Annotated in this window: 49 protein-coding genes, 1 other RNA gene and 2 pseudogenes; 25 read left to right on the top strand and 27 right to left on the bottom strand. The window is 59.7% G+C overall.

Going from position 1 to position 55,461, the window contains the following annotated elements; all coding sequences use genetic code 11:
• Window positions 1-29: 29 nt before the first annotated feature.
• Entirely contained in the window at window positions 30-881 is an 852-nt protein-coding gene (locus tag ACEPAJ_RS00865) for a putative selenate ABC transporter substrate-binding protein (protein WP_425912963.1), read from the bottom strand.
• Between the two features lie 225 nt (window positions 882-1,106).
• On the opposite strand from ACEPAJ_RS00865, the gene selD reads away from it, so the two are divergent.
• Window positions 1,107-2,141: a selenide, water dikinase SelD gene (gene selD, locus ACEPAJ_RS00870; protein WP_425912965.1), complete on the top strand. Its 1,035-nt coding sequence runs from the start codon at window positions 1,107-1,109 to the stop codon at window positions 2,139-2,141.
• Entirely contained in the window at window positions 2,141-3,241 is a 1,101-nt protein-coding gene (mnmH, locus tag ACEPAJ_RS00875; protein ID WP_425912966.1) for a tRNA 2-selenouridine(34) synthase MnmH, read from the top strand. Before selD ends, mnmH begins: the two co-directional genes overlap by 1 nt.
• Window positions 3,242-3,359: 118 nt before the next feature.
• On the opposite strand, the gene ACEPAJ_RS00880 is transcribed toward mnmH, so the two are convergent.
• On the bottom strand, window positions 3,360-3,980 hold the full coding sequence (locus ACEPAJ_RS00880; RefSeq protein WP_425912968.1) for a glutathione S-transferase family protein: 621 nt from the start codon (window positions 3,978-3,980) through the stop codon (window positions 3,360-3,362).
• 338 nt (window positions 3,981-4,318) lie between these two features.
• Between ACEPAJ_RS00880 and ACEPAJ_RS00885 the strand changes: the two genes are divergently transcribed.
• The 9 genes from ACEPAJ_RS00885 (at window position 4,319) to ACEPAJ_RS00925 (ending at window position 12,949) form a co-directional block, all read left to right on the top strand.
• Window positions 4,319-4,912 (top strand): TetR/AcrR family transcriptional regulator, encoded by a 594-nt coding sequence (locus tag ACEPAJ_RS00885; RefSeq protein ID WP_425912969.1) that lies wholly within the window; start codon window positions 4,319-4,321, stop codon window positions 4,910-4,912.
• A 112-nt stretch (window positions 4,913-5,024) separates the two neighbouring features.
• Window positions 5,025-6,059 (top strand): NADP-dependent oxidoreductase, encoded by a 1,035-nt coding sequence (locus ACEPAJ_RS00890; RefSeq protein ID WP_425912970.1) that lies wholly within the window; start codon window positions 5,025-5,027, stop codon window positions 6,057-6,059.
• A 99-nt stretch (window positions 6,060-6,158) separates the two neighbouring features.
• Window positions 6,159-6,419 carry a hypothetical protein gene (locus tag ACEPAJ_RS00895; protein WP_425912971.1) on the top strand — a complete coding sequence of 87 codons (261 nt, stop codon included), beginning with the start codon at window positions 6,159-6,161 and terminating at the stop codon, window positions 6,417-6,419.
• A 99-nt stretch (window positions 6,420-6,518) separates the two neighbouring features.
• Complete coding sequence (locus tag ACEPAJ_RS00900; protein WP_274086292.1) at window positions 6,519-6,980, top strand: (2Fe-2S)-binding protein; 462 nt, start codon at window positions 6,519-6,521, stop codon at window positions 6,978-6,980.
• A gap of 1 nt (window position 6,981) precedes the next feature.
• Window positions 6,982-9,174, top strand: a complete 2,193-nt coding sequence (locus ACEPAJ_RS00905; RefSeq protein ID WP_425912973.1) for a molybdopterin cofactor-binding domain-containing protein — start codon at window positions 6,982-6,984, stop codon at window positions 9,172-9,174.
• A 10-nt stretch (window positions 9,175-9,184) separates the two neighbouring features.
• Window positions 9,185-10,405, top strand: a complete 1,221-nt coding sequence (locus ACEPAJ_RS00910; protein WP_425912975.1) for a c-type cytochrome — start codon at window positions 9,185-9,187, stop codon at window positions 10,403-10,405.
• A 13-nt stretch (window positions 10,406-10,418) separates the two neighbouring features.
• The gene (locus tag ACEPAJ_RS00915) at window positions 10,419-11,618 is read left to right on the top strand and encodes an XdhC family protein (protein WP_425912977.1); all 1,200 of its coding nucleotides are present in this window, start codon (window positions 10,419-10,421) and stop codon (window positions 11,616-11,618) included.
• 27 nt (window positions 11,619-11,645) lie between these two features.
• The gene (locus ACEPAJ_RS00920) at window positions 11,646-11,984 is read left to right on the top strand and encodes a putative quinol monooxygenase (RefSeq protein ID WP_425912978.1); all 339 of its coding nucleotides are present in this window, start codon (window positions 11,646-11,648) and stop codon (window positions 11,982-11,984) included.
• Window positions 11,981-12,949, top strand: a complete 969-nt coding sequence (locus ACEPAJ_RS00925) for a GTP 3',8-cyclase MoaA (protein ID WP_425912979.1) — start codon at window positions 11,981-11,983, stop codon at window positions 12,947-12,949. The genes ACEPAJ_RS00920 and ACEPAJ_RS00925 overlap by 4 nt, the downstream gene beginning before the upstream one ends.
• Here ACEPAJ_RS00925 and ACEPAJ_RS00930 read toward each other — a convergent pair.
• The 4 genes from ACEPAJ_RS00930 to ACEPAJ_RS00945 form a co-directional block, all read right to left on the bottom strand.
• On the bottom strand, window positions 12,927-13,526 hold the full coding sequence (locus tag ACEPAJ_RS00930; RefSeq protein WP_425912981.1) for a nucleotidyltransferase family protein: 600 nt from the start codon (window positions 13,524-13,526) through the stop codon (window positions 12,927-12,929). The two genes, ACEPAJ_RS00925 and ACEPAJ_RS00930, sit on opposite strands and share 23 nt — an antisense overlap.
• Window positions 13,527-13,764: 238 nt before the next feature.
• Complete coding sequence (locus ACEPAJ_RS00935; protein WP_425912983.1) at window positions 13,765-14,889, bottom strand: alkene reductase; 1,125 nt, start codon at window positions 14,887-14,889, stop codon at window positions 13,765-13,767.
• Window positions 14,890-14,979: 90 nt separating this feature from the next.
• Window positions 14,980-15,657 carry a type 1 glutamine amidotransferase domain-containing protein gene (locus ACEPAJ_RS00940; RefSeq protein ID WP_425912985.1) on the bottom strand — a complete coding sequence of 226 codons (678 nt, stop codon included), beginning with the start codon at window positions 15,655-15,657 and terminating at the stop codon, window positions 14,980-14,982.
• A gap of 82 nt (window positions 15,658-15,739) precedes the next feature.
• A complete protein-coding gene (locus ACEPAJ_RS00945) occupies window positions 15,740-16,897 on the bottom strand; it encodes an iron-containing alcohol dehydrogenase (protein ID WP_425912986.1) in 1,158 nt (385 codons plus the stop codon).
• Between the two features lie 409 nt (window positions 16,898-17,306).
• Here ACEPAJ_RS00945 and istA (ACEPAJ_RS00950) point away from each other — a divergent pair, with 409 nt between their 5' ends.
• Together istA (ACEPAJ_RS00950) and istB (ACEPAJ_RS00955) are read left to right on the top strand one after the other, a co-directional pair.
• Window positions 17,307-18,806, top strand: coding sequence for an IS21 family transposase (istA, locus tag ACEPAJ_RS00950; RefSeq protein ID WP_425913531.1), 1,500 nt, complete (start codon window positions 17,307-17,309; stop codon window positions 18,804-18,806).
• Complete coding sequence (istB, locus tag ACEPAJ_RS00955; RefSeq protein WP_003459721.1) at window positions 18,799-19,602, top strand: IS21-like element ISPst3 family helper ATPase IstB; 804 nt, start codon at window positions 18,799-18,801, stop codon at window positions 19,600-19,602. Before istA (ACEPAJ_RS00950) ends, istB (ACEPAJ_RS00955) begins: the two co-directional genes overlap by 8 nt.
• A 195-nt stretch (window positions 19,603-19,797) precedes the next feature.
• On the opposite strand, the pseudogene ACEPAJ_RS00960 reads toward istB (ACEPAJ_RS00955), so the two are convergent.
• A pseudogene (locus ACEPAJ_RS00960) lies at window positions 19,798-20,019 on the bottom strand (Arm DNA-binding domain-containing protein); the annotation flags it as partial.
• Between the two features lie 514 nt (window positions 20,020-20,533).
• On the opposite strand from ACEPAJ_RS00960, the gene ACEPAJ_RS00965 reads away from it, so the two are divergent.
• From ACEPAJ_RS00965 to ACEPAJ_RS00980, 4 genes are all read left to right on the top strand, one after another.
• Window positions 20,534-21,859 (top strand): type II toxin-antitoxin system HipA family toxin, encoded by a 1,326-nt coding sequence (locus ACEPAJ_RS00965; RefSeq protein ID WP_425912989.1) that lies wholly within the window; start codon window positions 20,534-20,536, stop codon window positions 21,857-21,859.
• The gene (locus ACEPAJ_RS00970) at window positions 21,859-22,125 is read left to right on the top strand and encodes a helix-turn-helix domain-containing protein (protein WP_274086280.1); all 267 of its coding nucleotides are present in this window, start codon (window positions 21,859-21,861) and stop codon (window positions 22,123-22,125) included. Before ACEPAJ_RS00965 ends, ACEPAJ_RS00970 begins: the two co-directional genes overlap by 1 nt.
• A 152-nt stretch (window positions 22,126-22,277) precedes the next feature.
• Complete coding sequence (locus ACEPAJ_RS00975) at window positions 22,278-22,493, top strand: AlpA family transcriptional regulator (RefSeq protein WP_274086279.1); 216 nt, start codon at window positions 22,278-22,280, stop codon at window positions 22,491-22,493.
• Window positions 22,494-22,538: 45 nt separating this feature from the next.
• Window positions 22,539-22,718, top strand: a complete 180-nt coding sequence (locus ACEPAJ_RS00980) for a hypothetical protein (RefSeq protein WP_425912991.1) — start codon at window positions 22,539-22,541, stop codon at window positions 22,716-22,718.
• A gap of 62 nt (window positions 22,719-22,780) precedes the next feature.
• Here the strand turns inward: ACEPAJ_RS00980 and ACEPAJ_RS00985 are convergent, their stop codons facing one another.
• A complete protein-coding gene (locus ACEPAJ_RS00985; RefSeq protein ID WP_425912992.1) occupies window positions 22,781-23,119 on the bottom strand; it encodes an inositol monophosphatase family protein in 339 nt (112 codons plus the stop codon).
• Between the two features lie 221 nt (window positions 23,120-23,340).
• On the opposite strand from ACEPAJ_RS00985, the gene istA (ACEPAJ_RS00990) reads away from it, so the two are divergent.
• The gene (gene istA / locus ACEPAJ_RS00990; RefSeq protein WP_425913533.1) at window positions 23,341-24,840 is read left to right on the top strand and encodes an IS21 family transposase; all 1,500 of its coding nucleotides are present in this window, start codon (window positions 23,341-23,343) and stop codon (window positions 24,838-24,840) included.
• Window positions 24,833-25,636, top strand: coding sequence for an IS21-like element ISPst3 family helper ATPase IstB (gene istB, locus ACEPAJ_RS00995; protein WP_425912994.1), 804 nt, complete (start codon window positions 24,833-24,835; stop codon window positions 25,634-25,636). Before istA (ACEPAJ_RS00990) ends, istB (ACEPAJ_RS00995) begins: the two co-directional genes overlap by 8 nt.
• A 195-nt stretch (window positions 25,637-25,831) precedes the next feature.
• On the opposite strand, the gene ACEPAJ_RS01000 is transcribed toward istB (ACEPAJ_RS00995), so the two are convergent.
• The 4 genes and pseudogenes from ACEPAJ_RS01000 to ssrA all read right to left on the bottom strand — a co-directional run bounded on the left by ACEPAJ_RS01000 (window position 25,832) and on the right by ssrA (window position 32,639).
• Window positions 25,832-27,370 carry an IS3 family transposase gene (locus ACEPAJ_RS01000; protein ID WP_100773587.1) on the bottom strand — a complete coding sequence of 513 codons (1,539 nt, stop codon included), beginning with the start codon at window positions 27,368-27,370 and terminating at the stop codon, window positions 25,832-25,834.
• A gap of 53 nt (window positions 27,371-27,423) precedes the next feature.
• Window positions 27,424-29,013 (bottom strand): annotated as a pseudogene (gene hsdR / locus ACEPAJ_RS01005) (EcoAI/FtnUII family type I restriction enzme subunit R); the annotation flags it as partial.
• A gap of 961 nt (window positions 29,014-29,974) precedes the next feature.
• Window positions 29,975-32,149 (bottom strand): recombinase XerD, encoded by a 2,175-nt coding sequence (locus ACEPAJ_RS01010; RefSeq protein ID WP_425912995.1) that lies wholly within the window; start codon window positions 32,147-32,149, stop codon window positions 29,975-29,977.
• A gap of 99 nt (window positions 32,150-32,248) precedes the next feature.
• Window positions 32,249-32,639, bottom strand: a transfer-messenger RNA (tmRNA) gene (gene ssrA / locus ACEPAJ_RS01015).
• 146 nt (window positions 32,640-32,785) lie between these two features.
• On the opposite strand from ssrA, the gene ACEPAJ_RS01020 reads away from it, so the two are divergent.
• Window positions 32,786-35,332, top strand: coding sequence for a sensor histidine kinase (locus tag ACEPAJ_RS01020; RefSeq protein WP_425912997.1), 2,547 nt, complete (start codon window positions 32,786-32,788; stop codon window positions 35,330-35,332).
• A gap of 52 nt (window positions 35,333-35,384) precedes the next feature.
• Here the strand turns inward: ACEPAJ_RS01020 and ACEPAJ_RS01025 are convergent, their stop codons facing one another.
• The 4 genes from ACEPAJ_RS01025 to ACEPAJ_RS01040 all read right to left on the bottom strand — a co-directional run bounded on the left by ACEPAJ_RS01025 (window position 35,385) and on the right by ACEPAJ_RS01040 (window position 41,625).
• The gene (locus tag ACEPAJ_RS01025) at window positions 35,385-35,630 is read right to left on the bottom strand and encodes a hypothetical protein (protein ID WP_425912998.1); all 246 of its coding nucleotides are present in this window, start codon (window positions 35,628-35,630) and stop codon (window positions 35,385-35,387) included.
• A gap of 80 nt (window positions 35,631-35,710) precedes the next feature.
• Window positions 35,711-38,518, bottom strand: a complete 2,808-nt coding sequence (locus tag ACEPAJ_RS01030; RefSeq protein ID WP_425913000.1) for an FAD-binding and (Fe-S)-binding domain-containing protein — start codon at window positions 38,516-38,518, stop codon at window positions 35,711-35,713.
• 196 nt (window positions 38,519-38,714) lie between these two features.
• A complete protein-coding gene (lldD, locus tag ACEPAJ_RS01035; protein ID WP_425913001.1) occupies window positions 38,715-39,860 on the bottom strand; it encodes an FMN-dependent L-lactate dehydrogenase LldD in 1,146 nt (381 codons plus the stop codon).
• 70 nt (window positions 39,861-39,930) lie between these two features.
• The gene (locus ACEPAJ_RS01040; protein WP_425913003.1) at window positions 39,931-41,625 is read right to left on the bottom strand and encodes an L-lactate permease; all 1,695 of its coding nucleotides are present in this window, start codon (window positions 41,623-41,625) and stop codon (window positions 39,931-39,933) included.
• Between the two features lie 308 nt (window positions 41,626-41,933).
• Here ACEPAJ_RS01040 and ACEPAJ_RS01045 point away from each other — a divergent pair, with 308 nt between their 5' ends.
• Entirely contained in the window at window positions 41,934-42,713 is a 780-nt protein-coding gene (locus tag ACEPAJ_RS01045; RefSeq protein WP_425913004.1) for an FCD domain-containing protein, read from the top strand.
• Here the strand turns inward: ACEPAJ_RS01045 and ACEPAJ_RS01050 are convergent.
• From ACEPAJ_RS01050 to ACEPAJ_RS01080, 7 genes are all read right to left on the bottom strand, one after another.
• Entirely contained in the window at window positions 42,710-44,173 is a 1,464-nt protein-coding gene (locus tag ACEPAJ_RS01050; protein ID WP_425913006.1) for an ATP-binding protein, read from the bottom strand. The genes ACEPAJ_RS01045 and ACEPAJ_RS01050 overlap by 4 nt on opposite strands.
• On the bottom strand, window positions 44,173-44,832 hold the full coding sequence (locus ACEPAJ_RS01055) for a response regulator (RefSeq protein WP_425913007.1): 660 nt from the start codon (window positions 44,830-44,832) through the stop codon (window positions 44,173-44,175). The genes ACEPAJ_RS01050 and ACEPAJ_RS01055 overlap by 1 nt, the downstream gene beginning before the upstream one ends.
• Before the next feature lie 139 nt (window positions 44,833-44,971).
• Complete coding sequence (locus tag ACEPAJ_RS01060; protein WP_425913009.1) at window positions 44,972-45,622, bottom strand: hypothetical protein; 651 nt, start codon at window positions 45,620-45,622, stop codon at window positions 44,972-44,974.
• Window positions 45,623-45,631: 9 nt separating this feature from the next.
• Window positions 45,632-46,423 carry an SDR family oxidoreductase gene (locus tag ACEPAJ_RS01065; RefSeq protein WP_090243633.1) on the bottom strand — a complete coding sequence of 264 codons (792 nt, stop codon included), beginning with the start codon at window positions 46,421-46,423 and terminating at the stop codon, window positions 45,632-45,634.
• Between the two features lie 8 nt (window positions 46,424-46,431).
• Entirely contained in the window at window positions 46,432-47,085 is a 654-nt protein-coding gene (locus ACEPAJ_RS01070) for a TenA family transcriptional regulator (protein ID WP_425913011.1), read from the bottom strand.
• Window positions 47,085-48,569, bottom strand: a complete 1,485-nt coding sequence (locus ACEPAJ_RS01075; protein WP_425913013.1) for an AMP-binding protein — start codon at window positions 48,567-48,569, stop codon at window positions 47,085-47,087. The genes ACEPAJ_RS01070 and ACEPAJ_RS01075 overlap by 1 nt, the downstream gene beginning before the upstream one ends.
• A complete protein-coding gene (locus tag ACEPAJ_RS01080; RefSeq protein WP_425913015.1) occupies window positions 48,553-49,242 on the bottom strand; it encodes a thermostable hemolysin in 690 nt (229 codons plus the stop codon). Before ACEPAJ_RS01080 ends, ACEPAJ_RS01075 begins: the two co-directional genes overlap by 17 nt.
• Before the next feature lie 209 nt (window positions 49,243-49,451).
• Here ACEPAJ_RS01080 and ACEPAJ_RS01085 point away from each other — a divergent pair, with 209 nt between their 5' ends.
• The 3 genes from ACEPAJ_RS01085 (at window position 49,452) to ACEPAJ_RS01095 (ending at window position 50,956) form a co-directional block, all read left to right on the top strand.
• Window positions 49,452-49,865, top strand: coding sequence for a hypothetical protein (locus tag ACEPAJ_RS01085; RefSeq protein WP_274086264.1), 414 nt, complete (start codon window positions 49,452-49,454; stop codon window positions 49,863-49,865).
• Between the two features lie 150 nt (window positions 49,866-50,015).
• Window positions 50,016-50,597 carry a DJ-1/PfpI family protein gene (locus ACEPAJ_RS01090; RefSeq protein ID WP_425913017.1) on the top strand — a complete coding sequence of 194 codons (582 nt, stop codon included), beginning with the start codon at window positions 50,016-50,018 and terminating at the stop codon, window positions 50,595-50,597.
• 56 nt (window positions 50,598-50,653) lie between these two features.
• On the top strand, window positions 50,654-50,956 hold the full coding sequence (locus ACEPAJ_RS01095) for a ribbon-helix-helix domain-containing protein (protein ID WP_425913018.1): 303 nt from the start codon (window positions 50,654-50,656) through the stop codon (window positions 50,954-50,956).
• Between the two features lie 5 nt (window positions 50,957-50,961).
• Here the strand turns inward: ACEPAJ_RS01095 and ACEPAJ_RS01100 are convergent, their stop codons facing one another.
• Window positions 50,962-51,978: a DUF4917 family protein gene (locus ACEPAJ_RS01100; RefSeq protein WP_425913019.1), complete on the bottom strand. Its 1,017-nt coding sequence runs from the start codon at window positions 51,976-51,978 to the stop codon at window positions 50,962-50,964.
• 225 nt (window positions 51,979-52,203) lie between these two features.
• On the opposite strand from ACEPAJ_RS01100, the gene ACEPAJ_RS01105 reads away from it, so the two are divergent.
• A complete protein-coding gene (locus ACEPAJ_RS01105; protein ID WP_322949199.1) occupies window positions 52,204-52,545 on the top strand; it encodes an FKBP-type peptidyl-prolyl cis-trans isomerase in 342 nt (113 codons plus the stop codon).
• A gap of 122 nt (window positions 52,546-52,667) precedes the next feature.
• Here the strand turns inward: ACEPAJ_RS01105 and ACEPAJ_RS01110 are convergent, their stop codons facing one another.
• The 3 genes from ACEPAJ_RS01110 to ACEPAJ_RS01120 form a co-directional block, all read right to left on the bottom strand.
• Window positions 52,668-53,720, bottom strand: coding sequence for a GGDEF domain-containing protein (locus ACEPAJ_RS01110; protein WP_425913022.1), 1,053 nt, complete (start codon window positions 53,718-53,720; stop codon window positions 52,668-52,670).
• Between the two features lie 267 nt (window positions 53,721-53,987).
• Complete coding sequence (locus tag ACEPAJ_RS01115) at window positions 53,988-54,641, bottom strand: TIGR04211 family SH3 domain-containing protein (protein WP_425913024.1); 654 nt, start codon at window positions 54,639-54,641, stop codon at window positions 53,988-53,990.
• Between the two features lie 356 nt (window positions 54,642-54,997).
• A complete protein-coding gene (locus tag ACEPAJ_RS01120) occupies window positions 54,998-55,393 on the bottom strand; it encodes a diacylglycerol kinase (protein WP_425913026.1) in 396 nt (131 codons plus the stop codon).
• Window positions 55,394-55,461: the final 68 nt, after the last annotated feature.

Consider the following 55,461-nt stretch of genomic DNA (forward strand, 5'->3'; position numbering starts at 1 on the left):
GCTGAGACTGGCGCCGCAAAGGCGCAGGGTCATTTCAGCAGGTCAGCGGCGCGGGCAGCGTCCTCGATGCCTTGGTAGTTCTCAGGCTTGGTTTCGATAAAACGGCTGGCGGCCTGCAGGTCGAGGATTGCCTTGTGCGCCGGGTTAGCCGGGTCGAGGGCAAGGAACGCCGCTTTGATCTTCTCAACCAGTGCGGGGTCGAGGTTGCCGCGTACGGTCCAGTTGTAGTCGAAGTAGCTCGGGGTGGTGGCGAAGACCCTGACCTTGCTGGTGTCGACTTTGCCGCTGGCGACCAGTTTGTCCCACACGCTGGCATTCAGCACGCCGCCATCGACCTTGCCGGCCTGAACCCAGGCAGCGGTGGCGTCATGTGCGCCGGAGTAGCCGATACGGCTGAAATAGCTTTCCGGCTTGATGCCGTCTTGCAGCATGAAATAACGCGGCATCAGGCTGCCGGAGGTCGAGGACACCGAACCAAAGGCGAAGGTTTTGCCCTTGAGGTCGGCTAACGAATTCACATTGGCGTCAGCGGTGATGAACTTGCTGGTGAACTGGGCATCCTGTTCGCGCTGCACCAGCGGGATCGCGTTGCCGGTTTTCAGGTGGACTTGGACGAAGGTGAAGCCGCCCAGCCAGGCCATGTCGAGGCGGTCGGTGGCCAGCGCTTCAACCACCGCGGGGTAGTCGGCCACCGGAGTGAACTCGACTTTCATGCCCAGCTGCTGTTCCAGGTAGGCGCCCAGCGGCTTGAATTTGCGCAGCAGCTCGGTCGGTGCTTCGTCTGGGATGGCGCTGACGCGCAGGGTTTCTGCAGCGTGGGTCAGGCTAGCGGACAGACACAGGGCAGCACAGGCGGCGAATGCCAGGGTACGTTTGAACATGAAGATTCTCCGGTTCAATAGCGGAAAAGGTTCTAAGTAACAGGTCAGCGGTTCGGCTGGCTGCGTGTCGTCAGGTAATCGACGTGGCGCGATTATAGGGAGCGCTGCGCTAAAGGCCAGCATTGCCGGCAGGCCGTTGGAAAACTACCTGGGTTTGCAATCCTGTGTTTCCGCCGGCCTGCTAGAATCCGCGGCTTGTTTTCTGATTTGCCGAGAGCCTGACCGATGAGCGAGCCGATCCGCCTGACCCAGTACAGCCATGGAGCCGGTTGCGGCTGCAAGATTTCCCCCAAGGTGCTGGACGTGATCCTGGCCGGGAGCGGCGCGCAAAACCTGGATCCCAAGTTGTGGGTGGGCAACGCCTCGCGCGACGATGCGGCGGTGTATGCCCTGGATGATGAGCGCGGCGTGGTTTCAACCACCGACTTCTTTATGCCGATTGTCGATGACGCCTACGACTTCGGCCGCATTGCCGCCACCAACGCCATCAGCGACATCTACGCCATGGGCGGTGACCCGCTGATGGCCATCGCCATCCTCGGCTGGCCGGTCAACCTGTTGCCGCCGGAAGTGGCCCGTGAAGTGATTCGCGGCGGCCGCGCAGTCTGTGATGAGGCCGGTATTCCCCTGGCCGGTGGCCATTCCATAGACGCCCCGGAGCCCATCTTCGGCCTGGCGGTAACTGGCGTGGTGAGCAAGCGCCACATGAAGCGTAACGACACCGCCACGCTCGGTTGCCGGCTGTACCTGAGCAAGCCGCTGGGTATCGGCATCCTCACCACCGCCGAGAAGAAAGCCAAGCTGCGCGCCGAAGACGTTGGCCTGGCGCGTGACTGGATGTGCACCCTGAACAAGCCCGGTAGCCGTTTCGGCAAGCTCGCCGGCGTCACCGCGATGACCGATGTCACCGGTTTCGGCCTGCTCGGTCACCTGGTGGAGATGGCCGATGGTGCCAACCTTACCGCGCAGCTTGATTACGCTGCCGTGCCGCGTCTGCCGGGCGTTGACTATTACCTGGGCGAGGGCTGCGTGCCCGGCGGCACCCTGCGTAACTATGAGAGTTACGGCGAGAAGATCGCGCCGATCTCCGAGGCGCAGCGCAACCTGTTGTGCGACCCACAAACCAGCGGCGGCCTGTTGGTGGCAGTTAATGCCGAGGGCGAGGCTGAGTTCCTGGCCGTGGCGGCCGAGCTGGGCTTGCACCTGGCGCCAATAGGTCAGTTGGTTGCGCGACAGACTTACGCGGTAGAGGTGCTCTGATGCGTGACAACAGCAGCGACTACCGCGACATCTTTCTTAATGATCGGCCGCTGATGGATGCCCGGGCGCCGGTGGAATTCCTCAAGGGGGCTTTCCCTGGCGTACTCAACCTGCCGCTGATGAACGACATCGAGCGGCAAAAGGTTGGCACCTGCTACAAGCAGCACGGCCAAGACGCGGCCATCGAGCTGGGTCATCAGCTGGTTGGCGGTCAGGTCAAGGCTGAGCGGGTCGAGGCCTGGGCGGCTTTCGCCAAGGCCAACCCGAACGGTTATCTGTACTGCTTCCGGGGTGGCCTGCGCTCGCAGATCACCCAGCAGTGGCTCAAGGAAGCCGGTATCGACTACCCGCGCGTTATCGGCGGCTACAAAGCCATGCGCACGTTCTTGCTGGAGACCACCCTGCATGCGGTAGCAGAGTGCAATTTTGTGGTGGTGGGCGGCATGACCGGCACCGGCAAGACCGAAGTCATCAGCGCGCTGACCAACAGCATCGACCTGGAAGGCCACGCCAACCATCGCGGCTCCAGTTTCGGCAAACGGGCCACTGTCCAGCCGGGGCAGATCGATTTTGAGAACCGTCTGGCCATCGACATCCTCAAGCAGCGCGCCGCCGGTACTCAGCAATTTGTACTGGAAGATGAGAGCCGTCTGGTGGGCACCTGCTCGCTGCCGCTGGAGCTATACCAAGGCATGCAGGAATACCCGCTGGTGTGGCTGGAGGACAGCTTCGAAGGCCGTGTCGAGCGCATCCTCGGTGATTATGTGATCGACCTGTGCGCTGAGTTTATCCGTGTGCATGGCATCGAGGATGGCTTCCGCTTGTTCGCCGAGCGCCTGCTGCAAAGTCTGAGCAATATCCAGAAACGCCTGGGCGGCGAGCGCTATCAGCGGCTGCTGGCGATCATGCAGGCGGCCTTAGATGAGCAACACCGCAGCGGCGCGGTTGATCTGCACCGTGGCTGGATCGACGGGATGCTGGTTGAGTATTACGACCCCATGTATGCCTTCCAGCGCGAGAGCAAAGGTGCTCGCATTGAGTTTGCGGGCGATCAAGCGGCGGTCATCGACTACCTGAAGACGCGCCAGGCAAATGCCTAAACCGAGGAAGGCCTGAGCCTAGGCGCTAGGCTCAGGTACTGGAACGCTGGGTGAGCGGCAAGCGCCGGCTGAAGTCGACTGGCAATGAATGGCGGCTTAAGGCCGTCGTTGCCGGGGCTCAGTTCTGCTCTTTGGCTAGGGCGCGTTGGTAGCTGCTGATGCTTTCCAAGTTTTGGATATAGCGTTCGATGTGCGGGAAGGCCTGTGCGCCTTTTAGGTTATTCAGTGCGCCCTGCACGACGAAGCCCAGCATAAAGTCCGCGCCGGTCAGGCGCTCTTCTACTAGGAAATTCCTGCCCGCAAGGTGGTTGTTGATATGGGTAAACACCTTGTTGAATTCTGTCTCCGTGTAGCTGTTTAGAAACTTCAGGTCGGTGCCTGACTGGGTTTCATACTGATTAAATATTTTCAGTAGAAAAGGCAGCATGGCGGAGCTTTCTGCGAAGTGAATCCACGTCAGGTAATCAATGTATGCCGCTGAACCTTCATCCGGTGCGAGGTGAGGCGCCAAGCGCTTAATCAGCACTTCCACCATCGCGCCAGACTCGGCAATAACCTGCCCGTCTAATTCAATCACCGGCGATTTGCCGAGCGGATGAATGGCCTTTAGCGAGGCGGGGGCCAAGTGGGTTTGCTCATCGCGCGTGTACTTGATGAGCTCATACGGCTCGCCGATTTCCTCCAGTAGCCAGAGGATGCGGATTGAGCGCGAAGCATTAAGGTGGTGAAGTTTGATCATCGGTTTAGCTCCGTTGGGGCGCACCGAGCAGTTATGCGCGGTGGTGATTGCGGGATAGCTGGCCTGGTGTGAGAAGCATGCTACTCGCCAGCTAGTCAACCGGTCTACTATCTATGGTCGCGCGCTAAGGCCGGCCCAGTGCCGCTAATTTGGTTTCTGGTTGGGGCTTTCAGTGCGGCGTTTTGCGCAGGAGTTGGCCTAGCGCTCTAGCGCTGGAGAGCGGCCTTCAGGCTTTTGTCGTTGCGGGCTGAGCTGGGTAGAGCCGGAGGAGTATTGGTATAGTGGTGCATTAATATTGTAACTAGACGACTGGTCTAATTTATTGGTAACCTGCCCCGATGAAGCAAAACTACGATGATACGCGCCAGCATTTACTCGATACCGGCCACCGGATGATGGTGGTGAAGGGTTTTACGGGTGTGGGCCTTAACGAGATTTTGCAGGCCGCCAGCGTGCCGAAAGGCTCGTTCTACCATTACTTCAAATCCAAAGAGCAGTTCGGCCAGTCCTTGCTAGAGGATTACTTTCGCAATTATTTGGCGAACATGGACGAGCGCTTTGCCGTCACGGGTAACACAGCCCGCGAACGGCTCATGGGCTACTGGCAGAAGTGGCTGGACAGCTACTGTGCGCCCTGTGAAGAGCAGAAGTGCCTGGTGGTGAAGTTGAGCGCCGAGGTGGCGGATCTTTCTGAGTCCATGCGCCTGACGCTGCGCGATGGTGCAGATGAAATCATTGCGCGAATTTCAGAATGTATTGAGCAGGGCCAACAAGACGGTTCCCTGCCGCCAGGCGATGCTTACCGCACGGCGACGGCCCTTTATCAGCTGTGGCTCGGCGCCAGCCTGCTGAGCAAGCTGCACCGTAATAGCCGGTCGCTGGAAAACGCCATGGCCACGACCCAGGCCATGCTGGCCTCTGACAAGGCCTGATGACCAGATTGCCCACCCTGCAGGTGGGCATTTTTTATCGGTTTGATAGCCGACTGGTCTAATTTTTCGCATCGAGACAACCCCTTCTTCAATACCCGCCAGGAGTTTGCACATGCCCCAGTCAAAGCTAATCAATCGGCGCGTTGTTCTGGCCTCGCGCCCGCACGGTGCGCCTGTCGAGGCGAACTTCCGCATTGAGCAAAGCCCCATTCCTGAGCCTGCAGAGGGGCAGGTGCTGCTGCGTACCGTTTACCTGTCGCTCGACCCTTACATGCGCGGGCGCATGAGTGATGCGCCGTCCTATGCGCCGCCGGTGGACGTTGGCGGGGTGATGGTGGGTGGCACCGTAGGCCGCGTGCTGGTCTCAAAAAATCCTGCGTTTAAAGAGGGTGACTGGGTGCTGTCCTTTGCGGGCTGGCAGGACTATGCGTTGTCCGATGGCAGTGACCTGACCGCGCTGGGCGAGTCACCGGCACATCCCTCTTATGCCCTGGGTATCTTTGGTATGCCAGGCTTTACCGCGTATATGGGCTTGCTCGATATTGGCCGGCCGCAGGCGGGCGAAACCTTGGTGGTAGCGGCGGCTACCGGGCCAGTCGGCGCGACTGTCGGGCAGATCGGCAAGATCAAGGGCTGCCATGTGGTCGGTGTCGCCGGCGGCGCAGAAAAGTGCCGGTATGCCGTCGAGGTGCTGGGTTTTGATGCCTGCCTCGATCACCGTGCGCCGGACTTCGCCGAGCAACTGACCAAGGCCTGCCCGGCGGGTATCGATATTTACTTCGAGAATGTCGGCGGCAAGGTCTTTGAAGCGGTGCTGCCGCTGCTCAATACCAAGGCGCGGGTGCCGGTCTGCGGTATCGTCGCGCACTACAACGACACCGCCCCACCCAGCGGGCCAGACCGCTTGCCTGCCCTGATGGGGGCGATTCTGCGCAAACGCATCACGGTTCAAGGTTTTATTATTTTTGATGATTACGCCCACCGCTATGCCGAATTCTTCAACGAGATGTCGAATTGGTTTGCGCAGGGGCGGATTAAATACCGTGAAGAACAGGTGAGTGGTTTGGAAGAAGCGCCTAAGGCGTTTATCGGGCTGCTCGAGGGTCGTAATTTTGGCAAGTTGGTGGTTCGCGTCGGTGACGACTGATTGTCAGGCGTTGGAGTAACCACGGTTCGTGCTCTGCCAGCTCAAGCTCCTTGCTGGCAGGGCTTTTTGTTTAGAAAACCCAGGCCATTAGGCGCAGTGATGGCGGCAGAGATTCTTATGGGCACACGCAGTAAGCGATCGCATCAAGTAAACGCCGCTCTGTGGCGTATTTTGGTCGGCTGTCTGGGGTTATACCCTACGCTCTTACTGGTGCTGAGTTTTCTGGCGCCGCTGACCCGCGATCTGAGTTTTCCGCTAATGGTCTTGGTGGAGGTGGTGGTTTTGGTGCCTTTCACTCAGCTCATCTCCTTTCCGCTGGCCGGATGGCTGGTTGCCCGTTTAAGGCAGATTAATCAATGAGTGCGTGAGGCGGTTTCAGTCAGCGTCACGCGCCGAAAAAACATGACCCAAGCGATAACCCAGGTTGTCGGCATCACACTATTAAGCAGAGGGAAAAACATGCAAACGTTAATCATCAACGGACAGTCGCAGCAGGTTGACGTTGCCGCAGATATGCCTCTGCTATGGGTCCTGCGCGATGTGCTAGGCCTGACCGGGACCAAGTATGGCTGCGGCATTGCCCAGTGCGGCGTGTGCACCGTGCACCTCGACGGCCAGCCTATCCGGTCGTGCGTGACGCCGATTTCCGCTGTGGCGGGGCGCTCGATCACCACCATTGAGGCCATCGGCGAGACGGCCGTGGGCCAAGCCGTGCAGCAGGCCTGGCTGGCGCACGAGGTGGTGCAGTGCGGTTACTGCCAATCAGGGCAGATCATGGCCGCCACGGCGCTGCTGCAGAGCCAGCCGAAGCCCGATGATCAGGCCATTGATGCCGCCATGGCGGGCAATCTGTGCCGCTGCGCCACCTACACCCGGATTCGCTCGGCCATTCATAGTGTTGGCCAGGTTGAGGAGGCGTAAGATGAAAAAGCCTAACGAAACGACTGTTGATATGTCCCGTCGCCGCCTCTTGCAGGGCAGCGGCATCGCCCTCGGCGGCTTGGTGTTGAGCACCTGGCTACCGCCGCTGGTGGCCAAGAGTGCCGCCGCCGATGCGGCGGCTGCAGGCCGATTGGGTGATCGTTCTGCTGAAGGCTTCGGAGCCTTTGTGCGAGTGGGCCCCGATGGCGTGGTCACGGTGATCTCGCCGAAGATTGAAATGGGTCAGGGCGCGCAAACCGGTATTGCCATGATGGTCGCCGAGGAGCTGGAAGTGCCCCTGGATCAGGTGGTGATCCAGGAGGCGCCACCTAACTCGGCGCTGTATACCGACACCCTGCTGCAGTTTCAGGCCACCGGTGGCTCGACCTCTACCCGTTACACCTGGGAGCCGCTGCGTCGGGCGGGCGCTACGGCGCGCATCCTGTTGATCCAGGCGGCTGCTTTGCAGTGGCGCGTCGCGCCGAGCCTGTGCCATGCGCAGGACGGCCAGGTGTTTGGCCCCAATGGCCTGCAGGCGGCCTATGGCGACCTGGTCGAGGCGGCTGCGACGCTGCCATTGCCCGACGCGGTGCCGCTGAAAACCCCCGAGCAGTTCAAGTTGCTGGGCACCCCCGCGCAGCGCCTGGACACCCCGGCGAAGGTCAACGGCAAGGCGCGCTTTACCATCGACCTGCAAATCCCCGGCATGCTGGTGGCCTCCAGCATCACCTGCCCGGTACATGGCGGGCGGCTGCTCTCGGTGGATGACAGTCAGGCGCGTCGGGTGCCTGGGGTGCGCGACATTGTGCGTCTGGACAATGCCGTGGCCGTCACCGCGAGTAACTTCTGGGCCTGTCAGCAGGCCATCAAAGCGCTGAAGATTGAGTGGGACTTGGGGCCGCATGCCGCTATCGGCTCCAAGCAGTTGGACCAAGAGCTGCTCGCTGCCAGTAGCCGTGATGGCGTGGTCGCCAAGCGTACCGGCGACATTGAACAAGCCAAGCAGCAATCGGCCAGCCAGTTCGAGGCGGTTTACGAGCAGGCGCTGTTGTCGCATTCGCCGCTTGAGCCCATGAGCTGTGTGGCCCACGTGCGTAAAGATGCTTGCGAACTGTGGGTCGGCACCCAGGTGCCGGTCTTCGCTCAGCAAACAGCCGCGCAAATCACCGGGTTGCCCGTGGAGAAAATCCAGGTGCACAACCAGCTGATCGGCGGCGCATTTGGTCGGCGTCTGGAGTTCGACTTCATCACCCAGGCGGTTGCCATCGCGCGGCAGGTCGATTACCCGATCAAACTGATCTGGAGCCGTGAAGAGGACATGACCCACGACCTCTACCGGCCGCTGTACGCCGACCGTATGCAGGCTGCGCTCGACGCGCAGGGGCGTCCGCTGGGCTGGGAACACCGCATTGCTGGCGCTTCGATTCTCGCCCGCTATGCCGGCAGCTTGCCGGCCAACGGCGTGGATGCCGATGCGGTGGAAGTCTCAGTGGACCCCATCTACAGCCTGCCGCATTTGCAGGTGCGCTATATCCGCCAGGAGCCGAACGTTGTACCCGTGTCCTGGTGGCGTGGCGTGGGCCCGCTGCGCGGCACCTATGCGTTGGAATGTTTTATTGATGAGCTGGCGCACAACGCCAAGGCCGACCCGGTGGCCTACCGCCTGGAACTGATGGCAGACCAGCCACGTGCCCAGGCGGTGCTGCGCCTGCTGGCCGAGAAGTGTGACTGGAGCCAGCCGTTGCCAGCAGGGCAGGGCCGTGGTGTGGCGGTCAGTGCGGTGTTCGGCAGCTATGTGGCGACCCTGGTTGAACTGGAGATGCAGGGCGACTTGGGCCTGCGCATCAAGCGTCTGGTCAGTGTGGTGGATTGCGGTTTTGCGACTAACCCGACTTCGGTTAAGGCGCAGATGGAGGGCGGTACCTTGTTCGGCCTGTCCGCCTCGTTGTTCAACGAAATCCTGATCGACAACGGCCAGGTGCAGCAAACCAACTTCCACAACTATCGACAGCTGCGCATCAGCGAAGCCCCGGCGGTGGAGGTGCACCTGCTGCCTAGCCTGGAAGCACCGGGTGGCGTGGGGGAGGCCGGTACTGCATTGATCGGCCCGGCTCTGGTGAATGCCTTGTACGCGGCATCGGGTCAACGCATCCGTCGCCTGCCGCTGAGCCGTTTTGGCTACTACCCGGTTTAAGGAGTACCTGATGAAATTAATAAGCAATCTACTGACGCTCGCCAGCGCTGCTTTGCTGGCGCAAGCGGCCTATGCGCAAGATGACCCGCTGGCTAAGGGCGAATACCTCACGCGCGCCGCCAACTGTGTGGCATGCCATACCGTGCCCGGCGGTCAACCCTTCGCCGGTGGCGTTGAGTTCAAGCTGCCGTTCGGCTCGTTGTTCTCGTCCAACATCACCCCGGACGTGCAAACCGGTATCGGCGCGTGGACCGATGACGAGTTCGTCAGCGCGCTGCAAACCGGCGTGGGCCGTGATGGCAAACACTACTACCCGGCGTTTCCCTATACCTCCTACAGCAAGATGTCGCGCGATGACATCCTCGCCATCAAGGGCTACCTGGTCAGCCTAGAACCTGTCGAACAGGCACCGCGGGAAAACCACATCAGCTTCCCGTTCAACCAACGCTGGGGCATGGCGGTGTGGAATTGGCTGTTCCTCGATGACGAGCAGTTTCAGGCGGACAGCCAGCACTCAGACGAGTGGAATCGCGGTAAATACCTGGTAGAAGGGCCGGGCCACTGCGGCGAGTGCCATTCACCACGCAACCTGTTTCAGGCAGCCAGCAGCGATCGTTCGTTGGCCGGTAACGTGCTTCAGGGCTGGAATGCCTACAACATCAGCGCCGACCCTGTGCACGGCATTGGTGCCTGGCCCACGGACGTGCTTGCTGGTTATTTGAAGGATGGCGCCGCGCCAGGCTTGGGCTTGTCCTCGGGGCCGATGGCGCAGGTGGTGGAGAACAGCTTGCGACATTTGACCGATGCAGACCGTCAGGCGATTGCCGTGTTCCTCAAAGACTCAGCGCCGCGCAGTGAAGGAGTGCCTCGCCCGCAGCAGCTCACGCTTGCTGAGCAGGGCAGCGGCAATGCACTTGGCAACAAACTGTTCGCCGACGCCTGCGCCAGTTGTCACCGTTGGGACGGCACCGGGACCCAGAGCCAAACGGCCATGCTGCTGGGCCTGAAGACGGTCAACGATCCGGCCGCCAGCAACTTACTGGGCATTCTGTTGAGTGGCCATGGTGCCGCCGACACCCCCGTGGATCGGCGTATGCCGTCGTTTGGCACCATTTACACCGATCAAGAGTTGGCCGCGCTGAGCAGTTTTATCCTGCAGCGCTTTGGCGACAGTGGCGCGCAGGTTGCGGTGTCGGCCGTGGTCAAGCGCCGGACCGAGTCCTTGCATTGAGCGGAGGTGCCGCATGTCGGGCCTGAACACATTGCTGGATGCGCTCCTGACCGAGCGTGAGGTTGGCCGTGAAGCGGTGCTGGCGACGGTGGTCAAGGTCGAAGGCTCGGCGTATCGGCGTCCCGGTGCGCGCATGCTGGTGTCGCGCTTCGGCCGACCCGAGGGCACCATCAGTGGTGGCTGCCTGGAGGCGGAAGTGGCGAAGAAGGCCTGGTGGCTGACCGAGGCTGGGCCGGCGTTGCGCAGCTACAGCACCGCCGAGGCGGATGAGGCCAGCGAGGAAGCGCTGAGCTTCGGTCTGGGCTGCAACGGCAAGGTTCATGTGCTGTTCGAACGCCTGCCGGCCAGCGGCCCCTGCGCCTTGGTCGATGCCTTGTGCGGCGTGCGTGACAGCCAGCAGCCGGCGGCCATCGCTACGGTCATCGCCAGCCCGGGCGCGGCTGCGCCACGTTTGGGCGCGCGCTTGTTCTTGCTGCCTGGTCAGGATGCCGAGGGCGAGTTGCTGGGCTCGGCGCTGGCTGAGCAGATCTGTGCAGACCTGCAACAGACGTTGCTGCGCGGCAAGTCATCCCGCTGTCTCTATCCCCATGGTGCGGACGAGGTGGAGGTGCTTCTGGAATACCTGCCGCCTGTGCGACGGCTGGTGATATTCGGTGCGGGCCATGATGCCCAGCCGGTGGTGCGCATGGCCAAGCTGTTGGGCTGGCACGTGACGGTGATCGACGGCCGGGCGCACTTTGCCCGCGCCGAGCGTTTTGCCGAGGCTGACCAGGTGCTGGTCGGCGACGTCGAGCAGCCTTTCGCTTATCACGAGCTGGTGCGCGGGGCCGCGGTCGCGGTGATGACCCACAGCCTGGTGCAAGACGCGCATTGGCTGCAGGGCGTTTTGCACAGCGCACCCTGCTATGTCGGCCAGTTAGGCCCGCGCGAGCGCACCGAGCGCCTGTTGGCCGGTATTCACGCGCAGCAGGGCGACCTGCCGGGGCTGGCGAATTTGCATTATCCGATTGGCCTGGACCTGGGTGGCGACACCCCGGAAAGCGTGGCCATGGCGGTGCTGGCGGAAATTCAGGCGGTGCTCAACGGCCGCAATGGCGGCAGCCTGCGTTTGCGCGCCGCGAGCATCCATGACAGCGACCCGCTGCGCATCGCTGGCCTGGAGCAAACCGCTGTTGCCGCAGAGGCTTTTCGGCAGCTTGCCGTGCAGCGCTGACAACGATCAACCAAGGAATCCATCTGCATGAATCACCCCATACGTGTTGTTGCGGTGCTCACCGCCAAGGCCGGCAAAGAGCAGCAGGTCGAGCAGGTTCTGCGTGCCTGCGTGCAACCCTCGCGCGCCGAAGATGGTTGCCTGTCTTACGTCCTCAATCGGTGCATTGAACAGGCTGGGCGGTTTGTCTTCGTCGAGCGCTGGGCCAGCCACGAGGCGATAGCGCTTCATCGGCAGATGCCGCATTACACGGCCATGGCCAAAGCCCTTGGCGAGTTGCTGAGCGATCGTCAGGTTTATGTGCTGGAAGCGCTGGCAGAAGATGGTGAATCAGCCGTTGGCTCCGATGCGGATATGGCTGGGTGATCGTTGATCGACAGGGTCGGCGTTTCCGTAAACTTCGCCTGAGCCTCACCGCCGCCTGCAATTACGCCTGCACCTACTGTGTGGCCGATGGCCGTCGCTTGGTGGCCGCGCGTGATGAGCTGACGGCTGCATCGATGCTGCGCGCCGTCGAGCTGCTCAGAGATGTCGCCGGTATCGATGCGCTGCGCATTACCGGCGGTGAGCCGCTGCTGAGTGACCGGCTGGAGCCTTTTCTGCAGGGCATCGGCGCATTGGCGTTGCCGGACATCAGCCTGACCACCAATGGCCAGTTGCTGGCCGACAAACTGCCGTTGCTGCGCAGTGCGGGCATCCAGCGTCTCAATGTGTCCCTGGACACGCTTGACCCGCAGGCCTTTCGCAAGATCGCCAAAGGGGGCGACCTGCAGACGGTGCTCAACGGCATCGAGCAGGCGCGCCGAGCTGGCATGAGCATCAAGATCAACATGGTGCCGATGCGTGGCAGCAACCTCGACCAGGTTATGCCGATGCTGGCGTTCTGCCTGGAGCAGGGCTACGAATTGCGTTTTATCGAACTGATGCGCATGGGCCATCTGGCGCAGCATGCAGAGGCTTTTCGCGCCCAGTTCGTCGGTCAGCGCGAGCTGCTGGCGCTGATCGGCGAGCGTTATGCCTTCACCCAGGCCGAGGCCGCGCTAGACGCTACCGCGCTGCGTTATAGCGTGGGCGAGCGTGGGGCGTTCGGCATTATCGCCAACGAAAGCGCGCCCTTTTGCCGCAGCTGCAGCCGTCTGCGGTTGTCGTCTACGGGCTGGTTATACGGATGCCTGTCATCCAATCGCGGGCACTTTATGGGCGAGCTATTGGATCTGCCGAGTGAACAGGCGCAGCCGCAGCTGGCAGGCTTGCTCAGTCGCGCGCTGGCGGATAAACAAGACACCACCTTTACTGGCAGCGCCCTGATTATGAAATCGGTGGGGGGTTAAGATCTGCGGGCGTGTCGACGTCGCGCAGAATGCCGCTGTCAGTAAGCGTCACGGCAATCACCTGTTGCGCATGGGTGGCGATCAAGCCCTTGGCCCCATTCTCGCCTTGTAGTTGCATCAGCTGCGGCCAAAAGCGCCGACCGAATAACACCGGGTGGCCGCGCTGGCCCTCGCAGTAAGCCACGACGATATGTTCAGCGTCGGCCTGCACTCGCAGTTGCTGCAGGGTCGCGACAGAAATCCACGGCATATCCCCGAGCAGCACCGCCACCGCAGTGGCCTGCGTGTTTGCCAGGCTCTGGATACCGGCGGCCAGGCTTGAGCCCATGCCCTGTTTGGCGTGGGCCGCCCGCACCAGCTCAACGCCGGGGGGAATAGCCAAGGCCTGCGCATCATCCTCAGCCTTTAACACGACCCGAACATCGCTGAAGGCTTCTTGCGCGCGCAACACCGTCGCGCGCAGCAAGCTGTTGCCGTCTGCCAGCTGAGCGCGGCGTTTGTCGCTGCCGAAGCGTTGCCCGGCGCCAGCGGCGAGTACCAGGCCGATACACGACGGCGTGCTGTGCAATTCGCTCATATGAGAAATCCTTAATGCTCTGCCGGGTTGTTTCTCCGCGCAGCGCTTGAGTATGGACGTGTAGGCAGGGCTTGGGCAGCGCTCAGGCATGTGGCTGCGAATGAGGGATTATCCAGGCGCGACATGGCCGCGTCTGTCATTTCGTGTTAGCCGAATGCGCCAGCCCGTTAGCTGCCGCATGTTCGGCCCGCGAGAATACGGCCGCCAGCGTTAAGCCGCGACGGCCGCTGGTGCAGATTTACTCGGCGTAGGTGGGGTAGTCGCTATAACCCTTTTCCGTGCCGCCATACATGCTGGCAGGGTCGACCGGGTTGAGCGGCCAGCCATTGGCAATGCGCTGCGGCAAATCCGGGTTGGCAATAAACGGCCGGCCAAAGGCGATCAAATCGCCGAGCCCCGCTTCCAGGGTCTGCGTCCCGCGCTCTGTGGTGTAACGGCCGGCGTAAATGATGCGGCCGCTGAACGCCTGGCGCACCTCGCGGCGGAAATCCTCGGGGAGCGCTGGGGCATTGTCCCAGTCGGCTTCGGCGATCGACAGGTAGGCGATGCCTGCCTCTTCGAGCACTTTGATGGCCTCGATGTAGGTGCTGTGCGGGTCTTCTTCAACCAGGCCCAGGTAAACCCGGTCTTCTACCGTGCTTTCAAACAACGGCGCGAAGCGCACGCCTAAGCGGTCGGCACCAACAACCTCGGCTACGGCTTGGACAATCTCGCGCAGGAAACGCAAACGGTTGTGCAGCGAACCGCCATATTCGTCGTCGCGCTGGTTGCTGTGCGCGGAGATGAACTGATTGACCAAATAGCCGTTGGCGCAGTGGATCTCCACACCATCAAAGCCTGCGCTTAAGGCATTGCGCGCGGCCTGTGCGTACAGCTGCACCAGTTCTTTGACTTCGGCATTGCTAAGGGCGCGTGGCACTGAGGGCTCGGCCAGGGCGCCGGCACCTGGGCCGGTTTCAATAAATACTTTGACGTTGGTTGCAGCAATCGCCGACGGCGCTACCGGCGCTGCGCCATCGGGCTGCAGCGAGGTGTGCGACACCCGACCGACATGCCAGAGCTGAGCGAAAATGATGCTGCCGGCGGCATGCACGGCGTCGGTGACGTTGCGCCAGCCGTCGATTTGCGCCTGGCTGTGAATGCCGGGCGTCCAGGCATAGCCCTGGCCGCGGGGTTCAATCTGCGTGCCTTCGGTGACCATAAAGCCCGCGCCGGCACGTTGCTGGTAATAGGTGGCCATCAGCGGGTTGGCGATGTTCCCCGGCTGGGTGCTGCGCGAGCGCGTCAGGGGCGGCAGGACGATGCGGTTATTGAGCACATAGGGGCCGAGTTGCACCGACTGAAAGAAGCGACTTGTATCCATTTTTACATTCCTGGTGATGCCCGCGGCCACCAGGCGGCCGCGGATGAAAAGTGCGCCGCTGCCAACGTTGGCAGAGGCGTGACGTCGGCCTTAGGCCAGCAGTTTGAGCAGCGCGTGGGCGGTGGCTTCGGATGAGGCCGGGTTCTGGCCGGTGATCAGCAGTCCGTCGGTGACGACATGCACCTGCCAGTCGGCGGTCTTGCTGTAATGGCCGCCTTGGGCCTTGAGCATGTCCTCGACCAGGAACGGCACCACCTGAGTCAGGCCCACAGCCTCCTCCTCGCTGTTGCTGAAGCCGGTGACCGCTTTGCCAGCGACCAATGGCTGGCCATCGCTGCCCTTGACGTGGCGCAGCACCGCAGGCGCATGGCAAACCGCGGCGACCGGCTTGCCGGCGGCGATAGCGCGCTCAATTAAGGCGATGGACGCGGCATCTTCGGCCAGGTCCCACAGCGGGCCATGGCCGCCGGGGTAGAACGCGGCATCAAACTCGGCGCTGTTCATGTCGCTGAGTTTTAGCGTGTTAGCCAACGCATGCGTGGCGACTGAATCGGCCTCGAAACGGCGGGTGGCGTCGGTCTGGAAGTCAGGCTCATTGCTCTTGGGGTCAAGCGGTGGCTGGCCGCCGTTGGGCGATGCCAGGGTCAGTTGCGCGCCAGCGTCGATAAAGGCGTAGTAAGGCGCGGCCAGCTCTTCGAGCCAGAAACCGGTCTTCTCACCCGTGTCGCCAAGTTGCTCGTGGGAAGTCAAAACGAGGAGGATTTTCATGTGGTTTACCTTGCGGTTAAAAGGGGTTGTGGCTGTTTGTGCATGTGCCGCTAGCGTGGGTGTGTAGCGCTAGCGGCGCGGCTTAGAGGCTCGCTTCAAGCACCCGGCGGCTGACGTCTAAGCTGACGTCGCTGTGTTCGCCGAGGGCGGTTAGGCGGTGGGTGGCGAGCTGGTTGATCAGCGCATCGATGGCGTCAGCACCAAGCTGGTAGGCCGATAAGCGCGTCGGCAGGCCCAGGCTCTCGAAGAACGTCCGGGTCTGTTGTAGGGCGGCATCAATCCGCTGCTCTTCGTCCCCTTGGCTGATCTGCCAAACCCGCTCGGCGTATTGCAGCAGCTTGGCGCGCTTGGTCTCACGGCGAACTTCCAGGTTTGCGGGGAGCACGATGGCCAGCGTGCGTGCGTGATCGATGCCGTGTAGTGCGGTCAGCTCATGGCCGATCATGTGGGTTGACCAGTCCTGCGGCACGCCCGCGCCGATCAGCCCATTGAGCGCCAAGGTGGCTGTCCACATCAGGTTGGCGCGGGTGCTGTAGTCCGCGGATTCCTCCAGCATCAGCGGACCGATTTCGATCAGTGTTTGCAGCAGCCCTTCGGCGAAGCGGTCTTGCACGCGGGCATCGATGGGGTAGGTCAGGTACTGCTCCATAACATGCACGAACGCATCGACCACGCCGTTTGCCAGCTGGCGAACGGGGAGGGTCTGGGTTTTGGTCGGGTCGAGAATCGAAAACTGCGGGAACACATGAACGCTGCGAAACGGCAGCTTGGCTTGTGTCGCCCGGCGCGTGACCACGCCACTGTTGTTCATTTCCGAGCCGGTGGCGGGCAGCGTCAGCACGCTGCCGAAGGGCAGTGCGTGGCGGATCTTGGCACCGCGGGTTTCGAGGATGTCCCAGGCATCGCCGGCATAGCCAACTGCGGCAGCCACAAACTTGGTGCCATCAATCACCGAGCCGCCGCCCACCGCGAGCAGGAAGTCCACGCGTTGCTCGCGAACCAGCGCCACGGCTTGCATCAATGTTTCATAGCTGGGGTTCGGCTCGATACCGCCGAACGCCAGGACGTGCCGGGCGCCAAGCGCTTCGCGTACGTGTGCCAGGGTGCCGGTTTTTTCGGCACTCTGGCCGCCGTAAAGCAGCAATACGCGCGCCTCAACCGGCACTAAATCATCCAGACGGCCGATGGTGTCGCGGCCAAAGACAATGCGGGTAGGGTTGTAAAAATCGAAGTTGAACATGTTTTTATCCTTAATAGACCAGTCGTCTATTTTCGATGCGAAGTCTCACGCGGGATTGCCGTGAGCGCTTGGCGCAATGTGTGTGGCGTTCGATGTGCAGTGCGCTGTGGCGTGCTAGGAGTTTTGCGCTATGGGCCTTTATGCCATGGTTTGCTAGGCCAGATGCTGGTCTGAGTTCACCTGTGGCCTGCAATATATTTCAAAATAGACCAGTCGTCTACATTGCTGCCAGGTTTCTTCATCACCCGCTCGCTCTCAGGATTCGTCAGGCGGTTGAGCCAGGTGGGGGGTGTATGTTGCCGCTGACCGAAAACTGACCCAGTAGAGGCTGTTCTGCCGACTGAAAACTGACCCAGGTGTTCAACTGCTTCTGCTCAATTTTTGAGCAGGAGAACACAGGGTGATCAGTATGGAAATGATGGGCAAAATCCGCCGGATGTATTTCCGCGACAAGCTGTCGCTGCATGAGATAGCCAAGCGCACCGGGTTGGCGCGCAACACGATTCGCAAGTGGGTCAGAGCACCTGAGGCCAAGCCGCCGGTCTACCAACGCCGCGCGATCTTCAACAAACTCAGCCCTTTTCACGCCACGCTGGAGCAGGCGCTAAAAGCCGATTCGCTGCGGCCCAAGCAACAGCGGCGCAGTGCCAAGGCGCTGTTGGCGCAAATCAAAGCCGAAGGTTATGACGGTGGCTACAGCCAGCTCACCGCGTTTATCCGTGCCTGGCGAGGGGGACAGGGCAAGGCGTCGCAGGCCTTTGTGCCGCTGACCTTTGCTCTTGGCGAGGCGTTTCAGTTTGACTGGAGCGAGGAAGGCTTGCTGGTCGGCGGCATTTACCGGCGTATGCAGGTGGCACATCTGAAGCTGTGTGCCAGCCGTGCGTTCTGGCTTGTGGCGTATCCGAGCCAGGGCCATGAGATGTTATTTGACGCCCATACACGCTCGTTCGGCTCCTTGGGCGGCGTGCCGCGCCGGGGCATCTACGACAACATGAAGACGGCCGTCGACAAGGTCAATAAGGGCAAAGGCCGGACGGTGAATGCGCGCTTTGCGGTGATGTGCGCGCATTACCTGTTCGATCCGGACTTCTGCAACGTCGCCGCTGGTTGGGAAAAGGGCATCGTTGAAAAGAACGTGCAAGACAGCCGTAGGCGCATCTGGCTAGACGCCCAGGACTGTCATTTTCACTCCTTCGAGGAACTCAATGCCTGGCTGGGCCAGCGCTGCCGCGCGCTTTGGAACGAGCTGACGCACCCTCAATACAGCGGGCTGAGTGTGGCCGAAGTGCTGGAGTTGGAGCGCGCTGAACTGATGCCTGTGCCAGCGCCATTCGACGGTTACGTCGAGCGGCCTGCGCGGGTCTCCAGCACCTGCCCGGTCAGCGTCGGGCGCAACCGCTACTCGGTGCCGTGTGAGTACGCGGGTAAGTGGGTCAGCAGCCGTTTGTATCCGACGCGAATCGAGGTGGTGGCTGACGACGCGCTGATCGCCAGCCATGTCCGCTTGCTGGATCGCGACCAGGTCAGCTATGACTGGCAGCACTACCTCCCGCTGATCGAACGCAAGCCCGGTGCGCTGCGCAACGGCGCGCCCTTTGCTGATCTGCCGGCGCCGCTGCGTCAGCTTAAGCACGGTCTGGGGCGTCATGCCGGCGGTGACCGGATCATGGCGCAAGTCCTGGCTGCCGTACCGGTCGCCGGACTCGATGCCGTGCTGGTAGCCGTTGAGCTGGTACTGGAGAGCGGCAGCCTGAGCGCCGAACACATCCTCAATGTCGTGGCACGGCTGACAGCATCCGAACCACCACCCAGCGTCGAAACCCACTTGTCGCTCAAGGAAGCCCCCGTCGCTAACACGGCGCGCTACGACCGCCTACGTGGCCAGGCCGAGGAGGTCGGTCATGCGTGATTTGATGGCGGAACTCAAGGAGCTGCGCCTGCACGGCATGGCCACGGCCTGGGCGGAGTTAACTGCACAGGGTGAGTCGAACACAGCCTCGTCCAAGTGGCTGCTCGAACACCTGCTGGAACAAGAGCACACAGATCGCGCCATGCGCTCGGTGAGCCACCAGATGAACATGGCCAAGCTGCCGATGCACCGCGATCTGGCCGGCTTCGACTTCAGCGCCTCCAGCGCCGACGCTCGCTTGATCAGCGAGCTGGCCAATCTGAGCTTTACCGACACCGCGCAGAACGTGGTGCTGATCGGTGGGCCAGGCACCGGTAAAACCCACCTAGCCACCGCGCTGGCCGTGTCCGGCATCACCCGGCACGGTAAGCGCGTGCGCTTCTACTCCACGGTCGATCTGGTCAATCTGCTGGAGCGCGAAAAACACGACGGCAAAGCCGGGCGGATCGCCCAGGCACTGCTGCGCATGGATCTGGTCATCCTCGACGAACTGGGTTATCTGCCGTTCAGCCAGGCTGGCGGTGCGTTGCTGTTTCACCTGCTGTCCAAGCTGTACGAACACACCAGCGTGGTGATCACCACCAACCTGAGCTTCGCCGAATGGTCGAGCGTGTTCGGCGACGCCAAGATGACCACCGCCCTGCTGGATCGGCTGACCCACCACTGCCACATCGTCGAAACCGGTAACGAGTCCTATCGACTGCAACACAGTAGCTTGGCGGCCCAGGCCAAGATCAAATCACGGGAGCGAAAGCGTAAGGGCGGCCAAGAACCGGAGGACGATGAGCCGTTCTGATTTCATGGCGACGACGGCCTGCTACATGGCTGCATGTGGCAGGTCTTAAACAACTGAACTGGGCTAGCGAAGGAGTGGGGGCAACAGCAGCTGCGCTGGTAGACTTATCCACAGTTGCTGGTAACAAAATCAGCAATCCGCCCTGGGTCAAATTTCAATCGGCAGGGTGGGTCAATTTTCCATCAGCGCCAACACACCAGTGAGCTGATGTTCACCTTTGCCATAGCCACCGAGCCCCAGCCATGACCATTGGCCACCCGGCTTTTTGTAGCGCAGTTGCCATGACTTCGAGCCGTCTGGCTTCACGCGAAGGTATAGGCCGTCGCCATCGAGTTCGCGGTATTCCTTGGCGTCTGCCTCCAGGCTAGCCAGCACGGTGTCAGCCATTGGGCGCTTCTTGATTTCACTGCGCTTCATCCTTGTATCCCTCTGGTTCACCTTTTCGCAAAGGATACACACGGGGATACATGAAGGGCAATGCTATGGGTATGCATGTGGATGCGTGTAGAAACAAGAAGCCCCGCACTAGGCGGGGCTTCTAAGGGTGTTTCCAGTCATGTGGGAACATGTGGAAACTTGCATTTGGTGGAACCGGGGGGATTTGAATCCTAAACCTCTTACCCCTGCTCAAATCAACGGTTTCAGGCTAGTTGCCTGTCGCCAGTGATTTGTTGGAATTCTTACAGTCACGGCCCTGAGTATAGAAACCTTGAGCTCTTCGTCAAGAGGCATGTAGCGAATCCAAATTGCGGGTTCAAATCCTCACAGGGGAGTTGAACCCGCGCGATGTCTAGGTAAGTGCCTGTCGAGCACCGGATTTCTATGGGTATTAAAGTGCCCTTTTTGATTGTTTTAAAGCCTTTATAGGCATTTAATTGCCTTTTTGTTGCGGCTTAGCTAAGGTTTAGTCATTAAATTGCCGGTGATTACTATGCACAAGCTCACTCTACAAATCTATGCGGGTGGCGAATGGCAGGACGCCATGGGGATTGGTTTTGAGCAGCCTGACCTAGGGTTGGATGGTCCTTGTACATATGGGTACGAGCAGGGCTATCTAGTGGGCGCCCTCGACTCGATTAGCACTCGTCTGAATGGCGCGGTCAGTGCCACGTTACCTTTGGGCTGGGACTCTTGGCGGAGTAAGCAGGCTCCGGCCTTTCTCTTCGATATCTTGCCTGCCGGAGCGGCTAGACGCTTTTTGCTGAAGCGCTTGAGTGGTGAGCGCCCGGAGGGGATGAGCCTGGATTTGTTTCTATTGGGGCGCTGTACGCCAGCTCCCATTGGAAATTTGCGCATCAAGGAGTCGGCAAGCGCAATCGCAGGCAGTCCTATGTTGGGTTTTACGCGAGACGAAGTGGTCAGCCGCGACTCACGCTTTTTGGAGTATGCCTATGAGCAGGGCGCTGCCATTGGTGGAGCTACCGGAGCAGGCGGTGAGGCGCCAAAGCTACTGTTGGCAGAAGACCGCCATGGCGCATTGCATCCCGACGCCGTATTGCCCGATGCAGATGCTGTCCAGCACTGGTTTGTGAAGTTCGCACGCAACAAAGCCAGTCAGACCGATCAGGATATCCTCCGCAGCGAGTACTGCTTCTATCGGGCGGTTCGGCAGTTGGGGCTCGATACCGTTGCGGCTGAGGGGTTGGCTTTGGAGGAGGGGAAAAAACCCAGTTTGTGGATGCATCGCTTTGATCGTGGGGTTGGTCTTGCCGGCGTTAATCGTGTCGCTGTTGAGTCGATGTATTCACTGTCGGGCGTAGTCGAAGCTGGCAGCTATATGTCGCATTCGGATGTGCTACGAAACTTAGTCGCGTTATGGCAAAGCGTTGGGCAGGCCGAACAGGTGGGTGATTTGGTATTCGAGTACATGCAGCGTGATCTACTGAATCAGATTCTTGGCAACTCAGACAATCATGGTCGAAACACCTCAATCCTTCGAACTGAGCAAGGCGTGAGCCTGGCTCCACTCTATGATCTGGCTCCCATGGTCATGGATGATGAAGGCGTAACGCGTACAACAAAATGGCCAAAGCAGATTGAGATGGCAGGTCAGGTCGACTGGAAAGCTGCCTGCGATGAAGCGGCTGAGTGGATCGCGCCTGATGAGCTATTTCAGCGGCTAAGGATCGCAGCACAAAATTTCCTGGCTTTGCCTGACTTGCTGAGTGCCGACGGACTGCCCGCGGCTGCAATGAATCATCCGCGCATAGCGTTGCGAGATCTGCCTCAGCGGCTCAAAAACTGGGGGCTTATCTAATGGACATTCTTGAGCGAAATCGGATTCTTACCGAGCTACAGGAGCAGCTGGCTTCTGGCGAAATCACTATCGGCGAGGCAGTTAGGCGTTTACGCAAGGACGTGACGGGGTTGCAACAGGCTCGGTTCGCGCAGATGTGTAAGCTGTCCCTGCGGGCCTTGCGCCAGCTAGAGCATGATGAAAGCAACCCGACTGTTCAGACCTTGAATAGCGTGTTTAATCCGTTCGGTATGCAGGTTGGCATCGTGCCCAGAAACTCACGCTGAACGTTGGGTGGCTGCTTAAATTAAGTCTCACCATAAAAAACCAGATAGCCAATAGGCTCACAATTTCCATTTAAGATCACAGGCAGGCTGGGCCCACTAGCTGGCAGGTTCAAATCCCTTTCTTCCCCCTAAGCTGATCGAGAAAATTGCTTGTGCGAATTATCCGCCTGAAAGAAGTCATCTACTCGACCGGCCTAGCCAGATCGACCCTCTACAAGTACATCGGTGAGGGCACTTTCCCGAAGTCAGTCTCGTTAGGCGACCGTTCCGTCGGCTGGATCGACACCGAGGTACAGGAGTGGATCCTGGCAAGGATAGAAGATCGCGATAAGTGCGACGTTACTGATGGGGATGTCACGTTTAGTTAGAGCTGCTCGCCAACACAGTCTAGTTTTCAACCTGTAGGAGGCGTTATGGAGACAGAGTATGAGCAGCTTGTTCGTGTGAAGCGTGAGCGTCAACAGGCGCGTTCAATTTATAGCGCTTCATTAATTGACGCGAAGCGCGAAGAAGATAGACGGTGCATTCTTGAGGCCTGGAAGAAGCTGCCATTAAAGATGAAAAGCCACCGTCCCTTTGATGGTGAGTTTTAAAAGCAGCAAACGAATAGTCCTGATGGAAGCTTCTAATCAAGACTAACTGTGGCCGAGCAAGGCTAGCTAAATACCTTGCTCCAGTTCCGGCGTATAAGTGCCTGGCAGGCTTCTGCAGTGCCGCCAAAGCATTTCCGGGAGACAGTTTGCATGCTGACTTCTGTGGCATACGTAATGCCGATGCCATCTTGATCGACTAGCACTCCGCCGGCACCAATTAGCAGCGCATGACCGGCAGCCACGTCGTGCGCTGATACGGGTACAAGTGATACACCTGCATCCCCATCCCCCGCTGCTACTCGTGCCAGTCGATAGGCGATGCTGGGCATCGCAACAAAACTACCGGGGGAACATAATTCTGAATTGAGCTCGGGCTTGCCTTTTGCTGCGGTACTAACCATGACTTTGCTGCTTTGATTCCATTCCTTACGGGGAAGAGTTGCTGTTACCGGTTTTCCATTTCGCAGTAAGGTTGGCGAACCTTTGGCCCACGAGATGCAGTCAGGTTGTTGCTGCTGACCGAAAACTGACCCAGTAGAGGCTGTTCTGCCGACTGAAAACTGACCCAGGTGTTCAACTGCTTCTGCTCAATTTTTGAGCAGGAGAACACAGGGTGATCAGTATGGAAATGATGGGCAAAATTCGCCGGATGTATTTCCGCGACAAGCTGTCGCTGCATGAGATAGCCAAGCGCACCGGGTTGGCGCGCAACACGATTCGCAAGTGGGTCAGAGCACCTGAGGCCAAGCCGCCGGTCTACCAACGCCGCGCGATCTTCAACAAACTCAGCCCTTTTCACGCCACGCTGGAGCAGGCGCTAAAAGCCGATTCGCTGCGGCCCAAGCAACAGCGGCGCAGTGTCAAGGCGCTGTTGGCGCAAATCAAAGCCGAAGGTTATGACGGTGGCTACAGCCAGCTCACCGCGTTTATCCGTGCCTGGCGAGGGGGACAGGGCAAGGCGTCGCAGGCCTTTGTGCCGCTGACCTTTGCTCTTGGCGAGGCGTTTCAGTTTGACTGGAGCGAGGAAGGCTTGCTGGTCGGCGGCATTTACCGGCGTATGCAGGTGGCACATCTGAAGCTGTGTGCCAGCCGTGCGTTCTGGCTTGTGGCGTATCCGAGCCAGGGCCATGAGATGTTATTTGACGCCCATACACGCTCGTTCGGCTCCTTGGGCGGCGTGCCGCGCCGGGGCATCTACGACAACATGAAGACCGCCGTCGACAAGGTCAATAAGGGCAAAGGCCGGGCGGTGAATGCGCGCTTTGCGGTGATGTGCGCGCATTACCTGTTCGATCCGGACTTCTGCAACGTCGCCGCTGGTTGGGAAAAGGGCATCGTTGAAAAGAACGTGCAAGACAGCCGCAGGCGTATCTGGCTAGACGCCCAGGACTGTCAGTTTCACTCCTTCGAGGAACTCAATGCCTGGCTGGGCCAGCGCTGCCGCGCGCTTTGGAACGAGCTGACGCACCCTCAATACAGCGGGCTGAGTGTGGCCGAGGTACTGGAGTTGGAGCGCGCCGAACTGATGCCTATGCCCGCGGCCTTCGACGGTTACGTCGAGCGGCCTGCGCGGGTCTCCAGCACCTGCCTGGTCAGCGTCGGGCGCAACCGCTACTCGGTGCCGTGTGAGTACGCGGGTAAGTGGGTCAGCAGCCGTTTGTATCCGACGCGAATCGAGGTGGTGGCTGACGACGCGCTGATCGCCAGCCATGTCCGCTTGCTGGATCGCGACCAGGTCAGCTATGACTGGCAGCACTACATCCCGCTGATTGAGCGCAAGCCCGGCGCGCTGCGCAACGGAGCGCCCTTTACTGATCTGCCAGCGCCGCTGCGTCAGCTTAAGCACGGCCTGGGGCGTCATGCCGGCGGTGACCGGATCATGGCGCAAGTCCTGGCTGCCGTACCGGTCGCCGGACTCGATGCCGTGCTGGTAGCCGTTGAGCTGGTACTGGAGAGCGGCAGCCTGAGCGCCGAACACATCCTCAATGTCGTGGCACGGCTGACAGCATCCGAACCACCACCCAGCGTCGAAACCCACTTGTCGCTCAAGGAAGCCCCCGTCGCTAACACGGCGCGCTACGACCGCCTGCGTGGCCAGGCCGAGGAGGTCGGTCATGCGTGATTTGATGGTGGAACTCAAGGAGCTGCGCCTGCACGGCATGGCCACGGCCTGGGCGGAGTTAACTGCACAGGGTGAGTCGAACACAGCCTCGTCCAAGTGGCTGCTCGAACACCTGCTGGAACAAGAGCACACAGATCGCGCCATGCGCTCGGTGAGCCACCAGATGAACATGGCCAAGCTGCCGATGCACCGCGATCTGGCCAGCTTCGATTTCAACGCCTCTAGCGCCGACGCACGCCTGATCAGCGAGCTGGCCAGCCTGGCCTTTACCGACACCGCGCAGAACGTGGTGCTGATCGGTGGGCCAGGCACCGGTAAAACCCACCTAGCCACCGCGCTGGCCGTGTCCGGCATCACCCGGCACGGTAAGCGCGTGCGCTTCTACTCCACGGTCGATCTGGTCAATCTGCTGGAGCGCGAAAAACACGACGGCAAAGCCGGGCGGATCGCCCAGGCACTGCTGCGCATGGATCTGGTCATCCTCGACGAACTGGGTTATCTGCCGTTCAGCCAGGCTGGCGGTGCGTTGCTGTTTCACCTGCTGTCCAAGCTGTACGAACACACCAGCGTGGTGATCACCACCAACCTGAGCTTCGCCGAATGGTCGAGCGTGTTCGGCGACGCCAAGATGACCACCGCCCTGCTGGATCGGCTGACCCACCACTGCCACATCGTCGAAACCGGTAACGAGTCCTATCGCCTGCAACACAGTAGCTTGGCGGCCCAGGCCAAGATCAAATCACGGGAGCGAAAGCGTAAGGGCGGCCAAGAACCGGAGGACGATGAGCCGTTCTGATTTCATGGCGACGACGGCCTGCTACATGGCTGCGTGTGGCAGGTCTTAAACAACTGAACTGGGCTAGCGAAGGAGTGGGGGCAACAGCAGCTGCGCTGGTAGACTTATCCACAGTTGCTGGTAACAAAATCAGCAATCCGCCCTGGGTCAAATTTCAATCGGCAGGGTGGGGATGCGGACAAAAACTTGGACTGGTTATGCCGCGAAGCCCAGGCTTTCACGATACTCAATGGGACTGAGCGCGCCGAGGGAAATCTTTATACGTTTTTCGTTGTACCAGCGAATGTATGAATCCAAGGCCTGAATGAACTGCTCGATGCTCGTTGACTGCCAGTTGCGAGGATAGAACAGCTCCGTTTTCAGTCGGCCGAAGAAACCTTCACAAGCCGCGTTGTCAGGTGAGCAGCCTTTGCGCGACATCGAACGAATCAGCTTCGCATCAGCGATGCGCGATAACCAGCCGGGCCAGCGGTAGTGAGCGCCACGATCGGAGTGAACAACAGGCCGTTTATCGTTGCTGACCACCGTTTCGACAGCGGCATCCAGCATCGTGTTCACAAGCTCGGCATCGGGACGCGTGCCGATCGACCAACTGATGACCTTCCCATCGAAGCAGTCGATCATGGGGGACAGGTACACCTTGCCGGCCGGGATCTGGAACTCCGAGATGTCGGTCAGCCATTTCTCATTCGGAGCTAGGGCCGTGAAGTCGCGGTTGAGGAGGTTTTCCGGCGCCGGACTGATCTCCCCGAGGTAGGAACCGTATCGACGCCGTTTCGGCTTGGCGACGACTAGGCACTCCTCCTTCATCAAGCGCTGCACCACCTTCTCTGAAAGGCGCACACGCTGCCTGCTCAACGAAGCTTGCATCCGACGGTAGCCATAGCAACGATGATTGCGCTCGAATATGTCCGCCATGGCACGACGCACTTCGGTGTACTTTTCCGCGACCTGCATTCGGGCTCGATGATAGAAATAGGAGCTTCGGGCCAAGCTCAGTGCTTCAAGCAGCTCTGACAAGGAGTATGTCTGCCTCAGGGCATCAGCCAGCAATGTCTTCTCCCGATTGGTCAGGACTTGCCGGTTGATGCCCGTCTCTTTTTTTATGAGTTCATTCGCCCTCATCAACAGGTCATGTTCAAGCTGCAAACGGCGAACATTGAGCTGGAGAGATTCGAGTTGCCGCTGCAACTCCTCTCGTTCCGGTGACCATGAGGGTTCAAGCCGACACTTCATGGATGGGGATACCTCTGGGCCGAGTAGCTGGTTTTTCCAGTTGTACAAGGTCGGCCTGCACACGCCCAGCTTTTGAGCCAGGGCTTTCGCACTTTCTTTTCGCGTGCACAGCGCGATGACGGCTGCCTGCTTCACCGCTGGCGGCCGGGCTAACCCGTCTGATCGACCGACAATACGCGTATGCAACTCGGGGTGCATTTCGTAAATCCAGGCACGCAACGAATCCCGCGCGGGGTAGCCCAACGCCTTGATGGTAGCGGCGATGTTGCGACCGTATTCGAGATAGTGCCCGACAGCCTTTTCCCTTTGGGCCAGTGAGTACTTCGACTTCGAGTTCTCGTAGCCACGCGGCAGGTCGAGGCATCGCTCATACTCTGCGTGCCAGCTCTTCAAAGAGTTCTTCGTCGGGTAGCCCAACTGACGAATAGTTGCCCCGGTTCGCTTGCCCAGTTTGATGTAGAGCTTGACCGCTCGGATACGGTCTTCGTATGAGTACATGAACTACCTCCAGGTAGTCCAAGATTTCCGCCGCATCCCCGGTGGGTCAATTTTCCATCAGCGCCAACACCCCCACCTTCACCTGGGCCTGCAGTTGAGCCTGATCCTGTTGAGGGCTCTCCGGCATCAGAGCCTTCATTATCAGTGCCTTCCTCAGCATTAAACTCATCGTCGAAGTCTGGGTTATCTGGATCAAGGATTTTGTCAGGTGGCGTCACCATGATCTTCTCGGGGATACCGTCGAAGCGCTCATCGGCGAACAACTCGGTGGCTTTTTTAAAGTCGAGAATGGTGAACCAGAGTTTGTTGTACTTATCGTTAATGCGGGTACCGCGACCGATGATCTGCTTGAACTTGGTCATGGACAGTATTGTTTGATCCAGCACGATCAATTTGCAGGTTTGCGCATCAACGCCAGTGCTCATCAGCTCGGAGGTGGTGGCAATTACTGGATAGGGACGCTTGGGGTTAATAAAGTTATCCAGTTGGGCCTTACCGATCTCGTCATCACCAGTGATTTTCATCACGTACTTTTCGTTCTTGGCGACCTGCTCTGGATTAAGGTTAACCAGCATACGGCGCATGCGCTCGGCGTGATCTATGTCGTTACAGAAGACGATGGTCTTGGCCATTGGGTCGGTGCGCTTGAGGTAAGCGGTAATGGTTTTTGCGACCAGTTGGGTGCGCTCGTCGATTACCATGACTCGGTCGAAGTCTTTCTGATTGTAGATGCGGTCTTTGATGAGTTGACCATTTTGATCGAGCTGGCCCTTGGTGGGACGCCAGCCTTGCAGGTCGACATCCAGATCCACCCGCACCACCTTGTAGGGGGCAAGGAAGCCGTCCTCGATGCCTTCTTTTAGGGAGTAGGTGTAAACCGGCTCGTTGAAGTAGTCGATGTTTGAGACCTCTTCAGTCTCTTTGGGGGTGGCCGTGAGGCCTATCTGTGTGGCTGAGCCAAAGTATTCGAGGATTTCGCGCCAGGCGCTGTCATCCGCTGCGCTGCCACGGTGGCACTCGTCAATAACGATCAGATCAAAGAAGTCGGGATCAACCTGTTTGTAGGCCTTCTGCGATTCCTCTGGGCCGGTGATGGCTTGATAGAGAGCCAGGTGTATCTCGTAGGCAGGGTCGACGGTGCGGCCAGTGACCTTAGTCATAGCCGGGCCAAACGGCTGGAAATCGTTGATACGGGTTTGGTCGACCAGAATATTGCGGTCGGCCAAAAACAAAATGCGCTTCTTTTTTTGCGCCTTCCACAGGCGCCAGATGATCTGAAACGCGGTGTAAGTCTTACCGGTGCCAGTGGCCATCACCAGCAGGATGCGATCTTGCCCTGCAGATACGGCTTCTAGCGTTTTGTTGATGGCTTGCAGCTGGTAGTAGCGTGGCGCTTTACCGCTGCCGTCGTCGTAGTAGTCCTGGGTGATAATGGGCAGTTGAGCCTCGGTGTAACCCTTCCAGGCACAGTATTTCTGCCATAGGGTCTCGGGACTGGGGAAGTCTGCCAGGGCTATCTCACTCTCTAACTGGCCGCCATTTGCCAATGCGGTTTTGTCGTGAAAGACAAAGCCGTCACCGTTGCTGGCAAATACGAAAGGTACGTCCAGCAGGCGGGCGTAATCCAGCCCTTGCTGCATGCCTTTGTGCGCATCTCACACGGACGTGCGCCTAAGTAATAAGCCAGGACAACGCATAGTGCTTCGTCGTAAAAGTCATGAGCGCGTAAGTGCACAACGAGCTGCCAGAAGTCATCATCGGAGACGGTGCGGACTCCCTTCTGTTTGGGTTTGCGCGGTAACTCTGAACCTGGTGCCGTGACCGGATTTATCAGCGCCCGAACGGCTTGTGCCGCTTTAAGGTTGCCTTGGGCGAGCTGGTCATTCAGTAGCGCGCTTTTGAGTGTGCTGAACGAGTTAGGCTGGAGCTCGTGAGCACGCGCAAGCAAAGCCGTACAGATCTGCGCTGAATTCGGTGTGTTTGATCCGCAGTACTTACGGTAAAAATTGCGTGCTCTGGTTTGGTACTTCTTGAGGGTGGTCTGGTGCATGGCTGTCGTCTCTTATTATTTTTTTGATGACAAAAGCAGCCGCATTCGCGAATTGGCGTTGGCTCAGTTCAAACTTCACTGAAACGCACTACGCATTCGCTTCGTGCATTTCTCGTTACGTCTGAACTGCTCCAACGCCCCCATACTCGCGCCGCGAGTATGGGGTTGCGCGCTCTTACTCACGCGACACACCTTCATCTACATTCAGCGTGCCGGTGGAGCAAGAGCGCGCACAAGCGGTTTGTCATCAAAAAATAAAAGCAGCCAGCGCGCAGCGCTGAACGAGCGAGTAGGCGATACCCAAGGGTATCGTAGGGAGGGGCAAAGCTAGAAAGGCTGGCCACTACACTCAAAGTCGGTTATTCGTATTTAAGTTAAATATATGATTTATATGTATTTTGTGTGGTTAATATAACCGAAAAAGCAGTGCCCGGGCGGGCGCTGTAAGTGCCCATTCTGGCATTCGTATCGCCCAATTGGGCCCCGTAAGTACCTACCCAGGCTCTACTTTTGTATGCCCTAGTACTCTTGCGATACTAGAGGTGTATCGCATGTCATACCCCCGTCGTATCGCATCCGGTATTGCGACACTCAATGTGTATCGCACTGTCGTTTTGCGATACGACCCGAGTGTCGCATTCGTGCTCTGTCATATGCCCTCCGTGTTGCATTGCTATGTGCCCTGGCGAAAGATCCCCGTAAGTGTGAATGTTTTCAAAAAGCGGTGCTGTCAGATTGTTTTCAGCGGCTATTAACCGTTGCTGATGAAAGTCGAGAAAGCCAGCTTCCAAGAGTACTTTGTGCAGCGGCACTAGGCGTTCAGAGTCAGCAGTTTTCAACTGTCTTGCACCCGTGCGACTGATGCTGATGACCCAGGTGCCGAGTTCTTCGTGGATATCGCCTAGACGCAATTGGCAAAGCTCACTGAGCCGTGCACCGCTGTACAGCCCAAGAACTGGCAGCCAGAACCGGTAGTCATCCAGGCGCCAGCGTGGCGGTTCTGTGAGCGAGTACACCGGGCCAGTTAACAGCTTCTCAACCTGTACCGGGCTATAGGTGCGCTTCCTGGGAGAGTCCGCACCCTTGGTACTAAATGTCAGCCCAGCTGTGATGTTCTCTTTCAGATAGCCCTGATCATGCGCATAGCCCATGAGCGCTCGGGCAAGCTCGAAGAACTTCTTCGCCGTGCGTGCGTTGATCGGTTCGTACTTGCCATCTTGAATGAGCTTGCTAAGCGGCTGATTTCGCGTTGCGCGCAAGCGATGGCGGTTCTTGGGATAGCCACGCAGCAGGTCACGCAGCGCATTAAATTCAGTGCGCGTCAGCGTCTCGATGCTGCGGTGGCCGCCAATGATTTCGGCCAACCCCTCTAGCCTTGCATGCATCGTGATCAGGGTGCGGGGATTCGACCAGGCGCCTTCCCGAATCTGACGCTCTTCGAACTCTTTAATCAGCCCTCCGAAATGAAGAGTGCCGGACTTGATGGGGGCGGGCGCAATGATGCAGTCATTACTCGCAGGCGTATTGAAGAGCTCCGCCAGTTTGGTCTTCTGCGCGTCAGGCAAAACACTGCTCAGTGCGCTAAGTAGCGCAAGCGTGCCGGGATCCTTCTGTGGACTGACAGATTCATGAACATCGAGCATTTCGGGCAAAGAGTGCATGGGCTCAGCTGGAATCACTGGCCCAAGTGTTCGCCTAATAAGGTCGCTGATTTCTTGCATAGCTTGTTCATAGGCATCCGCAGAGCTGCTCTCCACGAAGCTTTGCAGCAAAATTTTGTCGATCTGTGTGAGTGTGGCTTGCAACAATAGCATCGCGACAATGGGCGAGCTGGTCAGCAATTCGACGCGCATCTCCTTATCCTCAGCTGGCTTGTGCCTCAAGCGTGTATGCCGCAGTGGGATAACGATGCAGTACAGTCCGGAGTCCTCCTGGACCGTTTGGAAGCGATTGCAGAATTCGAGCATGCCGACTTTCAGTTTCTGCTGGTTCAGATAAAAACTCACTGAGTAAGCCGACTGGGGCAGGCCTGGCGGCACATGCAGCAAATGGCGCCCTTGGTCGGGACGGGCAAAACACAGGTATTCATAGAGCGACATCAGTGAGATTAGCGGATGCTCAGGCGTATAGCTGATCATCTCAAGAGACCGGATTTCCAGTGCGATGATCGCGTTGTAGATGTAAGTCGCAGCATTACTTGCGGCCTCCGGATCGCGTGTCCCAAGAGGCCAGTCGAAGCGAGTAAAGCCGATGTTGAGGACTGTCATCAGTCGTTTGCTGGGGAACAGAGAGAAATAAATCTCACCGCCCGGCTCTTCAGTGAAAAGTACCGGGTGCACCTTGCACTCTTTCATCATGCGCTCATAGCCGCGCGTCTGATCAGTCGAAGCCAGCTTTGAAGGCGAGGGGCGAATGGCCCAGACCCGATTAGTACTCGACAGGGTGTGCTTGATCTCGTCGTGAAACCTGCTGAGCTCACGGAGAATGAAATCCCCGCCGCGCTCCACGCGCTCTTCGTCGCATTTTTGCAGAAACTCTTGGAAATGCAGATTCAAGTGTTTCGTCAGGTCGCGCGCAAGCGCTTCGTCATTCCCGAGTGACCAGCGAATTTGTGCCGGAAGCTTAGGGTTGAGTGCAAAGTGCTTTGGGAAAGTGAGGTAATACTGAAAGCCAGTTTTGGCTTGGAAGACCAGGTGTGGGACACCTGTTTTGCTTTGGCGCTTGGACATAATGGCATACCTATTTGGATTCACAGAAGGACTGTGAGAAATCCAAAGCCATCAAATCAGTCCTGAAGCCCCCGTTCTAGAGAGCTCCAGGTAGGTATTTGGTGGAACCGGGGGGATTTGAACCCCCGTCCGCCAGTGTTCCGCTTTCGGTACTACATGCTTAGCCGTGTCTACTGAGTTAATCCGCAGCCGCCCGACGGGCAGGGTGCTTTGGACGAGTTGTGTAAGTTTTAGCCGCTTTGTCCACAACGTACTACGCGGCGATCCTGTTCTGCATGACAATCACTTCAGGTTTACAGGCATCCCCTAGTGATCGCTGGAGCCGAAGCTACCAGGAGGACTAGTCGCGCCGCTTACGCAGCGAGAGCGTAGCCCTCGTAGTTTTCGTCATTGGCAACTATAAAAGTTGCAACAGTGGATTTACGACTTCTGTTACCAAGTCGGCATGCACCTAGAGTTTCACTACCGGCGTCGAATCCTAATCGGTCCCAAAACTTGTGTTGCTGGTACTAGGAGAAGAGTCTACGCCAAAGGTTCAGCAGCGTCGACCCGGTAATTGCCGGGCGGACGTCGGCGTGTTTGCCGGCTATGATTGCCGCCTGCAGATCTGCTTTGTCTTTTGGATGAGACCCCCGTATGTCGCGCGCGTCAAGTTACCCTTTGCGTCAGTGGATTTGGCGCGCTTTTGTGCAGAGTGCGCTGATCCCGTTGATTTTGGTTGAGTCGGTGCTGATCGCGGTGTACCTGTTCAGCAATGCGGCGATTCGTGATGCGCAGATCGAGCATTTGCAGCAGAACGCCCTCGATGATTTATCGGCGGCAGTGGTGCGTGAGGTGCAGGTGATCGATGGTCGTCTGCGTTCGGTTGAGGCGCAGGTGCAGATCTTTCGTGATGCCGCCGCCAATGCCTTGGGGAACCTGGCGTTTCAGCCTGATGCGCTGGAGCGCCAGCGGCATGCATTGACGGATAGCGGGGTGTTTTACAGCCGCAGTGATGATGGCCGTGCGGCTTCCTTTTATGCCAACAGTACGCCGCTGGCCCAGCAGGATCACGCCAAGGCATTACGCCTGGCGCAGCTCGACCCGTTGATGCGCTCGATTCGGGCGGCCAACCCGCGCGTAGCAGCGGCCTATTTCAATACCTGGGACAGCTACAACCGCATCTATCCGTTCTTTATGACGCCCGAGCAGTATCCCCATGACATGGTGATACCCGATTACAACTTCTATTACCTGGCGGACGCTAAGCACAACCCCGAGCGCAAGGTGGCGTGGACTGAGGTCTATCTCGACCCCGCCGGCATGGGTTGGATGATATCGGCGGTAGCGCCGGTGTATCGCGGTGACTTCCTTGAGGGCGTGGTGGGCCTGGATATTACGGTTGGGCAGATGCTCGGCGAGATCGATGACCTGGATGTGCCCTGGCAAGGTTATGCCATGTTGGTCAGCCGTGATCACAACATCATGGCCTTGCCGAGTGCTGGCGAAACGGATTTTGGTCTGCGCGAGCTGACGGAATACTCCTATGCCGAAGCGGTGCGCCGTGAGGTGCTCAAACCCGAGGATTTCAACCTCGCCAAACGTGCAGAAATGCAGACACTGTTGCAGGCCATGGCGGCGGGGCAGGGCAATGTGCAGGAAGTGCTGCTGGGCGGGCGCAAACAGCTGATCGCCTGGAGTGAGATTCCGCAGACCGGCTGGCAACTGCTGTTGGTGGTCGATGAGGCGCGTATCTTCAGCGAGACCAATCGCCTGGCAGAGCATTACCTGCATATCGGCTACCTGCTGATCATCGGGTTGGCACTGTTTTACCTGCTGTTCTTTGCCCTGATGTGGTTGCGTTCGCGGCGCCTGAGCGAGCAATTGGTACAGCCGATTGATGGCATTGTCGGAATGATGCATGAGCTGGGCCGGGGTAACTATCGGCCTGCATCACCTAGCAGTCAGATCGACGAGCTGGCGAGCATGGCGGTGGCGGTTCAGCACACTGGTGAGCAGTTGCAGGCCAGTGAAACACAGCGCGTAGAGGCGCAGCGGATTCTCCAGCTGGTTTTGGAGAGCACCACGGAAAGCCTCTGGGAGGTTGATGCGCAAAGTTTGAGCATTAGCCTCAGCGAGCACTTCCTCAAACGTTTTGGTCTGACTCATCGAGAAATGAGTTTTAGTGAGTTCAACCAGCGTATACACCCCAATGATTTAGAACGTATTCGTCACTTGCGCCAGTTGTTTGCCTGCAGTGGTGAGGACGGGTTCGAAGCGGAGTACCGTTATGCCGATGCCCGCGGCGAATACGTCTGGCTGCTCAGTCGCGGTAAGGTGCTGGAGCGCGACAGTGAGGGGCGGGCGCTGCGCGTAGCCGGTACCCATGTCGATATCACCCGGCTCAAGCAGGTGCAGGAAGACTTGCGCGGCGCGAGCATCGATGCCCAGGCAGCGAGTCAGGCCAAGAGTCGGTTTCTGTCGAGCATGAGCCATGAGCTGCGTACGCCGCTCAATGCGATTTACGGCTTTGGCCAACTGATCGAGCTTGAAGTGCAAGACAAGCCTGAGGCCAAGCTAGAGGCCGATTACGCCCGTGAGATCGTCAATGCCAGCCGTCATCTGGCTTCATTGGTCGACGATATCCTCGACCTTTCAAGCATCGAGAGCCGCCAGCAGCAGCTCAAACTGCAGCCGGTAGAAGTCGGCGCGCTGCTGCATGGCTGCGCCGAGCTGGTGCAGCCGCAGGTGCAGCAGCGCCAACTGCAATTAGAGGTGCTGGCAGAAGCCGATGCGGGCTTGTACGTGCAGGCGGACATGCGACGGCTGCGTCAGGTGATGCTTAACCTGATCTCCAATGCGATCAAATACACCCCCTCGCAAGGGCTGATTCGCATGGGCTATGAGTTGCGCTCGGACTGCGTGCGGCTTTGGGTTGAGGATAACGGCGCCGGGCTTACGGCTGAGCAACAGGCTAATCTGTTTCAGCCATTCCAGCGTTTGGGCCGAGAGAACTCGAACATTCCTGGCACCGGTATCGGTTTGGTGTTGTGCCTCGAACTGGCCACGTTAATGGCCGGTGAGATGGGCTTTAGCAGCAGTGCGGGTATAGGCAGCCGTTTCTGGATTGACCTACCGGGCGCTGCGGTTCCGACGGAGCAGGATGCAGTGAGTGTCGAGACACTGTTTGCGCCCCCAAAATAGTGGGCGCGCTGCATGTGCTGAAGGCGTGCAGCCTGTTGGTTAATGACTCGGGCTATTCGCTGGCATCGAGCAATTGCAGGGCTTCACCCAATACCTTGACGGATTGGCTGTGATTACCGGCTTTGTGCAGGGCTTCGCCTTCGGTGCGCAGTTGCTGCACTTGTGCGAGTACTGTGGCATCGCTGGGCGGGTTGGTTTTCAGCAGCTCATCGATCTTGGCGATGTCCGCTGGGCAGTGCATGGCCCAGAGTGAGGTGCTGAGTAATGCGGTGGCAATAAAAGCGACTAAACGGCGCATGGTGGTGCTCCAGCAGCGGGGTAGGACTTTCAGTATAGAAAGCCCATGCCGGCAGACTGCGCCGTTGGTCTGCTTGGTGTTTAGGCCTTAGCGCGGCTGACCCGGTCCAGCAGATAGACCAGCCCGTGATAATCGATGCCGCCATGCTGGCTCAGGCCGATTTCGCAGGTGCGACTGGTGCTGATGCCTTCCTCGCAGTACTGCACGGCGGATTTCAGGCTGCGCAGGGCGTGGTCGTTCAGTTCGGGGGTGGTAAAGCCCTTGTCGCCGGCAAAGCCGCAGCAGTGGATGCCTTCGGGGATGACCACCTCAGTGGTGCAGCGCCGCACGATATCGATCAAGCCCTGCGCTTCACCCAGGTGTTGAGTGCTGCAGGTGACATGCACGGCCACCGGTTTTTTCTGCGCGGTGATGTCTAAGCGGTCGAGCAACTGCTCGCGGATAAATTTCACCGGGTCATGAAGTTTGAGCCGGCTGTCCAGGCCCTCTTCAAGCAGGCGCAGGGTGCACGGGCTGGTGTCGCAGTAAATCGGATCAAGGCCGCCGCGGCTGGCTTTGAGCAAGGCGTCGATCAGTTCCTGTTTTTTGCGCTCGGCCTGTTCGCTGTAGCCTTTGGATGCAAACGGCTGGCCGCAGCACAGGCTGTCCAGGTCCGCCGGGAACACCACCTGGAAGCCGCCTTTTTCCAGCAGTGCGCGGGTTTTGTCGAGCAGTGGCATTTGCTCGGCATCGGTGGCTGCTGGGCCCATGGCGCGGGACACACAGGCGGCCAGGTAAACCACTCGCGGGCGCGAGTCTTCGATGGCCGCCGGCAGTTGCAAGCGCTGCAGCGGTTGCGGCATGGCCGGGGTCCATTGCGGCACGCGACCCTGGCTGGCTTTGCTGATAGCGGCCGAGGTGCGGCTGAGCAGCGGCGCGCCCATCAGCAGGCGTGCGCCGTTGGCCACATGCAGCATGACGCGGGCGCCCTGCATGGTGCGGTGGAAGTTGTTCGCCAGCCAGTCGGCGCTGCGCTGCTTGTTGGCGTCACGGCCGCGCAACTGGCGCACCAGATCGCCGGTGTTGATCCCCACCGGGCAGCGCTGGGCGCACAGCCCGGTAGCCGCGCAGGTGTCGATGCCTTGGTACTGATAGGCCGCTTCCAGTTCGCGGGTATCGACCCCGGCGCGCTGTTTCGCCTGGATATCGCGCCAGATCACGATGCGCTGGCGCGGGCTCAGGGTCAGGCCCTTGGATGGGCAGACCGGTTCGCAGAAGCCGCATTCGATGCACTTGTCGACGATTTCATCGGCTGCCGGCAGTGGTTTGAGGTGTTTCAGGTGAATTTGTGGGTCATCCGACAGCACCACATCCGGGTTGAGGATGCCTTGCGGGTCGAGCAGGCGCTTGATTTGCCACATCAGCTGATAGGCTTCACTGCCCCATTCCAGCTCGACGAAGGGCGCCATATTGCGCCCGGTGCCGTGTTCGGCTTTCAACGAGCCGCCGAACTCCACGGCCACCAGCTGCGCGACGTCTTGCATAAAGGCTTCGTAACGGGCCTTCTCCACCTCGCTGTCAAAACCCTGGGTGAACACGAAGTGCAGGTTGCCTTCCAGGGCATGGCCGAAAATGATCGCTTCGTCGTAGCCGTGTTTATCGAACAGCACGAGCAGGCGATTGACGCCTTCGGCGAGTTGCTCGATGGGGAAGGTGACGTCTTCGATGATCACCGTGGTGCCGGTTTGACGCACCGCACCGACGGCGGGGAAGGTGTCCTTGCGGATCTTCCACAGCAGGTTGTAGACGGCCGGGTCTTCGCTGAAATCCACCTGCTTTTCCAGGGGGAAGTCGGCGATGGACGCCATGATCAGTTGCAGCTGTTCGTGCAGCAGGCTTTGGCTGGCCGCGCGCGATTCAATCAATAGGGCGCAAGCGCTATTGGACAGGCCCTTTACCCATTCAGGCATGCCGGGCTTGTCCTGTACCGAGCGCAGGCTGCGGCGATCCAGCAGCTCCACGGCAGACACCGGCTGTTGCTTGAGCACGGTCACCGCGCGGCAGCAGCTTTCGACATCGGGGAACACCAGCAGGGCGCTGGCCTTGTGCGGATGATCGGGCACGGTGTTGTAGGTCACCGCACTGATAAAGCCCAGGGTGCCTTCGGAGCCGACCATCAAGTGGCTAAGGATATCCAGCGGCTGATCGAAATCTACCAGGGCGTTGAGCGACAGCCCGGTGGTGTTTTTCAGCCGGTACTTATGGCGAATTTTCGCGGCCAGCGCGCTGTTGGCGCGGGTCTGTTTGCCCAGCTCGCCCAGTTGCGCGAGCAGCTCGGTGTGGGTGGCGAAAAAACGGGTGACGCTGAGTGGGTCTTCGCTGTCCAGCACTGTGCCATCGGCCAGTACCAGGCGGATGCCAGCCAGGGTGTGGTAAGTATTCTGCGCGGTACCGCAGCACATGCCACTGGCGTTGTTGGCGACGATGCCGCCGATTTTGCAGGCGTTGATCGACGCCGGATCGGGGCCGATTTTGCGCTGAAACGGCGCTAGCACGGCATTTGCCTGGGCACCGATAACGCCGGGTTGCAGGCGGATTTGCGTGCCTTCGCCACGGATTTCCCGACCGTTCCAGTTATCCCCCAGCACGATCAGGAGCGAGTCACTGATCGCTTGGCCGGACAAGCTGGTGCCGGCGGCGCGGAAGGTCACGGGCACCTCGTGCATGCCGGCCAGCTTGAGCAGCTCGACCACTTCCCGTTCCGCCTCGACGCGCACCACCAGCTTGGGGATCAGCCGGTAGAAGCTGGCATCGGTGCCGAAGGCCAGGGTCGACAGCGGATCATCGAAGCGCCGTTCAGCGGGGATCAGCTGCTGAACCTCGGTCAGGAAAGTGGCGGGCAGGCTCATGGGCACTCCGGGAATGGTCGGTTTGTGTGGCGCTATGCATGTGCCGAGCGGGTTGGGCGCAGCACACACTCAGGGCTGATGACGATGCAGTGGTGCCGTCCCCCACCACGCGGCAGATAGTTCACCGCCGGTGGGTGACCGGGCACACATGCCGCGGCGAGCGTTTAAGTGCGCTCGCGCACCTTACAAGACTGGGTTAGCAGCCCAGTTCGCGCACCAGGGAGTCGGCGCTGATCTCGCTGATCGATTTGGCCCCGGTCAACACCATGGCCACGCGCATTTCTTTTTCAATCAAGTCCAGCAGGTTGCTTACGCCTGCCTGGCCGGCAACGGCCAGGGCGTAGATAAAGGCGCGACCGAGCAGCACTGTGTCGGCGCCCAGGGCAATCATGCGCACTACATCTAGGCCGGTGCGGATGCCGGAGTCGGCGAGAATCGCCAAGTCACCTTTGACGGCATCGGCAATCGCCGGCATCGCGCGGGCGCTCGACAACACGCCATCCAGCTGGCGACCACCGTGGTTGGAGACAACGATGCCGTCGGCCCCGAAGCTCACGGCGTCCTTGGCGTCCTGCGGGTCGAGAATGCCTTTGATGACCATCGGGCCGTCCCAGAATTCACGAATCCACTCTAGGTCTTTCCAGGAGATCGACGGGTCGAAGTTGTTGCCCAGCCAACCGATGTAGTCCGCCAAACCGGTGGGGTTGCCGCGATAGGTGGAGATATTGCCCAAGTCATGAGGCTTGCCCATCAGGCCAACATCCCAGGCCCATTGCGGATGGGTCACGGCTTGCAGCATGCGGCGCAGCGGGGCATTCGGGCCGCTCATGCCGGAATGGGCATCGCGGTAGCGCGCGCCGGGCACGGGCATGTCCACGGTGAACACCAGGGTGGTCACGCCGGCAGCTTTGGCGCGCTCCAGGGCGTTTTTCATAAAGCCGCGGTCTTTCAGCACATACAGCTGGAACCACATCGGCCGACTGATGGCCGGTGCGACTTCTTCAATCGGGCACACCGAGACGGTGGACAGGGTAAAAGGAATGCCCTTGGCCGCTGCGGCCTTGGCGGCCTGCACCTCACCGCGCCGGGCGTACATGCCGGTCAGGCCAACCGGGGCCAGGGCCACCGGCATGCTCAGGGTTTCGTTGAACAGGCGGGTTTCCAGGCTCAGTTCCGACATGTTGCGCAGCACGCGCTGACGCAGGGCAATATCCGCCAGGTCGGACACGTTGCGCTTGAGCGTGTGTTCGGCATACGCGCCGCCGTCGAGGTAGTGAAACAGAAACGGCGGCAGCCGGCGTTGGGCGGCGGCGCGGTAGTCGGTGGAGGCAGAAATGATCATGGATTCACCCAGGTGGGAAAGGGTTGTTACAACGCCTAGGGCGCGCTGTGTCGCGCGCCCTAGGCGGTTATTAGCCAGCCATCAGCGGGTCGCTGATGCCCAGTACATACACCGCGAACAGGGCAATCAGGCCGGTAAAGAGTACGTAATACAGGGTAGGCCAGATCGTCTTGCGCAGGATGCTGCCTTCACGGCCGAGTAGGCCGACGGTTGCCGAGGCAGCGACCACGTTGTGGATGGCGACCATGTTGCCGGCGGCGGCACCGATGGCCTGTGCCGAGACAATCAGCGCGCTGGAGATGCCCAGGCTGCTGGCCACACCGAACTGGAACTGGCTGAACATCATGTTGCTGACGGTGTTGGAGCCGGCAATAAACGCCCCCAGCGCACCGACACTCGGTGCCAGCAGTGGGTAGACGCTGCCCACGCTGTCGGCGACCCAGCGTGCCATCAGGATCGGCATGCTCGACAGCTCAGCCGCATTGACCCCAGAGTTGATCAGGATGCGCACCATCGGCACGGTAAACAGCAATACAAAGCCGGCGCTGAGCAGCACCCCAGACGACTCTTTAACCGCCGAACCGAGGGCGCGCAGCTTCATGCCGTGCAGGAAGAACGTGGCGAGCACCACGGCCACCAGAATGCCGCCCGGCAGGTACAGCGGCTGGAAGTTGGCGCTGACACCGGTCTCACCCAGCAGGTCGGGGAAGTTCAGCATCACGCCTTTCAGTGCGGCGCTGACCTCGGGGAAGATTCGGCTGATCACCAGCAGTACGCCAACCAACACGTAGGGCAGCCAGGCGCGCAGGGCGCTCATTGGCTTGGCCGTCAGTTGGTCAAGTTTCATTTCCACGGTGCCCAGCCATTCAGCCGGCCATTTGTCCGCCGGGGCGAAATCCCAGGTGGTTTTTGGCAGCAGAAAGCCCATGCGCGCGGCGCTGGTGACAATCGCCAGGCCAATCAAGCCGCCCGCTAGAGACGGGAACTCCGGACCGAGGAATATGCCAGTCAGTGCATAGGGAATGGTGAACGAGATACCGGCGAAGAGGGCGAACGGCAAGACCGCAAAACCGGCCTTCCAGCTTTTCTCGGCGCCGAAGAAACGCGTCAGCATCAACACCATCACCAGCGGCATTACGGTGCCGACAATGGCGTGGACAATCGCCACTTCACTGGTGATCAGCTGCATGAACTGCGCCCAGGACGAGCCCTGTTCAAGCAGTTGTGCGCCGATGGTGGCTGAGTCCAGGCCCGTATTGACCCCGACGATGATCGGCGTACCCACCGCACCGAACGACACCGGTGTGCTTTGCACCAGCATGCCCATCAGCACCGCCGCCATGGCCGGGAAGCCGATGGCCACTAGCAGCGGTGCAGCGATGGCAGCGGGCGTACCGAAGCCGGACGCGCCTTCAATAAAGCAGCCAAACAGCCAGGCAATGATGATCGCCTGAATGCGTCGGTCCGGGCTGATGGTGGCGAAGCCCGCACGAATCGCGGTGATGCCGCCGGAGTGTTTAAGGGTGTTGAGCAGCAGGATCGCGCCGAAGATGATCCACAGCAGCCCAAGGGTAATCAGCAGACCCTGCACGGTGGAGGCCAGTACACGGTTGAAGCTCATGTCCCAGGCAAATAAGCCGACGCAAGCGGTCAGCAGGTAAACCAGCGGCATGGCGTGCTTGGCTGGCCAGCGCAAGCCAATCAGCAAAATGGCGGCCAGCAGGATAGGGGAGAAGGCAAGTAGAGCAAGAAGACCCGTCGACATGATGATCCCTCCTTAGCGCTGCGCGCTGCGCAAAAGTGAGTGCGGATGCAGCGTGACGGCAAGTGATAAGCGTGTAGCCAACATAGGAGGACCTCGATGGGTTCTTTGAATTGTTTTTGGCAATATTGGTAAGACCAATTTACAAGCAAGCGCGGTCAGGGTAAAAGTGCAGGCTCAGACCTGTCAATCAGCCCGCTTACGACTTTAGTCATAAGCGCCTGTCTTGCGAGCCCGGTAAGCCAGTTATAGGCTTGCCGGCGGCGGGCCAAAAGCCCATGGCGAGTGGTCAAACCAGTGGAGTGCGGAATATGGACGTAGGGTCGGTGAGGCAGCGCCGTTTGTCGGACGATATCGTCAGCCAACTGGAAACGATGATCCTCGAAGGCACGCTCAAGGCCGGCGAGCGCCTGCCGGCTGAGCGGGTCTTGGCTGAGCAGTTCGGCGTGTCACGGCCGTCGCTGCGTGAAGCGATCCAGAAACTGGCGGCCAGGGGGCTGTTGGTCAGTCGTCATGGCGGCGGCAACTTTGTTGCGCAGACCCTGGGCTCGACGTTCAGTGATCCGCTGCTCCACTTGCTGGAGAGCAACCCCGAAGCGCAGCGCGACCTGCTGGAGTTTCGCCACACCCTGGAAGGCTCCTGCGCCTTTTATGCCGCCCAGCGTGCCACTGAACTGGATCGCCAGCGCCTCAGCGAGGCCTTCGCGGCGCTGCAGGATTGCTACAGCCGCAGTGGCAAGGTGACCCGCGCCGAAGAGGGGGCTGCCGATGCCAGCTTCCATTTGGCGATTGCCGAGGCCAGCCATAACGCGGTGTTATTGCACACCATTCGCGGGCTGTTCGACCTGCTCAAACGTAACGTGGTGACTAACATTGGCGGCATGTACGCCCAGCGCGATGAAACCCGCGACATGCTGATCGAGCAGCACCGTGCGTTGTACCAGGCGATTATCGACGGGCGCGCCGAAGACGCCCGTGCACTGTCTAATCGGCATATCGATTACGTGCAGGAAGTGCTGTCTGACGTGCAGCAACAGGTACGTCGTGAAGCGCGCGCCCTGCGCCGCGGCACAACAGGCGCAAAACGTTAGCGGTTTCTCGGCAGCCGTACGGCAACTTCCAGGCCGCCCAAGGGTGATTCGCCCAGGCTGATACTGCCGCGGTGCAGCTCCACGACGCGGCGTACGATAGACAACCCGAGGCCCGCACCCTGGCCGGCGCCGAGCCGGTAGAAGCGTTCGAAGAGTTTTTCCCGCTGCGCCTCTGCCACTCCAGGGCCGCTGTCCTGCACGCGCAGGATAATGGCGTCTGCCTGCGCTTCTAATTGCACCTGAATATGCCCGCTGTCTGGGGTGTATTGCACGGCATTGCTGACCAGGTTCTGCAGCAGCGTACCCAGGCTCGGGCCGTCTGCGAGCAGGACATAATCGGCAGGCTCAATGGCGTCGAGGTTGAGCTCCTGGTGTCGCTCCAAGGCCAGTGGAATCAATTCTGCCAGCTCGTTGCGCACATAGCCGAGCAGGTCCAGTTCGCGCATGGCCAGTTGCACCACGTTGGGGTCCAGGCGCGCCAGGGTCAGTAATTGCGCCACCACGCGTGTGGCGCGCTCCACACCGCTACCAAGCTGGTGCAGGGCGTCGTTGCGGTCTTGTGGGTCGGGGGCATCCATGGCGTTTTGTGCATGAATGCGCAGCACCGCCAGCGGGGTACGCAGTTCATGGGCGGCATCGGCAATAAAGCGTTTTTCCTGATCCAGCAGCTGGTTGACCTGCATCAGCAAGCGGTTGAGCGCGGCGCCCATCGGCTCCAGCTCGATGGGCAAGGGCTCCAGAATTAGCGGTGCGAGGTTGTCGGGCGCGCGCGATTTAATCAGTTCGGCCATGCGCTGCAATGGCCGCAAGCCCCAGCCAATCGCCAGCCACACCAGTAAGGCCAGCAGCGGCAGGCCGACCAGGTCGGGCAGTAGGCTGCGCAGGGCAATTTTTGTCGCCAGTTCGCCGCGTACATCCTCGCGTTCGGCCACCAGAATCATGTGGTTGTCTTGGCGGTCGCGCAGCATAAACAAGCGCCAGTGATAACCATCCAAGGGCACGGTGTGATAACCGACCAGCTGCTCCGCCAGGCTCGACAGTGGTTCAGTATCGAGATGTTGGTGTGCGTTAGCATCGTTTTCGTGGAAGTCTGCGACCATCTTGGCCAGCACCCCGGTGGGTGCGCTCGCCGACTGCAGGAGCATGACGCCCTGTTCGTCGAGGACTTGAAACGCCAGCTTGCCTTCGTAGTTATGGCCGGCGCGTATTTCTCCAGTGGCGCTGTTTTGGCGGCTTTGCAGGGCTTGATTCAGGGCGCCCTGCAGGCTCGTGCGCTCGCTTTTCGACATGTTCTGGCCAACCAAACCGGCCAGCAGGCGCGCGGTTTGCGCCAGCTGCGCATCGAAGAGTTCCTCGATCTCATGCTGGGCATCACGGTAGCTTTTATAGGAAATCAGGGTCATCGACAGGCTGAGTAGGCCGAGTACCAACAGCAGCGTGCGCGCACGGATTGAACGCATCAGGCTTTATCCACCAAATAGCCAACGCCGCGCACGGTGCGGATCAGCTCGGGAAAGAACTTCTTGCGCAGGTGATGCACATGCACCTCCAGGGCATTGCTCTCCAGCTCTTCATCCCAGCCATACAAAGCCTGTTGCAGTTTGTCGCGGGTCATCACCCGGCCCGGCTGGGCGAGCAGTTCGTGCAGCAGGAGGAATTCTTTGCGCGGCAAATTGACCGCCTGGCCCTGATAGCTGACGGCCTGGCTGACCGGGTCAAGGCTGATGCCGCGGTATTCCAGTGCCGGTTGCGGGCGGTTGAAACTGCGTCGCAGCAAAGCGCGCATGCGCGCTTTGAGCTCGGCGACATCGAAGGGTTTGACCAGGTAATCATCGGCCCCGGCATCCAGCCCGGCGATGCGGTCGCTGGTGGAGTCGCGGGCGGTCAGTACCAGTACCGGCACCGGATTGGCGGCAGCACGTAGGTGCTTGAGTACTTGCAGGCCGTCCATGCGCGGCAGGCCAAGGTCGAGGATGGCCAGTTCGAAACTCTCGCTGGTCAGCGCATGCAGTGCACTGCTGCCATCCTGAACCCAGTCGACGGTGTAACCCTCAGGCTTTAGCGCGGTGCGAATCCCTTCGCCAAGGGCTTTGTCATCTTCGACCAGCAGAATACGCATGCAGCCACTTCCTGTTTTTTATTCAAACGTACGTGCTGAGACTAACAGACCCTTGCAAAGCCTAGGCGAGTAAGTCGAGGCTGTTTTAAACACCTGATCGGCTCCCCAGGGGACCGATCAGGTGGGGTTTTGCGGCGTATTACTTGAGCTCGGCGTTGACCTTACTGAGTAGCGCTTGAATATCCTGTTTGCGCCCAGCATCGGCGGACAGGCGATTAGGGCGTGCCGGTGCTTGCAGGGCTTTTTCCAATGCCACTTTGGCTTCGGCATAGCGCTTGGCGCGGGCTAGGTAATCGGCATAGAAGTAGTTGGGGTCGATGCCGTCCGGGTTGATGGCCAGGGCCTGCTTGAGCATGGCTTCGGCTTTTTCATCATCGCCAAAGCCGATTGGCCAGCCGGGCACTTGGTAATACAGGCTGCCGAGGCTGGTGTAGGCCGAGCCGGACAGCGCTTTGGGGTCCAGTACCAGGCCCTGTTCCAGGCTGGCTTTGGCCTCCTTGACCAAGCCGAGTGCACCCAGGCCACCTTTGGCGCCCGCGTAGGTGCTGAGGATGATGCCGTTCCAGATATGCAACTCAGCGGCGTTCGGTTCGGCGCTGACGGCTTTTTGCGCTTGTTCGCTGAGGCTGGCAAAGGCTTTTTCGCGCTGCTCTTTAGGCACCTGATAATTGATCTCGGCCCAGCGGTCTTGCAGGCTTTGCAGTTGCGTCTGGCCTTGTTCGCTTAAGGCGAAGGCGGGCAGGCTGGCGAAGCAGAGCAGGGCGCAGGCGGCGTTACGGATAGGGTTCATACAGGCTCCTTAGGGTTTGCTGCGGGCAAAACGCTGAATAATTGGTAGTTGCTTGCGCAGGGCCTGGTCGACCACTCGCGGCAGCAAGCTATTGAGGCGTACGAAGAGTTTTTCCGGCCAGCCGAGGTAGCGTTCTTCTTCCTCGCGACGGATGGCGGCCAGCAGTTGCAAGGCCACGCTGTGCGGGTCATCCATGGCCACGTTCAACTCGTCATTCATGGCCACCACGTTAGCGGCGTTCATGCTGGTTTGCGTCGCGCGCGGGGCGAAGTAGAGAACCTTCACCTGAGTGTCCGCCAGTTCACGGCGCAGGGCTTCGGAGAAACCGCGCAGGGCGAACTTGCTGGCGCAATACGCGCTAAAGCCGGGGTAACCGATGGAGCCAAATGTCGAACCAAGATTGACCACCAGCGCGCGGCCCTGCTGGCGCAGCATGGGCAGCAAGCGGTGGGTCAGTTGCAGCGTGGCGGTGACATTGAGACCGATTAGATCAGCGATGGCCGTTTCATCATGCTGCTCGAGCAGGCCGAAGTGATTGACCCCGGCGGCGTTGATCAGCGTGTTGATGCCGCCGAAGCGCTGCGCGGCAGCGACTACAGCTTCACGACCGCTGCGCTCACGGATATCGGCCTGCACCACTTGGACCTTGCTTGTGTGCGCATTTGCCAGCATCTGCAAGGCGTCGGTTTGGCGGCCGACTAGTAGCAGTTGCGCGCCTTCTTCCAGCAAGGCCGCGACCAGCGCCTGGCCGATCCCGCCGCTGGCGCCGGTAATTACGGCACGACATTCATTGAGTTTCATCGAAGTTCCTAGGCGCTTAACGGCAAGCTGCGGAATACGTCGCCGTAGAGGCGGTAAACCACTTTGGCGGTGTGGACCACGGCTGCTTTATCGTCATCGTTGTCCAGCTGGTTCATCAACGTTTTGAAGAATTCGATGTGGTTCAGGTCGAGGCTGCCGTGGGAACTCAGGTAGCTGAAGGCCTTGTTCGGCAGTTGCAGTTTGTCCTGAATCACGCCGGCCACTTGGGTGGCCAGGGCGATGCTGGTGCCTTCCAGCACATTGACCATGCCGAAGAAACTCACCGGGTTATGCCGGGCGATGCGGTCGTAGACGTAGCTGACCATCAATTCGGTCGACATATGCGGCAGGCCGTTACGTACGGCTTCCTTGTCCGCGCCGCAGGCGGCGATGTCATTGAGGACCCATTCCTGGTGGCCTTTTTCTTCGTCGATGTACTCGGCAATGGCCTCGCGCAGCCACTCCAGGCGCTCAGGCAGGCGCGAGCCGCAGGCCATCAGCAAGGGCACTGTGTGTTTAACGTGGTGATAGGCCTCGGTGAGAAAGGCGATGTAGCTGTTCAGGCTGACGGTGCCGGCCATGGCCTGGGCAATGATCGGAGCGCTGAGCAGGTAGTTGCGTTCAGCAGTGGTTTGTTCGAGCAGGGATTCATAGAAGCTCATCAAGCATCTCCATAGCAGGTTTGGTCGGCCATCAACTCTTCGATGGCGCTCTGGTAGTGGGAAAACAGGGCATTACGGCGCAGCCGGCCATTACTGGTCGCCAGCTCGTTGCTGCTGCTGAAAGGGTGCTCGGCGCGCAGCCAGTGGTGCACGCGGGCGTAGTCAGGCAGTGATTGGTTGGCGGTAGCCACGGCTTCGGCCAGTTGGCTGTCGCTGGTCGTCTCGAAGCGCGGCACCAGTACGGCGACGTTGCCGGGTAGGGCTTCGCCGTGCAGCCAGGCTTGGGCAATGGGCAGTTGTTGCACCAACTCGGCCTCGACCCACTCTGGGTTGACGTTGCGGCCAAAGGCGGTGATGAACTGGTGTTTCTTACGCCCGTGCAGCACCAGAAAAGGCCCCTCGAAATGGCCGAGGTCACCGGTGCCCAGCCATTCTTCAGCGGTTACCGGTTCACCCAGATAACCCAGCAGACGCGGGCCTTTGACCTGCACTTCCTGGTCGGCGCCGAGGCGTACCTGTACATGTGGCAAGGGTTGGCCAACGGTGCCGATACGGCGCTGCTCAGGGGTGTTCAGGCAGACCACCGACGCACACTCCGAGAGGCCATAGCCCTCGAAGATCGGCAAGCCAAGGGCGTCGGCACGTTGCAGCAGTTGGCTGGACACGCGACCGCCGCCGACTGCAATAAAACGCAGTGAGTCCGGTACGGGCAGACCGCGTTCGGCGGCGCTGACCAGCGCCAATAGCAGCTGCGGTAGCAGGATCAGGCTGTTGGGTTGCGCCTGACCCAGGGCCGTCAGAAAGCGCGGCAGGTCAAATTGGCTGGCGCCCAGCAGGCCGACTTGCGCCATAGGCATCAACTCGATTTGCGCGCCGGCCAGCAGGGGGGCGTAAATGCCGGCGATATTCTCCAGCAGGGTGGCCAGCGGCAGTACGCAGAGGTGGCGTTCAACCTGACAACTGGCGCTGGCCTTCACCAGGCTCTGGGCCACGGCCAGTTGTGTCGCCACATCCAGGCACACACCTTTGGGCTGACCGGTGGTGCCAGAGGTGTAAGTGATCTTGCAGGTGCCGACGGGTAATTCGCTGACCACCGCGCGCGGCCGTTGCAGCACACCGACTGCGCTCGCTGTTGCACTCGCACTGAAACCCAGCGCGCTGTATAGCGTATTGTCCGGGCCGATCAGGCAGTCGATGCTGGCACTGTCGAGTACATGCACCTGCTGATTGGTGGAGAAGAAGCCCGGTACGGGCACGCAGACCAGCCCGGCATGCAGGGTGGCCAAGTCCCAGAGTACCCAGTCAATGCCGTTATCCAGCGCCAGGGCAATGCGTCGGGCGCCGAGCTGTTGCAGGTGTTGGCTGCGGACTTCGATCTCGGCCAATAACTGGGCATAACTCAGGCTTCGGCTGCCTTCACGCAAGGCGATGGCGTCACCGAGGGCGGCCAGGTGCTCGAAAAATGGTTTAGCGGCAGGCCACATTGGGCATGTCCTCCAGGGCATAAAAAGCTTGGTGGGCCAGGCGTGGATAGGCGCCCAGCTGCAACAGGCGCTGGTGCCCGGCATAGATGTCACCGGCCATCACTTGCGGCTGGTTGTCGTAATAGGTGCCCCAGTCGGCCTGTTCATCGCCCAGGCAGTCAGGGTTGGCTGGGCCCAGCGCTACGGGTGTCAGGCCCAGGCGTTGGAAGCTGTTGAGCAGCGCCAGGGTGCCGGTGAAGGTCACCCAGCGATAACCCAGCGCCACCAGCAGGTCGGTCAGCGCCACAATCAGCAGGCGGGCGGCGCCGGGGCTGCCCGCAGCCAGGTTGCCGACTTCCACCAGTTGCGTGCGCTGCGGTGCATTGGCCACTTTCTTGGTGGCAATCACCTGTTCTGCCGGTTGCTGCAGATAACGCTCAAGGAACAACGGGCCGCTGCCGGCACTGCGCAAACCCACGGCGCCGAGCAGTTGTCCGCTGCTGTCTTCCAGGCTCAGCAGGCAGGGCATGAAATGACGGATGTGGGCCTGATGCTGTGCGGCGAAACGCTCGCCGATAAAGGCTTCAATGCCCGCCCGGCGCGGGCTTTGGCTGTTGGCCAGGTAGAGACTGAGCGGTTGCTCACGGCCGATCTGTGCAAGTGCAGTATCTTGATACACCCAAGGCAGCTCCATAAACGGAACCTCATCTGAGAACCTGGGTGTGAGTCTCTGCCCTCAGTCTTAACGCTAAATTAAGGCGATAAATATTCTGCGCAGGCGGCTAAGGGCATTTCATTGCTTGCACTGCAGCCACTCCAGCCCATAGCCTGCGAAGGCTGCCTGTGGCGTGACCACCGGCTCGATTTGCCCTGACATTTAACGCCAAACGCTCGGAGATAGTTATGCCCCCTATGGATACTGAGCAACAACTGGCGGCCCGTCTGGCCATCCTGGAAAACCCTGAAGCGCAGGACTGCACGGTATACCGCGCGGATGATCAGGACCCGGAAGCCGAGGAAGTGGATTTGGGTGATGCCAAGGTGCTGTTCTGCGGCCCGTTTGAGGCGCCCGCTGATTGGGATGCGGCAGAGCGTGAAGAGTATTTCGGCGACAGCGCGCCTGAGCTGTTCGTCAATGCGCGCATCGAGTGCGAAGCCAAGCCAGGTTCCAAGAGCCATTTCACTGTGGATATCGGTGACTATGTGGCCGCTCAGCCCGGTCTTGGCGAAGTGGTGATGTTTTACGTGCACGACTACCTGGAAGACGACAGCGGTTGCACCTATGTGCTGCTGCGTGATGAGGAAGTGCTGGAGTAACACCCGCCCAGACGCTGAGCTGCTTTAGGTGGCTCAGCGTTTTTTAGCCGCCGTCGGTCCAAGATGTGCCCTGTAGTACCGGGTTATTACCCACGTCGGGCAGATCGGGACAACACTCTGTGCTTCTCAATCAATAAAGGGAGCAAGCACATGGCCGCGAAAAAGATTCTCATGCTGGTCGGCGACTACGTCGAAGACTACGAAGTGATGGTGCCGTTTCAGGCGCTGCTGATGGTCGGTCATCAGGTGCATGCTGTGTGCCCAGACAAGACCGCCGGGCAGAGCGTGCGCACCGCCATCCACGACTTTGAAGGCGAGCAGACTTACAGCGAAAAGCCGGGGCATAACTTTGCCCTGAATTTCGACTTTGCCCAGGTCAAGGCCGACGCCTATGACGCCCTGGTAATCCCAGGTGGTCGTGCGCCGGAGTACTTGCGTTTGAATGAGCAGGTGCTGGCGCTGGTGCAGGCGTTCGATAAGGCCGGTAAGCCAATTGCTGCGGTTTGCCACGGTGCGCAGTTGCTGGCCGCCGCCGGTGTATTGAAAGGCCGCGAATGCAGTGCTTATCCGGCCTGTGCGCCAGAGGTGAAACTGGCGGGCGGGCAATATATCGATATCGCCGTGGACCAGGCCCATGTACAGGGCAATCTGGTTACCGCTCCGGCTTGGCCGGCGCACCCAAACTGGTTAGCTGCGTTCCTGAAAGTGCTGGGTACCCAGATCACGCTATAAACGCTAAGCCACATCTGGGGCCTGCGTGGCCCCAGCATCCAACGAGGGAAGCTGCCATGTGCGAGCTTTACGTTAAAGCCGACCCAATTCTCTATGAGTCCCGCGCCCGTTCGCTGCGCATTCGTGGTGTGGTTACCACCCTGCGCCTGGAAAACCAGTTCTGGGACATCCTGCGCGAGATCGCCGAAGTCGATGGCATGACCACCAATCAGCTGATTACCAAGCTGTATGACGAGGTTATGGACTACCGCGGCGAAGTGGTGAATTTCGCCTCGTTCCTGCGCGTTAGCTGCACCCGTTACCTCAGCCAGCGGCGTGCGCCGGCCGAGTTGAGTGTGGTGCGCTCGATCAGTCAGTAGCGGATTTACTGCGCTGGGGTGATTGCCACGCGCAGCTCGGGATGCCCCAGCGGGTGGCTCAGCGCATCGAAGAAATGCAACGCCACGTCTTGCCCCACGAACAGGTTGGCGTAGTGCTGTTTCTGTTGCTGGATAAACAGTGGGTTGTGCGGGTAGATCGATATAGCCAGGGTTTTCAGCCCCGCTTGCAGCAAGGCCTGAACCAGGTGCTGATCCTGCGCCGCGAGGTTATGGCCGAAAATGCACAGCGTTTCTTTGGGCTGCGATAGCTGGCTGTAGCAGAACGACAGGTAGTCGGAACTGCGAATGGCTTTGAGCTTGTCGGCGCTGCTGCCTTCGTTGACGAACAGCGGGATATCGCCCAACTGGTTGATGGCGAAACTGGCCAGCAAGGTGCTTTCCGATGAATTGAGAATGCGCGTGCTGCCGTCGATGTTCTTCACCAGGTGCATGCCGCCGTGCAGGTAGAGCATGCGTGTGGCGCTGCTCTGGCGGGCGTTATTGCCGAGGTCAAAGGTCGAGTCGGGGCCACGGAACATCTCTTCAAACGCGTCCTGGTTCTGCATCACTGCCCAGTAGTTGAGCAGGTCGTAATTGCCGGAATAGACCGTCTGATACTGGCTGAGGGCGCTGTTGATCCGCGTCAGGCTGGATGCCTGCATTTGGCTCCAGGGAATGTGCACCGAGCGTACGGCGTGGATCAGCGCTTCCTTGATGGCGAAATAGCGGTGGCGCGGCGACGACGAGTTGATGGTCAGCGCGGCATTGACCCGAATGCTGTTCTTCAGGGCACTGAGCACCTGCTCGAAGTTGCTGGTATCAAGCGCGCGGAACACGCTCAGCTCGGTTGGGCTGAGCGGGCGGTTACGGGTGGTCTGGGCTTCGTCAAACAGCGAAAAGTAGGCGAATTTGCGCCATACCGCGAGACTCGCGCCGTTGCCAATCAACAACTCGGGGCAACCGATGCTGCTGTTCAGGGTACTCCAGTCTTCCAGTTCGCCAGTAAATGCCGGGATTTGCATAATCGCTACTTGTCGCCTTGGGCCGTGGTTGTGCAGGGCGCGACTTTAGCACGAGCGGCGTGTGTGCTTGAGCAGCTGTCGTTTAGCCTGGTGGTTTAGTCAGGCGCGGGCTTTGGCTATGCTGGAGTTGAGGTATGCGTGACCGATCAGGCCCGGCGGCGGTCTGGTAAGGGTGAGTCTGCTGTTATGTTTTAGACCTGCCATGTGTGGACAAGAGAGAGCGCGATGAATAACGAATTAGTGATCGAAGATATTCAGCTGGGTGACGGTAAGGAAGTGGTCAAAGGTGCACTGATCACCACGCAATACGATGGCTATTTGGAAGATGGCCGCAAGTTCGACTCATCCTATGACCGCGGCAAGGCTTTCCAGTGCGTGATTGGCAGCGGTCGTGTGATCAAGGGCTGGGACATCGGCATGATGGGCATGAAGGTCGGCGGTAAGCGCAAGTTGTACGTGCCCGCGCATCTGGCTTATGGCGAGCGTGAGTTCGGCGCGCATATCAAACCGAATTCCAATCTGATCTTCGAAATTGAGCTGCTGGAAGTGCTGACGCGCGATGAGTAAGAGCCGCTGCTTGTGACTCTGGGCCAGCAATAGCGCTTGCAGGTAGGCGGGGGCTTGCAACTGAGTCGATCAGCCTTGGGCTGCGGTTGTCTTCACCTAGGGCGACAACCGTATACAGCCGATCAACACGTCGCTACTTCTACTCTGTTGCGTCCCGCGGACTTGCCGGCGTAGAGCGCGTAATCCGCTCGTGCAATGGCGCTGCTGAGTGGCTCTTCAGCCCGATACTGGCTGATGCCAATGGACAGCGTCACCTGGACTGTAGTGCCGTCACAGTCTATGACCAGTCCTTCGATTGCCTTGCGTATGCGCTCTGCGCTGACAGCCGCCTGTTCAAAGTCGGTTTCGGGCAATACCGCAAGAAACTCTTCGCCGCCCCAACGGCCAATAAAGTCCTGTTCACGCATAGAGCCTTTGAGTGAGTCGCTTACCGCCGCGAGCACTCGGTCACCCATATCGTGGCCGTATTGATCATTGATCTGTTTGAAGTGATCAATATCCATCAGCAATAAGGTGAGGTTGCTGGGACGGCGATGGTGTCGCGCCAGTTCCTTTTCGGTCAGCGCAATCATGTGCCGGCGGTTGAACAGGCCGGTCAACGAGTCCGTTGTGGCCATCCGCGCCAGGCTCTTGTGGGCGCGGGTTACGGTGCTCACATAGAACAGCGCCAGATAGCTGAACATCAAGAACACCACAGTCAAATTGAAAACATGCACACCCAGCAAGGCGCTAGATGAGATGGGCTGCAGCGGTTCGATGTACCACATCAGCACATCCAGCCCTACGTAGTAGGCCCACAGGCCCGCCGCCAGGAGCCAGGCGCTGCGCGCACGCATGGTCACGAATAAGGCTGGGATGAACATGAGCAAGAAGTAGTGAAAGCCACTTTCCCAGCCAATCAGCACGGTCCCAAGTCCTGCGTGTACCAGGACCTCGGTGCGGATCAGTAGAATCGCCAGGCGGTTACGGCGTTGCTGGAACGCACGGTAGGCGTAGGCATACATGGCCACGCTGAGCACGTTTACCCAGGCCAGAATGGGGGAGCCCAGCAGGATGAAAATAAACAAAAAAGCGATATCGACGCAGGCCGCTATCTGACAGCAACGCATGGAAAGCTGCCAAAACTCGGGGCGAGCGTTGCGCTTGTGCGGGTTATTTGAGCGCATCCCTAGCATTTAGGCTGTTCCCTCACGTTCCGGTTATGAGTGCCGGTTTTTATTAGACGCCTGGCTGATTACAGGCAGCTGAGGCGCTGTTTGACGTGCAGTGTGAATCGTCCCGGGTGATCTTGTCAGTACCAAACGTACGTTAGACCGCAAACCGCTGTTGTGGTGGCTTGATTTGGCCCCGAGGGCCGTGCATTCGGTGAACGATCATACCCGTGGGCCACAGATAGGCAGGTGGGTGAAGGCGCTCACCCACCGCCAGTGGATTTCAGCCCATTAGACCCACTGATCATTACGTTTGCGCTTTACCCGCAGCAGCGTCGGCAGGATCAGACCGGCGATTAAACCCGCTCCCGCGATACCGCCACCGTAGGCCATGTAGCGCATTAACACCTGCTGGTTCTCTTCGCCGAGTTGCGCCTGCAGTTCGCGTAACTCCGAGTTGGCCTGGCTCAGTTCACTATCAAGCGCAGAGCGTGCGGTTTGCAGCTCATCGATCAGGGTTTTGCGTGAGTCCAGGGTTTCCTGCATGCCCTGTACGCGGGTTTCCCAGGTGGTGTTGATGCCGTCTAGCTCGGCGCTCAGCTCGCTGACCTGTTGTTGCAGTTGCGGCAGGCGTTCTGCCTGGCCTGGCACGTCCTGTAGGTCGCGGCTGGGAATCCATACCGCGCTGCCGTTCTCGCCACGTACCTGGCTGTAATTACCGTCGCTGCGCAGCAATGTGACCTTCTGCCCGGAGGTCAGCGTGCCGACGATGCGATAGCCGTCAGTTGGGCCGCTGCGTACATAGGTATTCAGGCTGTCACTGACCCAGCGCGTGGTGCTGGCATCGTCTTGCGCGTGCGCGCTAACGCTGACCAGTAGGCAGGCACCGAGGGCTAGGTGGTGCAGAGGGGAAAGGCTGGAGGGGGCATGGCGGGATAGGGACATGGGGGCAATCTTCACATGGCGATTAAACGAAACCCTGCAGCGGGTGTGATAAAGCCGGCCAGGCGCGTGGGCGCAAATAGGTGCATGAGCAAGGTGGCGTGCTGCAACGCCTCTGCTGGTGGGCAAATGGCCATACAGGCCACCCGCTGGGCCGACAGCAGACAGACACTCGACGGGGGCGCAGAGTTCACTCGGCGCTGGGCGCAGGGTTGCCCAGCCCCGGTCGTTCAGGCCGTTGGATTGGTCGGCCTGGGGCTGTTTGACGGCCCCAGGCACGCCGGGTTCGAACGCCTGAGATGCTGATGTGCAACGCGGCGGCGATCATACGCCGCTGCTGGGAAACGCGAGTTTTTAACTCAGAGCAGGATCATGCCCCAGGTCAGGCCAATCATCAGCAGGGCGATAAACTGCGCCGCGCTGCCCATGTCCTTGGCTTGTTTGGACAGTGGGTGGAGGCTCAGGGAGATACGGTCCACGGTGGCTTCGATAGCAGAGTTGAGCAGCTCGACGATCAGCGACAGCAGCGGCACAAGCATCAGTAACAGGCGCTCACTGCGTGTGACGTCGACCAGGCATGCCAGCGGAAGCAGCACGACATTGAGCAGCAGCAACTGGCGGAACGCCGCCTCGCCGCGGTAGGCCGCTTGCAAGCCCATCAGCGAATAGCCGCCGGCGTCGAGAATGCGCCGCAGCCCGGTGCGGCCTTTGAGCGAGAGGGCGTCGTGCGTCTCTGCATTGGGTTTGCCGTTCATGTTGGCAGCTCCAGTTTCTGCAGTTGTGTACGGCGCAGCAGCGCGCCCATGGGGTACAGGCGATTGGG

This window comes from Pseudomonas sp. GWSMS-1, assembly GCF_049847425.1.
Lineage (GTDB): Bacteria > Pseudomonadota > Gammaproteobacteria > Pseudomonadales > Pseudomonadaceae > Aquipseudomonas.

What these genes read in the sequence shown, in the direction of transcription:
- ACEPAJ_RS00865 (WP_425912963.1), bottom strand. Translation starts at nt 881, where the DNA reads ATGTTCAAACGTACCCTGGCATTCGCCGCCTGTGCTGCCCTGTGTCTG.
- selD (WP_425912965.1), top strand. Translation starts at nt 1,107, where the DNA reads ATGAGCGAGCCGATCCGCCTGACCCAGTACAGCCATGGAGCCGGTTGC.
- mnmH (WP_425912966.1), top strand. Translation starts at nt 2,141, where the DNA reads ATGCGTGACAACAGCAGCGACTACCGCGACATCTTTCTTAATGATCGG.
- ACEPAJ_RS00880 (WP_425912968.1), bottom strand. Translation starts at nt 3,980, where the DNA reads ATGATCAAACTTCACCACCTTAATGCTTCGCGCTCAATCCGCATCCTC.
- ACEPAJ_RS00885 (WP_425912969.1), top strand. Translation starts at nt 4,319, where the DNA reads ATGAAGCAAAACTACGATGATACGCGCCAGCATTTACTCGATACCGGC.
- ACEPAJ_RS00890 (WP_425912970.1), top strand. Translation starts at nt 5,025, where the DNA reads ATGCCCCAGTCAAAGCTAATCAATCGGCGCGTTGTTCTGGCCTCGCGC.
- ACEPAJ_RS00895 (WP_425912971.1), top strand. Translation starts at nt 6,159, where the DNA reads ATGGCGGCAGAGATTCTTATGGGCACACGCAGTAAGCGATCGCATCAA.
- ACEPAJ_RS00900 (WP_274086292.1), top strand. Translation starts at nt 6,519, where the DNA reads ATGCAAACGTTAATCATCAACGGACAGTCGCAGCAGGTTGACGTTGCC.
- ACEPAJ_RS00905 (WP_425912973.1), top strand. Translation starts at nt 6,982, where the DNA reads ATGAAAAAGCCTAACGAAACGACTGTTGATATGTCCCGTCGCCGCCTC.
- ACEPAJ_RS00910 (WP_425912975.1), top strand. Translation starts at nt 9,185, where the DNA reads ATGAAATTAATAAGCAATCTACTGACGCTCGCCAGCGCTGCTTTGCTG.
- ACEPAJ_RS00915 (WP_425912977.1), top strand. Translation starts at nt 10,419, where the DNA reads ATGTCGGGCCTGAACACATTGCTGGATGCGCTCCTGACCGAGCGTGAG.
- ACEPAJ_RS00920 (WP_425912978.1), top strand. Translation starts at nt 11,646, where the DNA reads ATGAATCACCCCATACGTGTTGTTGCGGTGCTCACCGCCAAGGCCGGC.
- ACEPAJ_RS00930 (WP_425912981.1), bottom strand. Translation starts at nt 13,526, where the DNA reads ATGAGCGAATTGCACAGCACGCCGTCGTGTATCGGCCTGGTACTCGCC.
- ACEPAJ_RS00935 (WP_425912983.1), bottom strand. Translation starts at nt 14,889, where the DNA reads ATGGATACAAGTCGCTTCTTTCAGTCGGTGCAACTCGGCCCCTATGTG.
- ACEPAJ_RS00940 (WP_425912985.1), bottom strand. Translation starts at nt 15,657, where the DNA reads ATGAAAATCCTCCTCGTTTTGACTTCCCACGAGCAACTTGGCGACACG.
- ACEPAJ_RS00945 (WP_425912986.1), bottom strand. Translation starts at nt 16,897, where the DNA reads ATGTTCAACTTCGATTTTTACAACCCTACCCGCATTGTCTTTGGCCGC.
- istA (WP_425913531.1), top strand. Translation starts at nt 17,307, where the DNA reads ATGGAAATGATGGGCAAAATCCGCCGGATGTATTTCCGCGACAAGCTG.
- istB (WP_003459721.1), top strand. Translation starts at nt 18,799, where the DNA reads ATGCGTGATTTGATGGCGGAACTCAAGGAGCTGCGCCTGCACGGCATG.
- ACEPAJ_RS00965 (WP_425912989.1), top strand. Translation starts at nt 20,534, where the DNA reads ATGCACAAGCTCACTCTACAAATCTATGCGGGTGGCGAATGGCAGGAC.
- ACEPAJ_RS00970 (WP_274086280.1), top strand. Translation starts at nt 21,859, where the DNA reads ATGGACATTCTTGAGCGAAATCGGATTCTTACCGAGCTACAGGAGCAG.
- ACEPAJ_RS00980 (WP_425912991.1), top strand. Translation starts at nt 22,539, where the DNA reads ATGGAGACAGAGTATGAGCAGCTTGTTCGTGTGAAGCGTGAGCGTCAA.
- ACEPAJ_RS00985 (WP_425912992.1), bottom strand. Translation starts at nt 23,119, where the DNA reads ATGGTTAGTACCGCAGCAAAAGGCAAGCCCGAGCTCAATTCAGAATTA.
- istA (WP_425913533.1), top strand. Translation starts at nt 23,341, where the DNA reads ATGGAAATGATGGGCAAAATTCGCCGGATGTATTTCCGCGACAAGCTG.
- istB (WP_425912994.1), top strand. Translation starts at nt 24,833, where the DNA reads ATGCGTGATTTGATGGTGGAACTCAAGGAGCTGCGCCTGCACGGCATG.
- ACEPAJ_RS01000 (WP_100773587.1), bottom strand. Translation starts at nt 27,370, where the DNA reads ATGTACTCATACGAAGACCGTATCCGAGCGGTCAAGCTCTACATCAAA.
- ACEPAJ_RS01010 (WP_425912995.1), bottom strand. Translation starts at nt 32,149, where the DNA reads ATGTCCAAGCGCCAAAGCAAAACAGGTGTCCCACACCTGGTCTTCCAA.
- ACEPAJ_RS01020 (WP_425912997.1), top strand. Translation starts at nt 32,786, where the DNA reads ATGTCGCGCGCGTCAAGTTACCCTTTGCGTCAGTGGATTTGGCGCGCT.
- ACEPAJ_RS01025 (WP_425912998.1), bottom strand. Translation starts at nt 35,630, where the DNA reads ATGCGCCGTTTAGTCGCTTTTATTGCCACCGCATTACTCAGCACCTCA.
- ACEPAJ_RS01030 (WP_425913000.1), bottom strand. Translation starts at nt 38,518, where the DNA reads ATGAGCCTGCCCGCCACTTTCCTGACCGAGGTTCAGCAGCTGATCCCC.
- lldD (WP_425913001.1), bottom strand. Translation starts at nt 39,860, where the DNA reads ATGATCATTTCTGCCTCCACCGACTACCGCGCCGCCGCCCAACGCCGG.
- ACEPAJ_RS01040 (WP_425913003.1), bottom strand. Translation starts at nt 41,625, where the DNA reads ATGTCGACGGGTCTTCTTGCTCTACTTGCCTTCTCCCCTATCCTGCTG.
- ACEPAJ_RS01045 (WP_425913004.1), top strand. Translation starts at nt 41,934, where the DNA reads ATGGACGTAGGGTCGGTGAGGCAGCGCCGTTTGTCGGACGATATCGTC.
- ACEPAJ_RS01050 (WP_425913006.1), bottom strand. Translation starts at nt 44,173, where the DNA reads ATGCGTTCAATCCGTGCGCGCACGCTGCTGTTGGTACTCGGCCTACTC.
- ACEPAJ_RS01055 (WP_425913007.1), bottom strand. Translation starts at nt 44,832, where the DNA reads ATGCGTATTCTGCTGGTCGAAGATGACAAAGCCCTTGGCGAAGGGATT.
- ACEPAJ_RS01060 (WP_425913009.1), bottom strand. Translation starts at nt 45,622, where the DNA reads ATGAACCCTATCCGTAACGCCGCCTGCGCCCTGCTCTGCTTCGCCAGC.
- ACEPAJ_RS01065 (WP_090243633.1), bottom strand. Translation starts at nt 46,423, where the DNA reads ATGAAACTCAATGAATGTCGTGCCGTAATTACCGGCGCCAGCGGCGGG.
- ACEPAJ_RS01070 (WP_425913011.1), bottom strand. Translation starts at nt 47,085, where the DNA reads ATGAGCTTCTATGAATCCCTGCTCGAACAAACCACTGCTGAACGCAAC.
- ACEPAJ_RS01075 (WP_425913013.1), bottom strand. Translation starts at nt 48,569, where the DNA reads ATGTGGCCTGCCGCTAAACCATTTTTCGAGCACCTGGCCGCCCTCGGT.
- ACEPAJ_RS01080 (WP_425913015.1), bottom strand. Translation starts at nt 49,242, where the DNA reads ATGGAGCTGCCTTGGGTGTATCAAGATACTGCACTTGCACAGATCGGC.
- ACEPAJ_RS01085 (WP_274086264.1), top strand. Translation starts at nt 49,452, where the DNA reads ATGCCCCCTATGGATACTGAGCAACAACTGGCGGCCCGTCTGGCCATC.
- ACEPAJ_RS01090 (WP_425913017.1), top strand. Translation starts at nt 50,016, where the DNA reads ATGGCCGCGAAAAAGATTCTCATGCTGGTCGGCGACTACGTCGAAGAC.
- ACEPAJ_RS01095 (WP_425913018.1), top strand. Translation starts at nt 50,654, where the DNA reads ATGTGCGAGCTTTACGTTAAAGCCGACCCAATTCTCTATGAGTCCCGC.
- ACEPAJ_RS01100 (WP_425913019.1), bottom strand. Translation starts at nt 51,978, where the DNA reads ATGCAAATCCCGGCATTTACTGGCGAACTGGAAGACTGGAGTACCCTG.
- ACEPAJ_RS01105 (WP_322949199.1), top strand. Translation starts at nt 52,204, where the DNA reads ATGAATAACGAATTAGTGATCGAAGATATTCAGCTGGGTGACGGTAAG.
- ACEPAJ_RS01110 (WP_425913022.1), bottom strand. Translation starts at nt 53,720, where the DNA reads ATGCTAGGGATGCGCTCAAATAACCCGCACAAGCGCAACGCTCGCCCC.
- ACEPAJ_RS01115 (WP_425913024.1), bottom strand. Translation starts at nt 54,641, where the DNA reads ATGTCCCTATCCCGCCATGCCCCCTCCAGCCTTTCCCCTCTGCACCAC.
- ACEPAJ_RS01120 (WP_425913026.1), bottom strand. Translation starts at nt 55,393, where the DNA reads ATGAACGGCAAACCCAATGCAGAGACGCACGACGCCCTCTCGCTCAAA.